General features: G+C 67.5%; 54 protein-coding genes and 1 pseudogene (1 of these 55 running past the window's edge). 35 read left to right on the top strand and 20 right to left on the bottom strand.

Translation table 11 applies throughout. The features are described from left to right. The 11 genes from AWB94_RS22825 to AWB94_RS22775 all read left to right on the top strand — a co-directional run. On the top strand, positions 1-896 hold the 3' portion of the coding sequence (locus AWB94_RS22825) for a LysR family transcriptional regulator (RefSeq protein WP_307188217.1). The gene continues 58 nt to the left of window position 1, outside the view; only the last 896 of its 954 coding nucleotides appear in the window; the start codon falls outside the window, past its left edge; its stop codon occupies positions 894-896. 179 nt (positions 897-1075) lie between these two features. After that, complete coding sequence (locus AWB94_RS22820; protein WP_064961387.1) at positions 1076-2860, top strand: nitrilase-related carbon-nitrogen hydrolase; 1785 nt, start codon at positions 1076-1078, stop codon at positions 2858-2860. A 121-nt stretch (positions 2861-2981) separates the two neighbouring features. Continuing rightward, positions 2982-4439: a purine-cytosine permease family protein gene (locus AWB94_RS22815; RefSeq protein ID WP_062659346.1), complete on the top strand. Its 1458-nt coding sequence runs from the start codon at positions 2982-2984 to the stop codon at positions 4437-4439. A 484-nt stretch (positions 4440-4923) separates the two neighbouring features. Next, on the top strand, positions 4924-6285 hold the full coding sequence (locus tag AWB94_RS22810) for an RraA family protein (RefSeq protein WP_062659378.1): 1362 nt from the start codon (positions 4924-4926) through the stop codon (positions 6283-6285). Next, positions 6282-7622: a TRAP transporter large permease subunit gene (locus tag AWB94_RS22805; RefSeq protein WP_062659345.1), complete on the top strand. Its 1341-nt coding sequence runs from the start codon at positions 6282-6284 to the stop codon at positions 7620-7622. The genes AWB94_RS22810 and AWB94_RS22805 overlap by 4 nt, the downstream gene beginning before the upstream one ends. A 36-nt stretch (positions 7623-7658) precedes the next feature. After that, complete coding sequence (locus tag AWB94_RS22800) at positions 7659-7913, top strand: hypothetical protein (RefSeq protein ID WP_234811849.1); 255 nt, start codon at positions 7659-7661, stop codon at positions 7911-7913. Between the two features lie 218 nt (positions 7914-8131). Next, positions 8132-8905: a cyclase family protein gene (locus AWB94_RS22795; RefSeq protein ID WP_234811848.1), complete on the top strand. Its 774-nt coding sequence runs from the start codon at positions 8132-8134 to the stop codon at positions 8903-8905. A gap of 61 nt (positions 8906-8966) precedes the next feature. Next, positions 8967-10154 carry an MFS transporter gene (locus AWB94_RS22790; protein ID WP_062659342.1) on the top strand — a complete coding sequence of 396 codons (1188 nt, stop codon included), beginning with the start codon at positions 8967-8969 and terminating at the stop codon, positions 10152-10154. 28 nt (positions 10155-10182) lie between these two features. After that, complete coding sequence (locus AWB94_RS22785) at positions 10183-10947, top strand: IclR family transcriptional regulator (protein WP_062659341.1); 765 nt, start codon at positions 10183-10185, stop codon at positions 10945-10947. Positions 10948-11173: 226 nt separating this feature from the next. Further along, complete coding sequence (locus tag AWB94_RS22780) at positions 11174-12559, top strand: hemolysin family protein (protein ID WP_062659340.1); 1386 nt, start codon at positions 11174-11176, stop codon at positions 12557-12559. After that, complete coding sequence (locus AWB94_RS22775; protein ID WP_062659339.1) at positions 12552-13568, top strand: hemolysin family protein; 1017 nt, start codon at positions 12552-12554, stop codon at positions 13566-13568. Before AWB94_RS22780 ends, AWB94_RS22775 begins: the two co-directional genes overlap by 8 nt. Before the next feature lie 417 nt (positions 13569-13985). Here the strand turns inward: AWB94_RS22775 and AWB94_RS22770 are convergent, their stop codons facing one another. Continuing rightward, complete coding sequence (locus tag AWB94_RS22770; protein WP_062659338.1) at positions 13986-14729, bottom strand: ABC transporter permease; 744 nt, start codon at positions 14727-14729, stop codon at positions 13986-13988. 103 nt (positions 14730-14832) lie between these two features. On the opposite strand from AWB94_RS22770, the gene AWB94_RS22765 reads away from it, so the two are divergent. Continuing rightward, the gene (locus AWB94_RS22765; RefSeq protein ID WP_062659337.1) at positions 14833-15303 is read left to right on the top strand and encodes an SRPBCC family protein; all 471 of its coding nucleotides are present in this window, start codon (positions 14833-14835) and stop codon (positions 15301-15303) included. Between the two features lie 35 nt (positions 15304-15338). On the opposite strand, the gene AWB94_RS22760 is transcribed toward AWB94_RS22765, so the two are convergent. Together AWB94_RS22760 and AWB94_RS22755 are read right to left on the bottom strand one after the other, a co-directional pair. Then, positions 15339-16226, bottom strand: a complete 888-nt coding sequence (locus tag AWB94_RS22760) for an oxidoreductase (protein ID WP_062659336.1) — start codon at positions 16224-16226, stop codon at positions 15339-15341. 425 nt (positions 16227-16651) lie between these two features. Then, a complete protein-coding gene (locus AWB94_RS22755) occupies positions 16652-17194 on the bottom strand; it encodes a TetR/AcrR family transcriptional regulator (protein ID WP_062659335.1) in 543 nt (180 codons plus the stop codon). Between the two features lie 58 nt (positions 17195-17252). Between AWB94_RS22755 and AWB94_RS22750 the strand changes: the two genes are divergently transcribed. After that, complete coding sequence (locus AWB94_RS22750) at positions 17253-18452, top strand: MFS transporter (protein WP_062659334.1); 1200 nt, start codon at positions 17253-17255, stop codon at positions 18450-18452. 3 nt (positions 18453-18455) lie between these two features. Here AWB94_RS22750 and aceA read toward each other — a convergent pair whose 3' ends face one another. The 7 genes from aceA to AWB94_RS22715 all read right to left on the bottom strand — a co-directional run bounded on the left by aceA (position 18456) and on the right by AWB94_RS22715 (position 25510). Next, a complete protein-coding gene (gene aceA / locus AWB94_RS22745) occupies positions 18456-20744 on the bottom strand; it encodes an isocitrate lyase ICL2 (protein ID WP_062659333.1) in 2289 nt (762 codons plus the stop codon). Positions 20745-20826: 82 nt separating this feature from the next. Further along, positions 20827-21078, bottom strand: coding sequence for an anti-sigma factor family protein (locus tag AWB94_RS22740; protein ID WP_234811847.1), 252 nt, complete (start codon positions 21076-21078; stop codon positions 20827-20829). After that, a complete protein-coding gene (locus tag AWB94_RS22735; RefSeq protein WP_234811846.1) occupies positions 21075-21710 on the bottom strand; it encodes an RNA polymerase sigma factor in 636 nt (211 codons plus the stop codon). Before AWB94_RS22735 ends, AWB94_RS22740 begins: the two co-directional genes overlap by 4 nt. Further along, positions 21707-22195, bottom strand: coding sequence for a YkgB family protein (locus AWB94_RS22730; protein WP_062659331.1), 489 nt, complete (start codon positions 22193-22195; stop codon positions 21707-21709). Before AWB94_RS22730 ends, AWB94_RS22735 begins: the two co-directional genes overlap by 4 nt. A 79-nt stretch (positions 22196-22274) precedes the next feature. After that, positions 22275-23639, bottom strand: a complete 1365-nt coding sequence (locus tag AWB94_RS22725) for an NtaA/DmoA family FMN-dependent monooxygenase (protein ID WP_062659330.1) — start codon at positions 23637-23639, stop codon at positions 22275-22277. After that, positions 23636-24802, bottom strand: a complete 1167-nt coding sequence (locus AWB94_RS22720; RefSeq protein WP_062659329.1) for an LLM class flavin-dependent oxidoreductase — start codon at positions 24800-24802, stop codon at positions 23636-23638. The genes AWB94_RS22725 and AWB94_RS22720 overlap by 4 nt, the downstream gene beginning before the upstream one ends. 102 nt (positions 24803-24904) lie before the next feature. Continuing rightward, positions 24905-25510, bottom strand: a complete 606-nt coding sequence (locus tag AWB94_RS22715) for a hypothetical protein (RefSeq protein WP_062659328.1) — start codon at positions 25508-25510, stop codon at positions 24905-24907. Positions 25511-25526: 16 nt separating this feature from the next. Here AWB94_RS22715 and AWB94_RS22710 point away from each other — a divergent pair, with 16 nt between their 5' ends. Then, on the top strand, positions 25527-26357 hold the full coding sequence (locus AWB94_RS22710; protein WP_084395461.1) for an endonuclease/exonuclease/phosphatase family protein: 831 nt from the start codon (positions 25527-25529) through the stop codon (positions 26355-26357). Here the strand turns inward: AWB94_RS22710 and AWB94_RS22705 are convergent. The 4 genes from AWB94_RS22705 to AWB94_RS22690 form a co-directional block, all read right to left on the bottom strand. Continuing rightward, the gene (locus tag AWB94_RS22705; protein ID WP_234811845.1) at positions 26341-26679 is read right to left on the bottom strand and encodes a hypothetical protein; all 339 of its coding nucleotides are present in this window, start codon (positions 26677-26679) and stop codon (positions 26341-26343) included. The two genes, AWB94_RS22710 and AWB94_RS22705, sit on opposite strands and share 17 nt — an antisense overlap. Beyond that, on the bottom strand, positions 26648-27112 hold the full coding sequence (locus AWB94_RS22700) for a DUF1942 domain-containing protein (RefSeq protein WP_062659327.1): 465 nt from the start codon (positions 27110-27112) through the stop codon (positions 26648-26650). Before AWB94_RS22700 ends, AWB94_RS22705 begins: the two co-directional genes overlap by 32 nt. Before the next feature lie 64 nt (positions 27113-27176). Next, on the bottom strand, positions 27177-29540 hold the full coding sequence (locus AWB94_RS22695) for a phosphoketolase family protein (RefSeq protein ID WP_062659326.1): 2364 nt from the start codon (positions 29538-29540) through the stop codon (positions 27177-27179). A gap of 42 nt (positions 29541-29582) precedes the next feature. After that, complete coding sequence (locus AWB94_RS22690) at positions 29583-32069, bottom strand: glycogen/starch/alpha-glucan phosphorylase (protein WP_062659375.1); 2487 nt, start codon at positions 32067-32069, stop codon at positions 29583-29585. Between the two features lie 81 nt (positions 32070-32150). Here AWB94_RS22690 and AWB94_RS36330 point away from each other — a divergent pair, with 81 nt between their 5' ends. Together AWB94_RS36330 and AWB94_RS36325 are read left to right on the top strand one after the other, a co-directional pair. Beyond that, positions 32151-32393 (top strand): phosphotransferase, encoded by a 243-nt coding sequence (locus tag AWB94_RS36330; protein WP_201029615.1) that lies wholly within the window; start codon positions 32151-32153, stop codon positions 32391-32393. Next, on the top strand, positions 32393-33115 hold the full coding sequence (locus AWB94_RS36325; RefSeq protein ID WP_201029614.1) for a phosphotransferase: 723 nt from the start codon (positions 32393-32395) through the stop codon (positions 33113-33115). The genes AWB94_RS36330 and AWB94_RS36325 overlap by 1 nt, the downstream gene beginning before the upstream one ends. Before the next feature lie 7 nt (positions 33116-33122). Here the strand turns inward: AWB94_RS36325 and AWB94_RS22675 are convergent, their stop codons facing one another. Beyond that, on the bottom strand, positions 33123-33596 hold the full coding sequence (locus AWB94_RS22675) for a DUF1990 domain-containing protein (RefSeq protein WP_062659325.1): 474 nt from the start codon (positions 33594-33596) through the stop codon (positions 33123-33125). 16 nt (positions 33597-33612) lie between these two features. Beyond that, a complete protein-coding gene (locus AWB94_RS22670) occupies positions 33613-34605 on the bottom strand; it encodes a GlxA family transcriptional regulator (protein ID WP_062659324.1) in 993 nt (330 codons plus the stop codon). Positions 34606-34708: 103 nt separating this feature from the next. Between AWB94_RS22670 and AWB94_RS22665 the strand changes: the two genes are divergently transcribed. The 7 genes from AWB94_RS22665 (at position 34709) to AWB94_RS22635 (ending at position 42707) form a co-directional block, all read left to right on the top strand. Continuing rightward, complete coding sequence (locus AWB94_RS22665) at positions 34709-35356, top strand: HD domain-containing protein (protein ID WP_062659323.1); 648 nt, start codon at positions 34709-34711, stop codon at positions 35354-35356. Positions 35357-35430: 74 nt separating this feature from the next. After that, the gene (locus tag AWB94_RS22660; RefSeq protein WP_062659322.1) at positions 35431-35760 is read left to right on the top strand and encodes an L-rhamnose mutarotase; all 330 of its coding nucleotides are present in this window, start codon (positions 35431-35433) and stop codon (positions 35758-35760) included. A gap of 12 nt (positions 35761-35772) precedes the next feature. Next, on the top strand, positions 35773-37089 hold the full coding sequence (locus AWB94_RS22655; protein ID WP_062659321.1) for an MFS transporter: 1317 nt from the start codon (positions 35773-35775) through the stop codon (positions 37087-37089). After that, entirely contained in the window at positions 37086-38240 is a 1155-nt protein-coding gene (gene rhaI / locus AWB94_RS22650) for an L-rhamnose isomerase (protein ID WP_062659320.1), read from the top strand. The genes AWB94_RS22655 and rhaI overlap by 4 nt, the downstream gene beginning before the upstream one ends. A gap of 3 nt (positions 38241-38243) precedes the next feature. Beyond that, positions 38244-40277 carry a bifunctional rhamnulose-1-phosphate aldolase/short-chain dehydrogenase gene (locus AWB94_RS22645; protein ID WP_062659319.1) on the top strand — a complete coding sequence of 678 codons (2034 nt, stop codon included), beginning with the start codon at positions 38244-38246 and terminating at the stop codon, positions 40275-40277. Then, on the top strand, positions 40274-41695 hold the full coding sequence (locus AWB94_RS22640) for a rhamnulokinase (RefSeq protein WP_062659318.1): 1422 nt from the start codon (positions 40274-40276) through the stop codon (positions 41693-41695). The genes AWB94_RS22645 and AWB94_RS22640 overlap by 4 nt, the downstream gene beginning before the upstream one ends. Before the next feature lie 16 nt (positions 41696-41711). Then, positions 41712-42707: a LacI family DNA-binding transcriptional regulator gene (locus tag AWB94_RS22635; protein WP_062659373.1), complete on the top strand. Its 996-nt coding sequence runs from the start codon at positions 41712-41714 to the stop codon at positions 42705-42707. A gap of 7 nt (positions 42708-42714) precedes the next feature. Here AWB94_RS22635 and AWB94_RS22630 read toward each other — a convergent pair whose 3' ends face one another. The 4 genes from AWB94_RS22630 to AWB94_RS22615 all read right to left on the bottom strand — a co-directional run bounded on the left by AWB94_RS22630 (position 42715) and on the right by AWB94_RS22615 (position 47107). Beyond that, positions 42715-44178 carry an HNH endonuclease signature motif containing protein gene (locus AWB94_RS22630; RefSeq protein ID WP_062659317.1) on the bottom strand — a complete coding sequence of 488 codons (1464 nt, stop codon included), beginning with the start codon at positions 44176-44178 and terminating at the stop codon, positions 42715-42717. Between the two features lie 117 nt (positions 44179-44295). Next, complete coding sequence (locus AWB94_RS22625) at positions 44296-44901, bottom strand: LutC/YkgG family protein (RefSeq protein WP_062659316.1); 606 nt, start codon at positions 44899-44901, stop codon at positions 44296-44298. Next, entirely contained in the window at positions 44898-46367 is a 1470-nt protein-coding gene (locus tag AWB94_RS22620; RefSeq protein WP_062659315.1) for a LutB/LldF family L-lactate oxidation iron-sulfur protein, read from the bottom strand. Before AWB94_RS22620 ends, AWB94_RS22625 begins: the two co-directional genes overlap by 4 nt. Next, positions 46364-47107, bottom strand: a complete 744-nt coding sequence (locus AWB94_RS22615) for a (Fe-S)-binding protein (protein WP_062659314.1) — start codon at positions 47105-47107, stop codon at positions 46364-46366. Before AWB94_RS22615 ends, AWB94_RS22620 begins: the two co-directional genes overlap by 4 nt. A gap of 198 nt (positions 47108-47305) precedes the next feature. On the opposite strand from AWB94_RS22615, the gene AWB94_RS22610 reads away from it, so the two are divergent. The 12 genes and pseudogenes from AWB94_RS22610 to AWB94_RS34695 form a co-directional block, all read left to right on the top strand. Continuing rightward, positions 47306-47926, top strand: coding sequence for a PaaI family thioesterase (locus AWB94_RS22610; protein WP_165605390.1), 621 nt, complete (start codon positions 47306-47308; stop codon positions 47924-47926). Positions 47927-47946: 20 nt separating this feature from the next. Then, complete coding sequence (locus AWB94_RS22605) at positions 47947-48378, top strand: TIGR02611 family protein (RefSeq protein ID WP_062659371.1); 432 nt, start codon at positions 47947-47949, stop codon at positions 48376-48378. A gap of 53 nt (positions 48379-48431) precedes the next feature. After that, positions 48432-50480 carry a threonine--tRNA ligase gene (thrS, locus tag AWB94_RS22600; protein ID WP_062659313.1) on the top strand — a complete coding sequence of 683 codons (2049 nt, stop codon included), beginning with the start codon at positions 48432-48434 and terminating at the stop codon, positions 50478-50480. A gap of 22 nt (positions 50481-50502) precedes the next feature. Beyond that, positions 50503-51144: an ATP adenylyltransferase gene (locus tag AWB94_RS22595; protein WP_062659312.1), complete on the top strand. Its 642-nt coding sequence runs from the start codon at positions 50503-50505 to the stop codon at positions 51142-51144. An 8-nt stretch (positions 51145-51152) separates the two neighbouring features. Beyond that, positions 51153-51812 (top strand): phosphatidylinositol phosphate synthase, encoded by a 660-nt coding sequence (gene pgsA / locus AWB94_RS22590; protein ID WP_062659311.1) that lies wholly within the window; start codon positions 51153-51155, stop codon positions 51810-51812. A 26-nt stretch (positions 51813-51838) separates the two neighbouring features. Then, on the top strand, positions 51839-52759 hold the full coding sequence (locus AWB94_RS22585; RefSeq protein WP_062659370.1) for a phosphatidylinositol mannoside acyltransferase: 921 nt from the start codon (positions 51839-51841) through the stop codon (positions 52757-52759). A 9-nt stretch (positions 52760-52768) separates the two neighbouring features. Next, a complete protein-coding gene (locus AWB94_RS22580) occupies positions 52769-53893 on the top strand; it encodes a glycosyltransferase family 4 protein (RefSeq protein ID WP_062659310.1) in 1125 nt (374 codons plus the stop codon). Further along, positions 53893-54927, top strand: coding sequence for an NUDIX hydrolase (locus AWB94_RS22575; RefSeq protein ID WP_062659309.1), 1035 nt, complete (start codon positions 53893-53895; stop codon positions 54925-54927). Before AWB94_RS22580 ends, AWB94_RS22575 begins: the two co-directional genes overlap by 1 nt. A gap of 67 nt (positions 54928-54994) precedes the next feature. Further along, positions 54995-55936, top strand: coding sequence for a pyridoxal 5'-phosphate synthase lyase subunit PdxS (pdxS, locus tag AWB94_RS22570; RefSeq protein WP_084395459.1), 942 nt, complete (start codon positions 54995-54997; stop codon positions 55934-55936). 9 nt (positions 55937-55945) lie between these two features. Further along, positions 55946-56791: an acyl-CoA thioesterase II gene (gene tesB, locus AWB94_RS22565; RefSeq protein WP_062659308.1), complete on the top strand. Its 846-nt coding sequence runs from the start codon at positions 55946-55948 to the stop codon at positions 56789-56791. Then, a complete protein-coding gene (gene pdxT / locus AWB94_RS22560; RefSeq protein ID WP_062659307.1) occupies positions 56788-57372 on the top strand; it encodes a pyridoxal 5'-phosphate synthase glutaminase subunit PdxT in 585 nt (194 codons plus the stop codon). The genes tesB and pdxT overlap by 4 nt, the downstream gene beginning before the upstream one ends. Positions 57373-57465: 93 nt before the next feature. After that, positions 57466-57671 (top strand): annotated as a pseudogene (locus tag AWB94_RS34695) (mannosyltransferase); the annotation flags it as partial.

Below are 57671 nucleotides of genomic sequence, written 5' to 3'. Positions count from 1 at the left end.
TGCTCGAGGTGACGCGCTCGGGCTCACCGCAAGATGCCGCACGACGTCTCGGGGTGGACCGCACGACGGTGAGTCGCCGCATCGCAAGCCTCGAACGAGCGTCAGGAGATCGCCTGTTCGATCGCTCCGGCGGCGCCTGGCAGCTGACCGACGCCGGCAGGCGAACGCTGCCGCACGCCGAGGCGATCGACGCGGCCGTCGTATCGGCTTTTCACGATTCCGAGCGGCATCAGGGCCTGCGCGGACAGTTACGGATTGTCGCGTCCGATGGGTTCGGGGCTTATCTGCTGACCCCCGGTCTACGACCCCTGATCGACGAACATCCCGACCTGGAGATCGCCGTGGTCACCGCCACCGCCCATGGTGTGCTCACGATGCGCGATTTCGATCTGGCCATCACTTTGGAGGAACCATCGCCCCATGCGGGCGCGGTACGTCCGCTCGCCGACTACGAGCTGGGCCTGTACGCGGCCTCGGCGTACGTCGGCGACCACGCCGAGGTGCGCAGTCTCGGCGACCTCGCTTCGCACGTCGTCGTCTGGTACGTCGAGGCCTTGCTCTATGTTGCCCCGCTGCGGTTTCTGGGCGGACTCCTACCGGGCATCCGTGCCCGCGTGCAGACCACCAACATCACCGGGCATCACCACGCGGTTCGCGCCGGTTTGGGTATCGCGCCTCTGCCCACCTATATCGGCGATGCCGACGACACGCTGACTCGCTTGCTGCCAACGGAATTCGCCGTCACCCGGCGCTACTGGGAGGTTGTTCCACGGGAGATATCGCGGCAGGGGCGCGTGCGTGCGGTGCGCGCTCTATTGGACGACTTGGTCCTGACGCATCCCCAGTTGAGACCGCCGAGGCGCCGGTCAACCCCCGATGAAGCCGGGCGGAAATAGTTCTCACAGATGTAAATCAGCTGTTCAGCGTAGTAGGCGTAACATATCAGAAACATGACGAGAGATCGTTAACACAAACGTAACGTAGATGCCTTCAGTGCTGCCCGCTTGACTGGCTAGCGTGTGCTTTCGATCACGAGCGGATCGGGACGCAGATTCCCGACCGGAAAGGTTCACACGTGAAAGACATTCAGGTCGCGGCCATTCAGTTCGAGCCGACACTGTTCGACAAGGCGGGCAACATCGAACGCGTCGCAGAGCTGGTCACCCGCGCGGCCGCCGGCGGCGCCACACTGATCACCGCTCCCGAGATGTGCACCACCGGCTACTGCTTCTTCGACCAGAACGAGGCCGAACGGATGGCCGAGCCGGTGCCCGGTCCCACCACAGAACGCTTCGCACAAATCGCCCGTGAACACCAGTGCTACATCGTGTTCGGGATGCCGGAGCGTGACGAGGAGACCGGCTTGCTCTACAACGCTGCGGCGTTCGTCGGTCCCGAGGGGCTCATCGGAAAACACCGAAAGACGCACGGGTACATCGCAGAACCGAAGTGGGCTGCCCCTGGAAACCTCGGGCATCAGGTATTCGACACCGAGATCGGGCGCATCGCCGTGCTCATCTGTATGGACATCCACTTCGTCGAGACCGCACGACTGGCCGCGGTGGGCGGTGCCGAGGTGATCTGCCATCTCAGCAACTGGCTGGCCGAACGAACCCCGGCGCCGTACTGGATCTCCCGAGCCTACGAAAATGGTTGCTACCTCATAGAAAGCAATCGGTGGGGCTTGGAGCGGGGCGTCCAGTTCAGCGGTGGGAGCTGCATCGTCGCACCTGACGCCACCATTCTCGACCAGATCGATTCAGGTGATGGGCTCGCCACGGCGACCATCACCGTAGACGCTGCACGCACCGATTGGGCAGATCGTCGTGCACTCCGCGCGCGGCGGCCAGAACTCTACCGTCAGTTGCAGATCAACAGCTACCTGTGGAATCCGAAGGACTTCTTCGGTCTCTACGGACACCGCCGACTGCCCGAGGGCAAGCTGGCGACAGTGGCGGTGGCACAATTCGCTCCGGCGTCCGATGTCGACGCCAATCTCGCCACGATCAGCCGGCTCTTCAGATCGTCTGTCACCGAACGCGGTGCAGAACTCGTCGTCTTTCCGGAGTTGTCGCTGACCAACCGGGCGGTGACGCTGCAGGATCCAATCGTAGAACAACTCATGCAGGCGGCCAGTGCGGCGTCGGCATGGCTGGTCGTGGGTTTCGCAGAGTCCGACCCCGTCGATGGCCGGCAGTACAACTCATTGGTCCTGATCGGTCCAGACGGCATCGAAGCAGTGCACCGCAAGATCCACCTCCGGGATGGTGAACGTGCCCTGTTCGACGCGGGGTCGGCCTGGACCTATGCAGACATCCCGCTCGGCCGCGTCGGATTACTGCATGGCGACGATCTTCTGTTACCGGAATCCGGCCGGATCCTCGCCCTCAACGCCTGCGATGTCATCGCAGGAAGCGCCGATAATCGCGAACGAATGATGATGGGCCACAACGGAAGCAAAGTCGGTCAGAGCTATCCGATCCCGACCGGGCCGTCGTTGACACACTGGCACCACATGCGCGTGCGGGCAGGTGAAAACAACGTCTACCTCGCGTTCGCGAACACCGTGGACACCGACGGAGGAGGTGGATGCTCGGGTGTGTTCGGTCCGGATACCTTCGCATTCCCGCGTAATGAGCAGGTGTTGGCCGGCCAGGAGGGCGTGGCCGCCGTGCGCATCGACACACGCGACGCGGCGTCGGTCTACCCATCGAACGTGGTCCGCCGCAAGGATCTCGTCACCATGCGCTTGCCGCACTGGTACGGCGCGCTGTCGGGACCTGACGCGCGCGAGCGTGACGCCGACAACGGGTTCGAGCACTGGCGCGTTCAGGAACCCCGCCACGCAGTGATCTCCTAACCCCGGTGCCTTACGGGTGTGGACGCCCGCCCATGGCGTCCACACGGACCCGTCGTGTCTTCTCATGCCGACGGTCGGTACGTCACACCCCAAGGGGTGTCCACACGAAGAAGGTGAATTTTTGTCCCTCAAGAGCTATTTCCAAGGCCCTGCAACGAGTCTCGACGAGCAGGTCGAGAGTTATGCGACCACGCGCGTGCCCGATGATCAACGCTGGCGACGCCCCGCCGTGCTCCTCGTCCTGAGCGGCAACATCACGGCGATGTTCTGGTTCGCCCTTGGTGGCCAGATCGGCTTCCTGGTGGGTTGGCCGATGTTCCTGATTCCCGTGGGCTACATGGTGATCGGTGCAACGATCATCGGTGCGCTGGTCATGCGCATCGCCAGCCAGGAGGGCCTGTCGCTCACCCTGTTGTCGCGGGGCCTCGGCTTCGGCGCCAAAGGCTCGGCGATCGCCTCCATCGTGTACGCCGTCAACTACGTTTTCTACTTCGTCTTCGAGGGCAGCATCGTCTCACACGGACTGAGTCACCTCCTGGGCATCCCGATCGACTCGGCACAGGCGACCATGGTCTTCGCCGTGATCGCTGCAGCAGCACTGTATTTCTCGTGGCGTGGAATGCACTCCATGAATCTGCTGCAACGTTTCGGGCTGCCGATCTTCCTCATCCTGTTCGTGATCGGCATGGTGATGCTGGCCAATGGCTACGTACTGGTGGGCCCCGGGGAGTGGGCGGCGCAGGGTGGGCTGACCGCAACGTCGATGTGGCAGGCGATGAGCCTTGCCAACGGGCAGGTGGTCTTCCAGGCATTGATCGCGACCGACTACGGCCGATTCGTCAAGCGTTCGGTCGGCTATGCCGGTACTGCGGGCCTCATGTTCGTCGAACTGGCCATGATCGTGATCGTCATGGTGTTCGGTGTCCTGCTGGGCTTCACCATGCTCGGGCACTTCGAGGGCACGGATGCGGAGCGACAGCTCTCGGCGACCGACCCCGGCCTGATCTTCGCGGTCGTGATGGGAGTCTTGGGAGTTGTCTTCGCCGTCATCACCCAGGTCCGCATCAACGTCATGAACCTCTACTCCGGTTCACTGGCGCTGTCCAATGCATGGGATGCGCTGGCGTCCAGACGGGTTGGCCGCCAGTGGTGGATGGTGGCGTTGTGCGTCGCCGGCATCGCCTGCTACCCGGTGAACATCCTGCAATACACCGGGGAATTCCTCGCGGTCACCGGGATCATGACCAACACCTGGATCTTCATCCTGCTCAGCGACTACTACGTGTGCCGAAAGCTGCTCAACTTGGCTCCGGCCACCGATATCGAGTATCGAGACGGATTGGTCAAGGACTGGAACGTGTGCGGAATGGTGGCACTCGGGTCAAGCCTGCTGGTCGGAGCGCTCGGTGTAGCCGGGTTGTACCCGATGTACCTCGCATCGTTTGCCGCCATGCTGCTCGGCCCGGTGATCTACATTCCGCTGACGATCGCCACTCAGGGCCGCCAGTACGGTGTACGGCTCGAGCGGTCCGCCGAGGTACGTCGAGAGTCCGGTGAGCAGATTGTCGACGGTGTATAGCCTTTGGCAACGCTTGCGACACCGGCCGAGTGATCCGCTCCCTGACGGAGCAGACCCGCCACCGGGGCGCCTTCGCTGATCCACTTCAGCGGAGGCGCCCTGCGCGCATCGGGTGAGAAAATCATGCCCGGTGACCCTGATCGACTGACCGAGGGTGGTCGGCCGCGTTTTCGATTGCAGCGCTCGACGTAATGCGGGTTCGCGGTGATCGCGATACCCGCCGCAGCCTCAGGGGTGGCGTCCGGTTATCCCAGCAGCACAACGTCTTTCTGCGAAATCACCCCGGACGCTGATGACCTGACCGTATTCCTTGGTCTCGCTGTTCTACCGTTCTGGCGAAGAGCAGCTGCCGGCTTCCTCTGAGCGGCCGTGCATCCGATCGGTGCTCGCGGCTCGTGCCGATTGGGGTTGACATCTCATTCTCCATGTGACCACGATTACAACAGCACATGATAGTGACTATCACAGAATGAGAGTGGTGGAGATGAGGGTGGCAATTCTCGGCCTCGGTGAGGCCGGCTCGCTGTACTCGGCGGGCTTCCAGGCCGGCGGCTGGCAGGTCAACGGCTTCGACCCGGCGGATGTGGCGACACCGGCCGGCGTCGACCGGTTCGACTCTGTCGCCGACGCCGTGCGCGACGCGCAGTTGGTCCTGAGCCTGACGAACGGAAAGGTCGCCGCCCGCGCGGCGGCCGATGCGGCACCGCATCTATCCGAGGGCGCGGTCTATGTGGACATGAACTCCGCATCGCCGGCCGTCAAGGCGCAGGTCGCCGACGCTGTCAGTGCCGCTGACGGTGTGCTGTTCGCCGACGTCGCAGTCATCGGATCGGTTCCGGCACATGGATCGAAGACGGCGCTGGTGATCAGCGGATCAGGGTCCGCGCGCGCGGCCGAGTTCTTCGCCGCGCTGGGCGCCCCCGTCGAGGACATCGCCGGGCGGCCCGGCGATGCATCGCGACGCAAGCTCCTGCGCAGCAGCTTCATGAAGGGACTCGGCGCTCTGATCGTCGAGGCCACCGAGGCCGGACGGGCCTCCGGCGCCGAGCAGTGGGTGCGTGATCAGATAGCCGCCGAACTCGCCGACGGCTATACCGGGCTCGATCGTCTGCACAGTGGCACGGTCAAGCACGCCCAGCGGCGTGCGATCGAGACCGTCGCATCGGTCGATTTGCTCGACGAGATCGGGGTGGCGCCGGTGCTTGCCAGGGCCGCCGCCGAAGTGCACCAGCGACTGGCCGACGCGGACGGTCGCTCGAACGAGGAACTTCTCGCCGCCTACGCAGGGCTGCCGGTCGCCAACATCGGTGATGGACGCGGTCGCATGGGCATGCTCGATTCGGGCATTCGCAGCCTGTGGAAAGGCGCTCGCGCCGTCGGGCGAGCACGTACCGTGTGGACGCGCGCAGGCGACAACAAGGTCCTTCACGAGGCTGTCGCCAAGGTTCGACCCGGGGAGGTGATCGTCATCAACGGCCATGGCGACCTCAACCGCGCGCTCATGGGTGAACTCATCGCCGAGCGGGCGCGCTCGAGCGGATGCGTCGGCATGGTCATCGACGGTGCCGCCCGCGATATCGACGCTCTCGCCGAGATCGGCTTCGGGGTCTGGGCCCGCGCAGTCAGCCCCGCCGGGCCCTACAAGGACGGACCGGGCCATATCGACATCCCGGTGGCCGTGGGCGGCGTCGTGTGTAACCCAGGTGACCTTGTCGTCGCCGACGATGACGGCGTCATTGTGGTGCCCGCTGCCGAAGCATTCACCAGCCTGGCCGCTGGGCGGGCTGTCGAGGCCGACGAAGCTCAGCGTCGTGCCGCCATCGTGGCCGCCAGGAGCGCATCGTGATCGCCGTCTGGGCGCTGGTCGCCTTCATCACCGCGATCGTCGTGTGGAACGCGGTGTTCAAGCGCAACATCGGTGAGGCCATGATCGTCGGCCTGCTCGCCGTCGCGGCCTTCGCAGGCGCCCATGCGCCCACCTACGTCTGGCACGGTTTCGTCGACTCCATCCAGGAAGAGGTCACCTTCGCCGGTCTGGCGTTCATCTTCATGAGCTTCATCCTGGCGAAAACACCTGTGCTGGACCGCCTGATCGACGTGCTGAACTCGTTTCTCGGCGGTCTGCGCGGGGGCCCGGTGTACACCTCGACCATGGCCGGCGGCATGTTCGGTGCGATCGCTCACGTCGGGGCCTCAGTGACCGCCGCCGTCGGATCCGTCACCGTGCCGTGGATGAAGCGTTCGGGTGTGAGTCCCGAATTGTCGGCTACCGTTGTTGCCGGGTGCGCCGGCATGGGCGTCACCTTTCCCTTCAGCGCGACGATGTTCATCCTCGTTGGTTCGACCACGGTCACCGGCCTGATGGAGCCCGACGAGATCGTGCTGCCGCTGGCGCTGGCGGGGCTGTGGTGCCTGGGCTACCGGCTGCTGCTGAACTTTTATCTGGTGCGTAAGAACGGTTTACAGCCCATCGCGGCCGAAGATCGGCTGCCCATCAAGACCAGCCTGCGCACCGGATGGCACTCACTGCTGCTGTTCATCCCGATCATCATCCCGCTGATGCTCACCCGTGGTCCGCTGGCCACCGAGCTCTCTGCCTACACAGATGTGGTCATGAGCAAGGCGATCAGCCTGGTGACCTGGATCCCGGTCCTGATGATCGCCCTGGTGCTCTTTCTCGGTCGTCGCCACCTGCCGCGCAGCGTCTCCGGTTGGTGGAAGGTGCTGGGGGACAGCGCACCTCAGTTCGGTGTCATCGGCGTCACCATCGTTGCCGCCTTCACCGCCTCCAATGTCCTGGCCGACCTCGGACTGCCCGCACAGCTGACCACGGTGCTCGAGCAGGTGTCGGCGCCGGCCTGGGCCATGGCCATCATCGTCGGGATCATCATCGTCGTCATCGCGATCCCGCTCACCGCATCGGCCACGATGGCCGCCGTCGGCGGGGTGGCGGTGGCCGCGCTCGTCGGCGTCGGGATACCCGCACCGATCGCTGCCACCGCTGTGCTGGTGTTCGCCTCCACCGAGGGTGCCTCGCCGCCGTCGGGTGCGCCGATCTACGTCGCGGCTGGTATCGCGCAGGTCGATCCGTCCAAGACCTTTCTGCCACTGCTCAAGTACTACTGCATCCCCATCCTTGGTGTCGGTGTGCTCATCGCCCTCGGCCTACTGCCCGTCGCCTGAACTACAGACAGGACAACGAAAATGATCAAATCAGTGATGTCGGCTCTCTTCCGGGTCAGCGTCGTGGTCTTCCTGGTCGGCGGTGCGGTCGTGGTGGCACTGCAGGCGGCGGGATTGGTCCTCGGATCCGGGGACTTCATCAACGCCATCTCCGACAACGTGGCGCCGTGGGCCTACGGAGCGGCCGGAGTGGCGGGTCTGCTTGCCTTCGCCATGTCGTACTTCCCGCACGGAGATGACAACGGCGCAACAGAGCGTCGGTCATCCGACCCGGTCCACGAACACGCGTGACTGTGAATACGTCGGCTGTGGGTCTGGGCACCCGGTATGCGGACCTACGCCGCCGTGATGACGGTGCCCCACCCGGTTCGAGCTGGGGAGTATTCGACAACCCGAACCGAGGCACCGCGAATTTTGCAGGCGCCGAACAGGTTCGATCTGCCGCGAACTCGGTGGGCCGCGGCGCCGTCTTCAGTCTCGACTACAGCCTGACTGCTTTCGATCCGCCGATGTCGCGGTCACGTTCTGCGCCGATACACACCATCACCTGCGCGCACGAGCAGTCCCGTGACGACTCGCTGAACGGGTTCTTTCTGCAGGCCAGCAGTCACCTAGACGGGTTACGACACCGCCGCGTAAGCGGATTCGGCTTCTATGACGGTACCCCCGACGAGGCCATCACGCCGAACGCCGCACCGTTGGGTGTGCACGCCTGGGCCGATGAACCCATCGTCGGTCGCGGTCTGCTGCTGGACATCGACGGACTCTTCTCCGACGAGGGCACTCCGCTGGATCACCGCGAAGGCCCGGCCATTGACGCCGGCGTGCTCGACCGTGCGGCCGCGCGGCAGGGGTGCACGGTGACACCGGGTGACCTGATCCTGGTGCACACCGGTTGGGCCAGCTGGTACCTCAACGCCGGCCCCGCTGATCAAGGTGATGTGCGAGAACGCCGATGCGCAACCGGATTCGCGCAGAGCCATGATCTTCTCGAATGGTTGTGGGACAACAGAATTGCGCTGTTCGCGACGGATACCTTCGCTGTGGAGGTGCTGCCCGTTCTCGACGGTAGCCCGTTCCTGGAGACGGCGCCCGAAGACCGCGGGATGATGCACCAAGAGTTGATTGCCAAACTCGGTGTCCCGCTGGGAGAACTGTGGAACTTGGAGATGCTGGTCGCCGACAGCCGCGAAACGGGAACGTGGGATGCCCTGGTCGTCGTGAAGCCACTGGCGCTGCTCGGAGGGGTCGGTTCGCCCTGCAACGCCACCGCTATCCGATAGTGACTATCGCACAGTGATACCGTTTTGGGGGCATCGAGAACGGTGAAAGGGGCCTGGCGACGTGCAGGGGGGACGCTGGCGAACCGCGTTGATCCTGCAAACATCGCTGGTCCAGGCCAGTTGGACCGGCGTCCGTCTGATGATCGGATACCGGGCGCTCGCCATGGGCGCCGACCCGCTGGACATCGGACTGTTGGCAGCATCCTTTGCGTTACCTGCGCTCCTGGGCGCACTGCCTGCCGGGCGGCGGTCGGATCAGGCGGGCGGGCCGATAGTCGCCTTGGCCGGCTTGGTCCTGGCGGTGATCGGCACGCTCGCCGCCCTGGTGATTCCCGGTCTCGTGGCACTGCTGGCTTGTGCCGGGGCGATCGGCCTCGGTCAAATCGTCATCATGATCGGCCAGCAGACCTTCGTCGCGCACGCCAGCGCGGACGGCGACAAGGACGCAGCGTTCGGGACGCTTACCGCGGCCGCCTCTGTCGGCCAGTTGATCGGTCCGCCCCTGGTGACCGTGGCGGCATCGGTGGCGCTGTTCGGTCGGGGAGCCCAACCGAACACATCGATCGGGCTCGCGGTGTGCGCTGCGCTGCTCGTTGTCGCCCTGCCGATCTACATACCGTTGCGTAACTGGGACCGCGGACATCCACGACCCAGCATGAATGTCGCTGCCTCGGGGCAGGTGACACAGCTTCTCAAGGTTCCGCAGATGTGGCGATCGCTCGTTGTGTCGGGTGCGATCCTGGTCAGCGTGGACATGATGTATGCCTTCGTGCCGGTCTGGGCGACCGATCGCGGGGTCAGCGCGACGGTGGTGGGACTGCTGCTCGCCCTGCGTGCCGCCGTTACCGTCGCGAGCCGGATCGGCTTGTCCCGCTTGGTGCAACGGTTCGGCCGTCGGCTGCTCATCACCGCGTCGATCGGGGCCGCAGTCGTCGGCCTGGTCGCATTGCCCTTCGTGGGGGCATGGGGCGCAGTCGGCGTCATGTTCGCCCTCGGCGTCGGTCTGGGCATTCCCCAGCCGCTGACGATGAGTTGGGTGACGTCGTTGACACCCGCGGGATCGCACGGCGTCGCGCTGGGGATGCGGCTGACATCCAACCGTGTCGCACAGACGAGTGTGCCGTTGGCGATCGGTGCGCTGGCGGGCCCATTCGGTGTGATCGGCATCTTCTGGGCGAACGCCCTCATCTTGCTCGGTGCCATGGGAGTCATGGCCAGTACGCGCCCGTCCGAGACGGGTACTGCATGATCACCGGTATGCGTGAACGGAGAACCGCATGACCGCGCCGGCGAGCAATATGCGCTCACTGGACCGGTCATTCGATCTACTGGACGTCTTGCAAGCTGCGAAACAGCCGATGAAGCTCGCCGATATCGCGCGGCGCAGCGGTCTACACATCGCCACCGCACAGCGCATCGTCAACGTGCTCGTCGCCCGCGGTTACGCGGCGCGGTCGAGCGACGGGTACACCGCCGGACCCGCTGCGCTCGCGGTCGCGCACGCCTACCTCGTCAGCAATCCGCTCAGCCTGCTCGCGCAACCGGTGTTGCAACAGCTCGCCACCAACACAGGATTCACGGCGTCGGTGTATGTCAGGGTCGAGCACAGTCGCGTGCTGATCGCCCGTGTCGAGAGCGAGCATCCGCTCAGTTACGTCCTGCCCGTCGGTGAACGACTGCCGTTACACGTCGGTGGGGCGGGCAAGATCATCCTCGCCGGGATGGCGCCCGACGAACGAGATGCCGCCCTGGGCGACATCGTCACCGTGCGACTCGCCGACGGCAGTTCGCTCTCGCGTGCCGAACTCGAGGCGCAACTGGATCAGATCGGCGAAGTGGGTTACGCAATCTCGGCGAACGAGCGTCTGGCCGGCATCGCGTCGGTCACCGCGCCGGTACGAGCGGCCGATGGATCGCTGCAAGCCGTCCTCGGCGTCACCGGGTCGGCCGACAGCATCAATGACGACACCCGCGCCGGACTTGTTGCCGAAGTACGCCGGGCCGCCGATGCTTTCGGGGCGCGGATACCAATGCAGAAGTAGATAGTCCAAGTCCGGTGCCGGCGACGGCAATCGGTGTGGACTTTCGGAGTTTGCGAAGACTTTGCTGTCCGGGAACTTTCCGGTGACGTGGTTCGTACTTGTAGTGACGGAGTTCCGACCACACAGAGAGCACAATGCGACGCGCCGAGCGCAAACCCCGAAGACCCCGCCGCCGACCCGCTGAGGCCGGAACAGACAGTCCCCACCGCGCAGCCCTGGCGCCCCGATGCTGACCGCGCTCGGCATCGTCGTCGGCATTCTGGTGGTATCCGCCATCACCGCTTTGACCGGCTATTTCGTCGCCCAGGAATTCGCCTATATGGCCGTGGACCGGTCGCGACTCAACGCACGCTCCGAGGCCGGTGACAGCGGAGCCGCCCGGGCCTTGCAGGTCACCCGCCGCACCTCCTTCATGCTCTCCGGCGCGCAGCTGGGCATCACCGTCACCGGTCTGCTCGTCGGCTACGTCGCCGAACCGCTGATCGGTGATGGCATAGGTGAGTTGCTCGGCGGCGTTGGCGTGCCACTGGCTGTCGGTGTCGCGATCGGCACGGTCTTCGCCATCATGTTCTCGACGGTGGTGCAGATGGTCTTCGGTGAGCTGTTCCCGAAGAACCTGGCCATCGCCCGGCCCGAGCCGGTGGCTCGTCGGCTCGCGCTGTCCACCAACCTCTACCTCGGGGTGTTTGGCTGGTTGATCAAACTGTTCGACGCTTCGTCGAACCTGCTGTTACGCGCGCTGCGGATCGAACCGGTGCACGATGTCGAGCACTCGGCCACCGCACGCGATCTTGAGCATATCGTCGCCGACTCTCGGCAGGCCGGGGACATCCCCGAGGAGCTGTCCACCCTGCTGGACCGCATCCTGGATTTCCCCACCCGCACCACCGAGCACGCGATGATCCCCCGTGCCCGCGTCGATGTGGTGGCTGCCAACGAACCAGTGGACGCGGTGCTTGCGAAGATGGCCACCGGGCACACCCGGTACCCGGTGGTCGGCGCGTCGCCCGATGACCTGGTCGGTGTGGTGCACCTGCACGACCTGCTGGGCGTCGAGGATCCGTCCGCCACGGCGGGCACCTCCTGCCGCCCAGCGGTGATCGTTCCCGAGACGCTGCCGCTGCCGGTCGCGCTGCGTACGCTGACCGACGCGGACGACGAAATGGCGCTGGTGATCGACGAATACGGCGGTTTCGCCGGCGTGCTGACCGTCGAGGACCTCGCTGAGGAGTTGGTCGGCGAAATAGACGACGAGCACGACACCGATGGTGCCGATGACGACATCGTGCCCACCGGCGGTGGCTGGCTGGTGCGCGGTGACGTCGCCCTCGACGAGCTGAGCCGTACCGTCGGGCATGACCTGCCCGAGGGAGATTACGAGACCCTGGCCGGTCTGCTTATCGCCGAGTTCGGCGGTTTGCCCGCCGTCGGCGACGCCATTTCGGTCGATTTGGGAGTCGAACCGTATGAGCTGATCGCCGATCGTCCGTCGGTGCGACGACGTCTCGACGCGACCGTCGAGGAAATCGAAAAGCATGTGCCGGCAAAGGTTCTGGTGACCGTGGTTGATATCTCCGTCGACCCCGAGGAGAAGGGGACCGCCGATGAGTAGTCCCTGGTCCGTCGTGCTGGTCACCATCGGGCTGATCGCGGCCAGTGCTTTCTTCGTGGCTGTTGAGTTCGCGTTGATCGCAGCGCGCCGCCATCGCCTCGAAGATGCGGCCCCGCGCAGCCGTTCGGCGCGCGCGGCGCTACGCTCGGCCTCCGAGCTGTCGGTGCTGCTGGCCGGGTCGCAGCTCGGCATCACCATCTGTACTCTCGCACTCGGCGCCATCACCAAACCCGCTGTGCATCAATGGCTCACACCTGCGATCGCCGGCTGGGGCGCGCCGGCCTGGCTGGCGGACGTCGGCGGCTTCGTGCTGGCGCTGATCATCGTCACCTTCCTGCATCTGGTCGTGGGTGAGATGGCCCCCAAGTCGTGGGCCATCGCTCATCCGGAACGGTCGGCGACCATGCTGGCGCTGCCGATGCGGACGTTCATGTGGGTGACCCGACCACTGATCGGCGCGCTGAACCGGCTGGCGAACTGGTGCCTGCGTAAGGTCGGAGTGGAACCGGTCGACAAGGTCGCAACCGGCCAGGATCCCGATGCGCTGCGCCATCTGGTGGAGCACTCGGCCACCGTGGGCACGCTGGATGAGCGGTATCACGGAAATCTCATCAGTGCACTAGAATTGGAGGCGCTCACCGTCGCCGACATGTTGCGTACCGGTGCCGCCCCGAGCAGTGTGAGTTCCGCGGCAACGCCTGCCGAGGTCCAGTCGGAGTCGAAACGCACCGGGCATCTGCGGCTGCTGGTCCACAACGACCGCACGATCCTGGGTGTGGTGCACGTCCGCGACACCGTGTCGGCCGCGCCCGAGACCACTGCAGCCGACCTGATGCGTCCAGCGCTCATGCTCGCGTCGGTGACTCCGGCGTATGCCGCGTTGCGGACGATGCGGGAAACCCGCAACCATCTTGTGGTCGTCACCGATGAGGAGGGCAGTGTGCGCGGCCTGATCACGCTGACCGATGTCCTGAAGCGATTGTTGCCGACGGCCGCGGCTGCGAGCTGACTCACCGGCAGTAGCGGGTGATCTACAGAGCCGACACTTTATCGGACCGAGTCCGTTCTGCCTTGATATACGTACCCCCGCTACGCACTTGGTGGTCACGCTGATGCCGATCAACCAGACGCCCGGATAGCAGCAGCCGGGCACCTGGGTGGCTCAGGCGCGCTACTCGTTCGGGCCGGGTAGGGTGCTGAGCTGTTATCTGAGAGTGTGGGGACATGTCGGTGACGGCATGAACGTTCGTTACGGACGAACGTCGTGCGTGTTCGCATCTGTCACGGGGGTGGACCACAGCTTGATGACGCGGTCCCAGACGGGACGGCACCGCGGTTGAACGTACGAATTGTCTTACAGCCCGGCGCCTTTGGGTCGCGGTCCGATACCGTTGACAACAGCCGGCCCTGTCGCGGTCCGCACCTCTCACACGCCGTCTCGGGTAATACGGCTTCGGGCAACCAACTCGCATGTCAAGGCCACCGCGCAACTCTGGGACAGTAGCAGCGCGACGATCACCAGGATCTGTGCCACGCAGGCTTGAGCTGCCGATCCGGTGCTCAGCAGCACGCCGACGAAGGCACCCGGCAGGACCACGAGCCCGGCGGTGCGGGCTTGATCCAGGTTCGGCACCAGCGCCTCGGCGCCGGTGTGGCGAATGATCTCCATCCGGGCATCACGTGGCCGGAACCCCAAGCTCAGGGCCGCCTCCACCTCGCCGCAGCGGACCACCAGCATGTTGAGCGTCAGCCGGGCCGCAACCGCCGAGGAGGTCATGGTGCCGCCCAACACGATGCCGACGATCGGGATGAGGGCGACTCCGGTCAGCGGGACGACGCGGCTCAGCAGTAACGGCGACAGCGATACCGTCAGGCCGGTCACGATCGGGGCCGTAAGCCACGCGGCGCCATGGCTGACCTGGGCGCGGCGTACGGCGGTGACGGTGGCGACGCCGATCATGACCACCAGGACAAGGATCGACGTCCACAGCCGAGCCATTGCCGACGCGAGTGTCGCCGACACTGCCGCCAACTGGCCGGCGGCGCGCGCCGTGGCCACTGGCACGGTCCACACCGGACCCAGCCTGCTCAGCCCGTACACCGCCGCGGCCATCACCACCATGACCACACAGGCTGCGTACAGGTGCGGGCCGAGTATCAATGCGGACATTCCCGATCCTCCCGCAGAACATTCGGAACAACCCGGTACCACGCTCACTATCCGCCCAGGACGCACGCGCATGGACCACGCGCGTGCATCCTAGACTCGGGCCGTGACTGTTCTTGAGTTCTCTGACTCGGTCCTGATCGCGCGCGGACGCGACGAGGTCTATGCGCTGGTGTCCGATGTCACGCGGATGGGGGAGTGGAGTCCGCAGTGCCGAGCGTGTTGGTGGGACGATCCCAGCACGGGACCGGTTGTCGGCGCGTGGTTCACCGGCCGCAACGAGACCGCCGAGCGCACCTGGGAGACGCGCAGCCAGGTCGTCGTCGCCGAACCCGGGCGCGCGTTCGCCTGGGAGGTCAACGACGGCTGGGTCCGGTGGGGCTTCACGGTCGACGACGCCGACGCGGCGACCCGGCTCACCCAGTCGTGGGTGTTCCTGCCCCGCGGGATCGCCGGCTTCGGTGAACGGCACGGTCCGCGGGCGGATGCCGAGATCGCGATTCGCAGTCAGGCGGCCGTCGCCGGCATCCCGGTGACGCTGGCGGCGATCAAAGCCACCGCCGAACGGAACGGCTGAGACGGGTGAAATCTGCTGCAGCGGAAGCGATGTAGCTACGTCGTTGCGGTGCTCCCCGCGGCGTCGAGTTGGCGCTTCGTCTCCTCGTCCAGCACGATGTCACGCACCGCCGTGTTCTCCTCAAGATGCGCCACCGACGACGTTCCCGGGATCAGCAGCACGTTCGGCGCCACCGTCAGCGTCCAGGCCAGTGCGATCTGCGCCGGGGTGCGATTCAGCTTCGCTGCCTCCCGGCGGACCGCGGGGTGCCCGAGCACCGGGTTGTCCGGATTGAATGCCGAACCGAGCGGGAAGAACGGGACGAAGGCGATCCCGCGCTCGGTGCACAGGTCGAGAACCGGCTGGGCCGAGCGGTCGACGAGGTTGTAGGCGTTCTGTACCGTCACGATGTCTGTGCGGTCCAGCGCGATGCGCAGGTGCTCCTCCGAGATGCTGCTCAAGCCGATGCCCTCGATCAGTCCCTCGTCGCGGGCGGCGATCATCGCTGTCAGCTGCCGGTCGAACAGTTCACGGTTCACCGGGCCGACGGAACTCGGATCACCGGAGTGGATGCGCAGGTTCACCGCGGCCAGCCGGTCGACGCCCAGCGTGGCCAGGTTCTCCTCGATATCGGCCCGCAACTCGTCGGGCTCCTGCGCGGCGACCCAATTCGCTTCGTTGTCGCGGCGCGCTCCCACCTTGGTGACGAGGGCGAGGTCGTCGGGGTACGGGTGGAGCGCTTCCCGGATCAGTTCATTGGATACTCGCGGGCCGTAGAACTGCGCGGTGTCGATGTGGTTGATGCCGAGTTCGATCGTCCGCTTCAATACGGCGATCGCTTCGTCGTGGTCGCGGGGTGGGCCGAAGACACCTGTCCCGGGGAGTTGCATGGCGCCGAATCCGACGCGACCGACGGTGTGTGTGCCGAGCGAGAAGCTGTCCATGGTTCCTCATTACATCCCCCGGGGCGGTTTTGTTCCGCATTGAGTGGTCGAGTGTGGCACTGCGGGCTTGCCCGCCTGCCTCGGCGCTCGTCATCGGCGCGGCCGGCTCTCTCGTTCGTCACGGATGTGCTGACCGATCCCGCTCGTCACGGCTTCACCCACGGGGCGAACCACCCATGCACATGAACTGCTTGCCGAGTGGGTGCAGCAGCAGGTGGGTGTGCGGCCCAAACCGTGAATCATCGGCGCACAACAGTGCGCGTTTTGTGTAGTTCGCCCGGTCGGCGTCATCTCTAACGTCAGAGACGACAGCAATCCTGCTGACCGGCAACACACTTGACCCAAGCGAGGCGCGGACGTGAAGGTATCGAGGGGTTCGCCCGGTTCGTCGGCCGTGACGTCCGGTCGGCGCTGGCGCGCTGACGTTACTGCGAGCGAGGCAGGCCGACGATCCGGTCGATGACGGCGAGCAGCTCGTCATCGCCGGTGGACGGCGCCGGCTTACCGGCGACCGCGCGGGACAGCGCACTGTAATACCGGCCGTCGCCGATGAGCTTGATGGCCCGCGCCAGGGCGTGGTCGCCCAACGCCTCGTGCAACACGGCCAGCCAATTTCCGGACGCCTCCTCGATGGCGGCGCGGGCCCGCACGTTACCGGCCTGCTGTAACCGTGACACCGCCACCAGAACGCGATCCAGCGGTGTGCCCTCGTAGCGCGATGTGCGGACGTAGTACCGCGCCGGGCCCTCGTCGGCGGTGCGCATCCGGCGGACATCCTCGGCGGCCAGGGCGAGCAACCGCTCGCACAGCGCGGTACTGAGTTCCTCTTTGGCGGGGAAGTGGTAGAGCAGGCCGCCTTTGGATACACCGGCCTTGGCTGCGACGGCGTCGAGGGTGGCGTAGCGCTCACCCTCGACGGCGAGCAACTCCTCGTACGCGTCGAGGATGCGGTCGCGTGCCGAGCTCATCGGCAGAGCGTACATTCTCGCTTCCGAACTGTACCGTCTGGACGGTACAGTTCTCGGCGTGAAGGTCTATGCAGGGCTGCTCCGTGTCCCGGGTGTGCTGGCACTGGTGGCGTCGCAGACCTTCGCGCGGCTGCCGCTGGGCATGCTGTCGCTGGCCGTCCTGCTGCATGTGCACGCGAAGACCGGCTCGTACGCGCTCGCCGGTGCCGTCGTGGCGTGTGTCAGCGTCGGTGAGGCGATCGCCATGCCGTTGACCGCGCGCATTGCCGGAAAGATCGGTCGGGCAACGACATTGATGATCGCGGCCGCTGTGAACGGCGGCGCCCTGGTGGCCCTCGCGGTCGCCGGTTCGACGCCGATGGTGCTGCTGCTGTTGGGTGCGTCGATCGGCGCCTCGGTGCCGCCGCTGGCGCCGGTGGTCCGCGCGCTATACCCCAATATCGTGTCCGGACCGGGCCTGCGGGCGTTGTTCGCGCTCGACACCACCGCGCAGGAGGTGTGCTGGGTGGTGGGACCGCTGGCCGTGACCCTGCTGGCCTCGGCCCTGTCGACTGCCATGCCCCTGGTGGCGGCCGCGGCCGTCACGGTGGCGGGCACCGCGTGGTTCCTGTTGAGCACGCGTCACATCCGTTCGATGCCCCGCCGTGGTGGCGCACCGTTCGGCCGGATACTGGGCAATGGCTCCGTCGTGCTGGCCATCGCCGCCAGCCTGCCGCTGATCGCGTCCTTCACCGCCCTCGAAGTCGGTGTGGTCGCCCGCTACGGTACGGGCAGCGTCATGACCGGCGCGGCGATCGCCGTGGCCAGCCTGGGCTCGCTGGTCGGCGGAATCACCTTCGGGCACCGCCGATTCGGGGTGCGCGGACTGGTCGCCGCGCTGGCTACGGCGGCTGTTGGTACCGCACTGTTCGGCGTCGTCGGGCACCACGGGCTGCAGCTGGCGGTGCTGTTCGCCTCCGGACTGGGCTTCGCGCCGGCGCTGGCCACGCTGTACCTGATGGTGTCGCGAGCCGTCGACGAACATGCCTCGGCCGAAGCGTTCGGCTGGCTCAACAGCGGGGCATTGGCCGGCGGAGCGGTCGGAACGGCGACCGGCGGCGTGGTCACCGATGCCCACGGTTTCGCCGGCGCCGTGGTGGTGTCGGTGGCCCTGGCGGCCGTATCCGCCCTCAGCCCGCTGATCGCCCGGGCCAGGGGACCGGTGCAGGGCCTCGGCGATGCGCCGACGGAGGCCGAGCTGGCCTCCTGCGCACCGTGAGGCTCAGTCCTCCTTGCGGATCAGCTTGCCCAGCGCCACCCGGTCGGCGTTCAGCAGTTCGTCGATCCTGGGCTGGTTGACGTCGGCGACGATGATCTCGCCGACCTCCTGATAGACATTGCTGAAGATGCCGTGCTTCTTCATCTTCTCGGTCTGGTAGACGTTGTCGTCGGTGGGCGTCACGTAGTAGACGATCTCCGGCTTGAACCGGTGGATCAGCCACAGGTGGATGACATCCATCAGGCGTTTCTTGCGCAGCTTCTCGGCATAGGTGTTCTGGTCGCGCACGGTCAGGATGTTGCGGCCGTGGCGATCCTTGATGGGGTCGACCACGACATCGGCCAGCTTCTCGTCGCTGTCGCCGTAGATGCCGAGCTCCAGCACATCGGACCCGGCGCGGCGCGGACGCAACTGCACCCGCAGCGTCTCACCGAGCTGATAGTGCTCGCCCCACAGGGCCAGCCATTCCTCCAACAGCTTCTTGGGCACCTCCGTCTGCACCAGATGCTGATGCTGGGTGGAGCCCTTGCCCATGGACTTGGTGGTGGCCGTGCGTCCCGACGACGCGGCCAGTGCGGCATCGCTGCGCGGCCCGCCGACCAGCGTCTGCGGTGTGCGGTAAGGAGATTCGACCAGCCGCATCTTGCGCTGCAACCGGGCCAGCGCCAGCATGCCGTCCTGGCGCAACGCCGTCGCGAACTCTTCGGCGGCCACGCCGTCGATCTGGTGGCCGCCATAGGTCATGAAGTTGAAGACGAACCCCATCTTGCCGAGTTCCTCGGGGAACGCCCGCATTTCGTCATCGGTCATGCCGGTGGTGTCCCAGTTGAACGACGGTGAGAGGTTGTAGGCCAGCATCTTGTCCGGATACACCGCGTGGATGGCGGTGGCGAACTCCCGGGCATCGGCCAGGTCGGCGGTCTTGGTCTCCATCCACAGGATGTCGGCGAACGGGGCGGCCGCCAACGACTTGGCGATCGCGTACGGGATGCCGCCCCGGATCTGGAAATATCCCTCCGGCGTCTTCACCCGCTCCGGGTCCCAGGCGACGTCGGCGCCCAGTGCCTTGGCCTTCTCCCGGGCCGAATACAACGACGCGGTCTCGGCGAACGTGCGCCATTCCTTGGCGCTGATGGCCGGCGGCTCGCCCTCACGCTCGCGGAACTCCAGCAGGTCGGCCACCGCGTCGCCGTAGGTCTGCAAGCCGGCGTCGTCCTGCCACGCGTCGACGAACGCGGACTCCACGCCGTCGAACAGCTTGTCCAGGGACTGTCGAGGATTGTCCTTCCACGACGCAGCGGCATCGGCCACCAACCGCAGGATCCCGTGCTGGTCCAGCCACGCCTCGGCCGCGGCGTATTCGCCGTCGGGCAGCGCATAGAGCTTGTGACCGTTGAGCTCGGTGACCCCCAGATCGAAGAACCGTCGGGTCATCGCCAGGAAACAGGACTTGTACGACGGGATGCGCAGGTTGGTGGCGCCCAGCAGGAAGGGCTGATCCCGCTCGTCGGCGCGGCTGTCGATCAGGTTGGCCGCCTCGGCGTCGGTGCGGGCCACGATGATGCCGGGCACCCGCATGATGTCGAGCTGGAACCGGGCGGTGTTGAGCCGCTTGATCTGCTCGTCGGACGGCACCAGCACCTTGCCGCCTTGGTGGCCACATTTCTTGGTGCCCGGACGCTGGTCCTCGATGTGGTAGCCCGGCACACCGGCCTCCACGAAGCGCCGGATCAGATTGCGCACGTGCGGATCACCGCCGTGGCCGGTGTCCGCATCGGCGATGATGAACGGTCGGTAGTCCACGGGCGGCGTCGCGGCCCGCTGCTCTTCGGTCATCTGCAGGCGCAGGTACTGCTGGTTGCGATCCGCGGTCAGCAGCGCGCGCACCAGGCCGGCCGCCTCGTCGGGGACCTGACTCAGTGGATAGCTGGCCAGGTCGGGACCGGGATCCTCACTGATGGAGCCCTTGGCCGAGGTCGCCCAGCCGCCCAGGTAGATGCCCTTGATGCCCATCCGCTTCATCACCACCGCCTGGCCGGGCGAATACGGGCCGAACGTGGTGATGCTCTTCTTCTGGGCGAACAGCTCGCGCAGCAGCGGGTAGAACGCCGTGGCCGCCTCCCGCGCCACGGGATAGTCCGACGGGATGGTGCCGCGTTGCTCGGCGACCTGGCGGGCCGAGTACAGCCGGGTGATGCCCTCGAAACGCCCGCTGTCGAAATAGGCCTGAGTGGCCGCGACGTCGTCGTCGAAAGCCGAGGTGGAAGTGACGTTGTTTTCGATCGCGGTCATATCAAGCGCTCCTCGTCGAGCTCGGGTCCGATTCCATCATTGCCGCCGCGGCGGGGTGTGACACCCCGTTCGTCGAAATCATTCACTGCCAGTCGCGGAACGCGGTCAGCAGCTTGTCCCGGAAAGCCGGGTCCAGGGTTTCCGGACCGGACTTGCCGAGCGTGTCCAGCGTTTCGATCGTGCCACGCAACTGCTGCAGATAGTTCTCGCAGCCGTCACATTCGAGCAGATGGGTGTCGAAACGCGCCCGGGTGTCCAGATCGAGTGCGCCGTCGAGATACGCGGTGACGAGCTCGACGAGCTCATGGCAGTCCATCGCGTCGTCAGCGTTCATGACGCCTCCTTCAGATAGTCCTCGAGTGCTTGCCGCACGGCGGCCCGGCCCCGGTGCAGCAGGACCCGTTGGTTGGCGACGGTGATATCGAGCAGTTCGCACACCTCGGCGCTGTCCATGCCCACCACATCGCGCAACGTGACCACCTCGCGCTGGCGGACCGGCAGTTTGTCGAGTTCCCGCCGGGTCACCGCGAGCAGTTCGGTGGCCAGCACGGAGCCCTCGGGGGTGTCCGGAAACGGCAGCGGCGCCGCATCGTCGCGCCAATGGCCCGGCCAGCGGTCACCGGCGTCGCGGAACCGGGCCGGATCCACCGTCGGGCCGGCGAACGCCAGCACGGCGAGATCGGCGTCGCGGCGCTCCCGCAGCCCCCGCGATTTGGCGGTGTTCACCAGGACCGTGAACAGCCAGGTGCGCAGCGACGATCGGCCCTCGAATCCGGCGATGCCCTTCACGAGCGCGATCCAGGTCTCCTGCACCACCTCCTCGGCGATCTCGAGGGTGGGCACGTAGCCGCGGGCGACGCGCAGCATCGCCGGAGTGTGCCGGTCGACGAGATGGGCGAAGGCCGCCTCGTCGCCGCCCCGCAGGGCAGCGACGAGAGCGGCTTCTTCGGGGGCCGACGTGGTCACTGGGATCGAAGTGTAGCCGCCAACGCGTCGGCCAGCGTCCATGCCGAAACACCGACGAGCACAACATCTTTGATCAGGAACTGGCCGGTCGTCGACAGCAGTGGGAAGCCGCCGGCCGATGCTTCGCCGATTCCCGGCGTGGTGAACAGGAAGCTGATCGTGGCGACGAACAAGCCGATGGCCAGCACGCTGCCGACCGCCGACACCCGCGGCCACCATGGTTTGACCGCCAGCAGCACCGCGGTGGCGACCTCGAGGACGCCCAACAAGGTGGAGAAGGTGGTCACCGAGAAGATGCCGTACAGCCAGCTCATCAGCGGGCTGTTCGCCACCAGGGGCTCGATGCCATGGGCTTCGTAGTCGGTGAACTTGAGCAATCCGATCCACCCGATCACGAGCACCAACCCGTACCTGAGCAGGACGCTGGTGATGGTGGAAAGAGTGGATTCGGCCCTGGCGAGCCGGGTTTCCTGCAAGACGGTCATATCGGGCTCCTTTGCGCTCCGGTTGAAACGGTGACGCAAAGGGAGTGTGCCGGTGAGCCCCGGGCGTTACACGCGCCCGCTAACTGGCCCGGAACCGCCGGGCCGGCTCGGCCAGGCCCAGGTGGTCGCGCAGCGTCGTACCGGCATAGTCGGCGCGGAACACCCCGCGCTCCTGTAACAGCGGCACCACCTTGTCGACGAAGGGGTCCAAACCACTCGGCGTCACGTGGGGAACGAGGATGAAGCCATCGCTGGCATCGGCTTGCACCAGGTGGTTGATCGATTCGGCGACGGTGGCCGGCGACCCGACGAAGTTCTGCCGTCCGGTCACCTCGACGATCAGTTCGCGCGTGGTGAGGTTCTCCGCCTCGGCCTTGGCTCGCCACTCGTTGGCGACGGCGATCGGGTCTCGGTGCATGCGCACGCTCGCCCGACCCTTGGCGATGGTGTTCTCCCCGACGATGGGATCCACCGTCGGCAGTGGGCCATCCGGGTCATGGTCGGACAGGTCCCGATTCCACAGCTGTTCAAGGAATTTGATCGCCGTCGCGGGGGAGACCTGCGCCAGGCGCACCTGATGGGCGATATCGGCGGCCTCGGCATCGGTGTCACCGAGCACGAAGGTCGCCGCGGGCAGGATGAGCAACTGATCATGGCGGCGCCCGTATTTGGCCAGTCGTCCCTTGACATCGGCGTAGAACGCCTGCCCGTCGGCCAGGGTGCCGTACCGGGAGAAGATGGCATCGGCCGCGGCCGCGGCGAACTCGCGGCCGTGGTCGGAGTCACCGGCCTGGAAGATCACCGGGCGGCCTTGCGGGCTGCGGGGCACGTTGAACCGGCCGCTGATGTCGAAATGCTGGTCGTGATAGGAGAACGCGCCCGCCCGCGAATCGGACAGGAAGACACCGCGCTCCTTGTCGGCGACGATCTCGTCGCCGCTCCAGGAGTCGAAAAGGCTGTGCGCAGCCCGCAGGAAGCTCTCGGCCCTGGAGTACCGCTGATCTTCGGCCAGATACCCGCCGCGGCGGAAGTTCTCCCCGGTGAACGCATCCCACGAGGTGACGACGTTCCATGCGGCGCGACCGTCGGACAGGTGGTCCAGTGAGGCGAATTGGCGCGCCACCTCATAGGGTTCGTTGAAGGTCGAATTGATGGTGCCGGTCAGCCCCAGCCGGTCGGTGACGGCGGCCAGCGCGGCCAGCACCGTGAAGGTGTCCGGCCGCCCCACGACGTCGAGGTCGTAGATCAGTCCCTTCTGCTCACGCAGCCGCAGCCCTTCGGCCAGGAACATGAAGTCGAACTTGCCGCGTTCGGCGGCCTGCGCGAAATGCACGAACGAGCTGAACTCGATATGGCTGCCGGATGCCGGATCGCTCCACACCGTGGTGTTGTTGACGCCGGGGAAGTGGGCGGCCAGGTGAATCTGTTTGACGGGCTTGGTCATCGGGAAGCTCCTGCGTACCGGTTGGCGGGGCGGGGCAGGCCGAGCAGATCGCGCAGGGTGCCGCCGGGATAGCCGGTGCGGAAAACCCCGCGGCGGCGCAGTTCGGGTACCAGCGCATCGGTGATCTGCTCCAGGTCATGCGGCAGCGTGGCCGGCCGCAGCCGGAACCCGGCGGCGCCGGCGGCATGCCACTGCTGCAGCAGGTCGGCCAACTCGACGGCGGTTCCTACGAACACCTCTGCGTCGCTCCGGTATTCGGCACCCAGCCACTCGTCGAGGCGGGCCTTACGAGCACGCGCCGCGGCGGTGGTGTCGGCGAGGAACACCACCAGGTCGGCGAACACCCGCACCGCGTCGCGCCCGGACGGCCGCTGGGAGGCGATGGTGTCCACCAGCGCGGTGGTCTCCCGGGCGGTGTGCGGGGCGACGAAGCCGATATCGGTGCCGCCGGCGATCAGCCGGTACACGGGGTCGACGTGCCCGAGCGCGGCGACGATGGGCTGACCCTGCGGTGGACGCGGCGTGATCGACGGACCTCTGACCGAGAAATGTGGGCCCTCGAAGTCGATGTAGTGCAGCTTGTCCCGGTCGACGAACCGCCCGGTGGCCACGTCACGAATCTCGGCGTCGTCCTCCCAGCTGTCCCAGAGCCGCCGCAGCACCTCGACGTAGTCGGCAGCCTCGGCGATCAGGTCCTCGGTTACCAGGGATTCGGGCACCACTCGGCGGCCGAAATGTCCGGCCGCCTCGGGGCTCGCCGACACCTGGACCCGCACACCCGCTCGCCCCGAACTGACGTAGTCCAGGGTGGCGATGGCCTTGGACAGGTGGAACGGCTCGGTGTGGGTGGCGATCACGGTGGGGACCAGACCGATATGGCTGGTGGTAGGGGCCACCCGGGCGGCGATGAGTACGGCATCGAGACGACCGCGGACCCGGTCGGTGCGGCCATCGGCACGCCACGGATGGTCGGACTGCAGGGCCAGACCGTCCTCGAAGGTGACCAGGTCGAGTTGGCCGCGTTCGGCGGTACCGACAAGATCGACCCAGTACCGCGCCGTCAGCAGATCGCCCGGGCGGGCCTCGGGCTCACGCCAGGCCGAGGGATGCCACCCGGTGCCGTCCAGGGCCACGGCAAGGTGGATCAGGTCAGGATCAGCCACGGGAAGTCTCTCGCTTTCCTCTGCGTTCTCAGGGACAACGCGTGCCGATCGGCGACCATTCCGGGACGCCGGCGCCGGCCCGTCCAGTGTTCGGCGAGGCGGTCAGGTGCGCATCACCGGGGCAGCGATACCCAGACCGTCGCACAGACACAAGAAGGCCGTCGCGAACGGGCTGTCGGCGGTCGCGGCCCGCACCTGCGCCCAATCCACCGATTCACGGACCGCGCGCACCCCGGGCAGCAGGGCGCCGAAATCGCAGTTGTGTTCGTCGAACGCGCGCAGTTTGTGGGTGATCACGCAGGTCGGCGGCAGGACGGGCATCGGGATGGCCAGCACATCCCGGACCTCGGCGTGCCGCAACGCCGCGGCGGTAACCGAAACGCGGTTGATCCGGAACAGCACATCCACCACGACCTCCGCCGCGGTCTCCCGGTACGCCTTGAACAGCCAATCCTCGGGGCACGGTAGCAACTGGAAACCGGCCCCGCCGAGCGTCGCGGCGGCCGCGTCGACATCCGATTCGGCCACCACGAAATCGACGTCGTGCACCGGCTCCGGCCCGCCGTACACCCACAGCGCGTAGCTGCCCGCCAAGGCGAACTCCGGTCCGTCGCGCTTGAAGGAAGCCGCGGCGTGCCGCAGGGATTCCCGCAACGCGTGCCGTCTGGTGCCCAGCGCGTCGTCGTGGGTGTGGCTGTGCTCGCCCATTGGGTATGGAGTACCCATGCGGGTTGCCACTTTCAACATTCTTCACGGTCGGAGCCCCGGTGCCGGGGTGGACATCGCCACGTTCGCCGACTGCATCCGCACCCTGGACGTCGATCTGCTGGCCCTGCAGGAGGTCGATGTCCATCAACCCAGATCGGGCAGTGTGGACTTGACGGCCGTCGCCGCCGACGCCATGGGCGCGGTGGCGCAACGGTTTGCGGCCACCATCGCCGGCACGCCGGGTGCGGTCTGGGCGGCCGCCACGGGGGCCGAACAGCCGGGCACGGCCGCCTACGGTGTGGCATTGCTGTCCCGCTACCCGGTACGCGACTGGCATGTCGTCTATCTGCCGCGGATCCCCTTCACGTTTCCGATGTACCTGCCGGGGCCCAACCGGGTGATGATGGTCGACGAGGAACCACGGGCCGCACTCGCCGGGTGTTTCGACACCCCGATGGGGACGTTCACCGTGGCCAGCACCCACCTGAGTTTCGTTCCCGGCTGGAATCGCTACCAGCTGCGGCGGCTGTCGCGCGACCTGTCTGCGTTTCCCGGGCCGCGCATGTTGTTGGGAGATCTCAACCTCGCCGGCCCGGCGGCGCGGCGGTGGTCCGGCTTGCGGTCGTTGGTCACGGCGTCCACGTTTCCGGCCCATCAGCCGGCCCGCCAGCTCGATCACCTGCTGACCGACCATCCGCACCTGCAGGTTCGCCGATGTGCCACACCGCAATTGGCCATCTCAGATCACCGACCCCTGGTGGCCGACATCGAGCTGGCCGCGGAACCGTCTCCAAAGAGCTTGTCCCCGTGCCGTGCACGAGAAACCGACCCTAGTGCGGGAACGTGACGACCAGCACCACCACCGCGAGCAGGATCACGGCCCACGCTGCCAGCGGGACCAGCACGCCGCCGCGCCGGCCGGCAGTGACAAACGACGCCACCACGGCCAGCCCGGCGACGGCCGGTACTCCGTACTGAATGAGGGTGAACCCGAACGTGTTCAGATGCGCGCAGTCGGGCTCACTGCAACCCGCGGTGCCCATGATCTGCATATAGGCAAATCCGACCACCGCGGCCGCGGCGGGGATGGTCGCCAGGGCGAGCACCCAATTCAGAACCGACGAACCGTTGGCGAATTTACTTCCAGACCAGCACATCTTGGCCGCCACTGCTGTACACCACGCTCTCCGGTGCCGGGCCGGTGACGTCGAAGTAGATCTTGCCGGTGTCACTGGCGCCCTGCTGCAACGGCGTCGGATTGACGCCCGTCGCGGTGGGGGCCGGCACGGCCCGGTAGTCGGCACCCGCGGCAGAGCGCGCGTTGAAGTCGGTCACCACCGGGGTGGCTGTGCCCTGCACGGCCTGCACGGTCGCGGTCGCCTCGTAGAGGGTGCCCTTGACCGGTACCGGCAGGGTGTCGGTGCTGGGATGCAGGCCGTCGACGGTCCACGCCGTCACGGTGCCGGCCGGGCCATTGAGTTCCTGCTGGTTGCCGTAACTTTCGCTGGCCGGTGCGGCACCCGCCGAAGCCGCTGTCACGACAGCGAGCGACACGGTGGCGAAGGTGGTTCCGGCGGCTCCGGCGATCGTTGTGGCACGCATAATCTTCCTCTCCGTTGTTGGTTCGGACACCGGTCGACTACCCGGGTCCACGGAGCGGGAAACGTCAGAGATCGCGTTCCCAGGTCCAGCCGGTGATCGCTGGGTCGTCCTCGCCGAACTCACGGGTGTAGTGCTTGGCTGCCAGTCGCGCGTCCACCATCTCCTGGCGCAGCACCGCGGCCGAGCTGCCCAGCCCAGGTACCCGATCGATGACGTCCATCACGAGGTGGAACCGGTCCAGGTCGTTGAGCATCACCATGTCGAACGGCGTGGTGGTGGTGCCGCGCTCCTTGAAGCCGCGCACATGCAGCTGATCGTGGTTGGCGTGCCGGTAGGTCAGCCGGTGGATCAGCCACGGGTAACCGTGATAGGCGAAGATGATCGGCTTGTCGGTGGTGAAGAGGGCGTCGAAATCCCGGTCGGACAAGCCGTGCGGGTGCTCCGATTCCGGTTGCAGTCGCATGATGTCGACCACGTTGACCACCCGCACGCCGAGGTCGGGCAGCCGGCGGCGCAGGATGTCGGCGGCGGCCAGCGTCTCCAGGGTGGGAACATCGCCGGCGCAGGCCAGCACCACATCCGGTTCACCAGTTGTGCTGCTGGCCCACTCCCAGATGCCCGCACCGCGTGTGCAGTGCGCGATCGCCTCGTCCATGGTCAGATACGTCAGCGCGGGCTGCTTGCCGGCCACGATGACATTGACGTATTGACGGCTGCGCAGGCAGTGATCGGCGACGGACAGCAGGGTGTTGGTGTCCGGTGGCAGATACACCCGCACCACCTCGGGCCGCTTGTTGGCCACATGGTCGATGAAGCCGGGGTCCTGATGGGAGGCACCGTTGTGATCCTGGCGCCAAACATGGGATGTGAGAAGGTAATTGAGTGATGCGACCGGCCGGCGCCAATCCAGGCGTGCACTGCTGGACAACCATTTGGCGTGCTGGTTGAGCATCGAATCGACGATGTGCACGAAAGCCTCGTAGCAGCTGAACATCCCATGCCGGCCGGTCAGCAGGTAACCCTCCAACCAGCCCTGGCACAGGTGCTCGGACAGCACCTCCATCACCCGTCCGCCCGGCGCGAGATGCTCGTCGTCGGGGGAGATGTCGGCAACCCACGCCTTATCGGTGGCGTCGAACACCGCCGACAGGCGGTTGGACGCCGTCTCGTCGGGTCCCATCAACCGGAAGTTATCCGCGTTGCGCGCGATCACGTCACGTAAGAAGGTGCCCAGCACCCGGGTGGCCTCGGCCGACTCGGCAGCCGGCCGGCCGACCTCGACCGCGTAATCCCGGATCGACGGTAGGTCGAGGTCGCGCAGCAACATGCCGCCGTTGGCGTGCGGGCTGGCCCCCATCCGGCGAGAACCCTGCGGGGCGAGTGCGCGCAGATCGGAGCGCAACGCGCCGTCCTCGTCGAACAGTTCCTCCGGGCGGTAGCTGCGTAGCCAGCGTTCCAGCGCCGCCAGATGTTCCGGATTGGTCCGGGTCTCCGACAGCGGCACCTGATGAGACCGCCAGGTGCCCTCCACCTTGACACCATCCACCTCGGCCGGCCCGGTCCACCCCTTGGGGGTGCGCAAAATGATCATCGGCCACACCGGGCGACCGGTCTCACCGTCGGTGCGTGCCGCCCGCTGGATGGCACCGATCTGGTCGAAGGCATCGTCCAACGCCGCCGCGAGTTGCTGATGTACATTCGCCGGGTCGTCTCCGGCAACGGTGATCGGGAGATAGCCGTATCCGGTGAACAGCGACTCCAGCTCCTGCTGGGGGATACGGGCCAATACCGTGGGATTGGCGATCTTGTAGCCGTTGAGGTGCAGGATGGGCAGCACCGCGCCGTCGCGGACCGGGTCGAGGAACTTGTTGGAATGCCAGCTTGCCGCCAGCGGGCCCGTCTCTGCTTCACCGTCGCCGACCACCGCGGCCACCACCAGGTCGGGATTGTCGAAGGCGGCACCGAACGCGTGCACCAGCGCGTAGCCGAGTTCACCGCCCTCGTGGATGGAGCCGGGCGTCTCGGCCGCCACATGGCTGGGAATGCCGCCGGGAAAGGAAAACTGGCGGAACAGTTTACGTAGGCCGTCGACGTTCTCCCCGATACCGGTGTAGACCTCGCTGTAGGTGCCCTCCAGGTAGGTGTTGGCCACCAACCCGGGCCCGCCGTGGCCCGGGCCGGTGATGAACACGACGTCGGAGTCGCGGTGTCGAATGACACGGTTCAAGTGCGCGTACAGCAGGTTGAGCCCGGGTGTGGTGCCCCAATGCCCCAGCAGCCGCGGTTTGACGTGCTCGGGCTGCAGGGGCTGGCGCAGCAGCGGATTGTCCAGCAGGTAGATCTGACCCACCGAAAGGTAATTGGCGGCGCGCCAATACTCGTCCAGCTGTGTGAGTTCGACATCGGAGAGCGGTGCGGTCGTGGTCATGTCTACCGGTGTACCCGTTCGTCCCGAAAGTACGAAAGGGGCTTAGGTCACGACGTTGACCGGACGCACGCCCCAGATCTCATCGCAGTACTCCTCGATGGCCCGGTCCGAGGAGAACTTGCCGCTGCGAGCGGTGTTCAGGATGGACATCCGCGACCAGGCGTCGCGATCCTTCCACGCGGCGCTCACCCGGTCCTGGCACTCGACGTAGGACGCGTAATCCGCCAGCACCAGGAACGGGTCGTCGTAGCGCAGGTTGTCCACCAGCGGCCGGAACACCTCGGTATCGCCATGTGAAAAATGCCCTCCGGCAATCAGATCGAGCACCGAAGCCAACTCCGGGTCGGCCTCGATGTAGTCCGCCGGCCGGTAGCCGCCGTGCTTGAGCGCCTCGACCTCTTCGACGGTCAGGCCGAACAGGAAGAAGTTGTCCGCGCCTGCCTCCTCGCGGATCTCCACGTTGGCGCCGTCGAGCGTGCCGATGGTCAGCGCGCCGTTCATCATGAACTTCATGTTGCCGGTGCCGGAGGCCTCTTTGCCGGCCGTCGAGATCTGCTCGGAGAGGTTGGCGGCCGGGTAGATCAGGTGCGCATTCTGCACGTTGAAATTCGGCAGGAACACCACCTTCAGGTACTGGTTCACGGTCGGGTCGGTGTTGATCATGTCGCCGACGGCGGTGATGAGTTTGATGATGCGCTTGGCCAGGAAGTACCCGGGGGCGGCCTTGCCGCCGAAGATGAAGGCCCGCGGCGCGATCTCGATGCCCGGGTTGCGCTTCAGCCGCAGATACTGGGTGACGATGTTGAGCACGTTGAGATGCTGGCGTTTGTACTCGTGGATCCGCTTGACCTGGATGTCGAACAGCCACGTCGGGTCCAGTTCGATACCGGTCTCTGCCACCACGAACTCGGCCAGTCGGGACTTGTTGGCCCGCTTCATATCTCGCCATTCCTGGCGGAAGCCGGGATCGTCGGCGAACGGTTCCAGGCCACGCAGCCGGTCCAGGTGGGTGAGCCAGCCGTCACCGACGGTGCGGTCGAGCAGGGCGCGCAATCCAGGGTTGGACAGTGCCACGAAACGCCGCGGCGTCACGCCGTTGGTCTTGTTGGAGAAGCGCTCCGGCCACAGCTCGTAGAAGTCCTTGAGCACGCTGGACTTGAGCAGCTCGGAGTGCAGCGCCGCGACCCCGTTGATGGCGTGGCTGCCGACGGTGGCCAGGTAGGCCATCTTGACGGTCTTGCCGCCGTCCTCGCCGATCAGCGACATCCGTCGCACCCGCTCCTCGTCGCCGGGGAACTTCGCCCGCACCTCGTCCAGAAAACGGCTGTTGATCTCGTAGATGATCTCCAGGTGGCGCGGCAGGCTCTCGCCGAACAGGCCCAGCGGCCACTTCTCCAGGGCTTCGGGCAGCAGGGTGTGGTTGGTGTAGCCGAAGGTCGCCACGGTGATGGCCCAGGCCGTATCCCAATCCAGGCGCCGTTCGTCGACCAGCAGACGCATGAGCTCGGCCACGCCGATCGAGGGGTGGGTGTCGTTCAACTGGAGCGCGAATCGCTTCGGCAGATCGAGCACCGATACGTCGGCCAGATCGTCCATGATGTGCAGGACGTGCTGCAGCGAGCAGGACACGAAGAAGAACTGCTGCAGCAGCCGCAGCCGCTTGCCCACCTCGGGCTCGTCGTTCGGGTAGAGCACCTTGGTGACGGTTTCGGAGGTGACTTCCTCCTCGACGGCCTTGTAGTAGTCACCGGTGTTGAAGGCCTCCAGTGCGAAGGACTGCACCGCCCTGGCGCTCCACAGGGTGAGCACGTTGCACGTCTTGACACCGTAGCCCTGGATCGGGGTGTCATAGGCCACGCCCTGGATGATCCGGCCGGGGATCCAGCGGACCCGCTGCACACCGGCGTCGTCGGCGTAACGCTCGGTGTGGCCACCCCACAACACGGGGTAGTGCACGTCGGGTTTGGCTATCTCCCAAGGGTTTCCGTTGACCAGCCAGTTGTCGGTCTTCTCGACCTGCCAGCCGTCGTGGATCTCCTGGTCGAAGATGCCGAACTCGTAGCGGATGCCGTAGCCGATGGCGGGCCGCGCGAGGGTGGCCAGCGAGTCCAGGTAGCAGGCCGCCAGCCGGCCGAGGCCGCCGTTGCCCAGCCCGGGCTCCTCTTCGCAGGCCAACACCTCGTCCAGATCCTGGCCGAGTTCGGCCAATGCTGCCCGGGCGGCCGTCTCGATGCCGAGGTTGAGCAGGTTGGCCCCCAGCTGCGGACCCATCAGGAATTCGGCCGACAGATAGCAGGTGACCTTGCTGCCGAGATCCAGCGACGTCTGGGTCGAGGCAACCCGATTGTCCTGCATGCGGTCGCGGACGGCGAGCGCCAGCGCCCGGTAGTAGTGCTCCGGGCGCAGCGCCGCGGCCGGGCGGCCGATCGAGTACCGGACGTGATCGATGATGGCGCGGCGCAGGGCGTCGGCCGACAAGCCGGTGCGGGCACGCTCGGCGGTGGGGGAGGGCGCGTCGAGATCCGTCATGGGTGCAGTCTGGCAGGGGTACGTGCACATCGCGCGCGCAAGAGGCGTCGGGCGGGTTAACTGATGTGAGACGCTGCGGGCATGTCCGGTGTACCCGAGCTTGTCGACGTTCTGCCACAACACCGCGTGGACGAAGCCGCTCTCGGCCGTTACCTCGGCGCGCACGGTATCGACGGCCCGCTGGTGATCCGCCAGTTCCGGGGCGGCCAGAGCAATCCGACCTTCCATTTACACACCGGCGCAGGCGATTACGTGCTTCGTAGGTATCCCCCCCGGCGTACTGTTGCCGCGCGCCCACGAACGTCGGCCGCGAGTATCCGGTGATGGCGGCGGTGGCCCGGTCCGGTGTGCCCGTGCCACGGATGCGGTTGATGTGCGAGGACACCGACGTGATCGGGACGCCGTTCTTCGTGATGGACCACGTACCGGGGCGGGTGTTCCTCGACCGGGTGCTGCGCGACGGCACGCCGGCCGATCGGGCGGCGATCTACGAGGACCTCGCTCGGGTGCTGGCCCGCTTACACGGCGTGGACTGGCGCGCGGCTGGGATGTGGCGACGCGGCCTGGACGAAACGCCTCCGATGCCAGGGCGGGCACCGACCTGTTCCGTGATCGGTTCCGGAACCTGGCCCAGTGTGGGTGGGAACCGGCCGCCGTGCGGTGACAGCGCCGGCGAAGTGACGTTCGTGCCGGCCGAGAATCGCAACCGAGGCGTTGCGGCACCGTCCTATACTCACGCGATGAGCATGAAGGTGTGGCTGGCGGTCGCGGTCGGAATCGCTTCGGTGGCAGTCGTTCCGGTGTCCGCGAACGCCGATGTGTGCGGCAGTGTCGGTGGGCGGCACGGGCACGTCAGCGTCGGCGGGTGCACCGATATCGCCGGTGCCATCGCCGACTGGGCGCCGCCGCCGTCGGAGTATGCGCCGCTGCCGGAGGACTTCGACACGCCCCCGCCACCTCCGCCCCCGCAGATCGGTTCGAACGTGAGCATCTGCGGCAACGTCGGCGGGCCGCGCGGCCGCATCAACGTCAGCGGCTGCACCTAGCATCGGGCTACACCGCCGTCAGATAACGCTTGGTGATGATGCGTTGCGCCACAGCGGTTATCGGCCCGCCCAGCCGGCTCCACCAGGTGGCATGCCGGGAGAACGCGATGACTTCGGCGTACACGGTGCCGTCGGAGGGGTCATAACGGACGGCGAACAACTCTTCACCGGACTCCGGGTGCCCGGGCAGCGTCCCGTAGGCGAACCCGCGGCGGTTGGCCTCTTCCACGACGTAGACGACGCGGCACGGCGCGCGCAGCGGCCCGAAACCGACGGTGACCTCGGCGCCCACGGTGGCCAGATCGCTGTCGGCGCGGACCAACACCCCGGCGCCGCGCTGCATGCCCCAGCGCAGGACGGCGTCACCGGCGGATTCGAAGCGTGCGCGCCCGTGGCCGATCGGTGCCGCCACCTGCACGTGGTGATACCCGGCGGGCAGCGGGCCCGCCGTCGCTCCGATCTCGGGGTAGGTCAGGTCCACCGGTTCACTATCGCAGTCACGACGGCGTGTCGGGTGAAACCTGAGCGGTACGGAACCTGTCGCGGTAAGCCCTGGGCGACAGGCCGAGCTGGGTGACGAATACCCGGCGCAGCGTCTCGGCGCTGCCGAATCCGGCGATCTGCGCGGCGTCGGCCACGCTGTGTCCGGCGTCGAGAGCACCGCGTGCGGTGTCGATCCGCACCTTCTCCACGTATCGCGCCGGGGTGGTGCCGAGCTCGGCCTGGAACAACCGGGTCAGCTGGCGGGTGCTCAAAGCGGCAACGGCGGCAAGGTGTTTCACGCTGTGGTCGGCGGCCGGGTCGGCCGCGATGGCCGCGGTCACCGCGCGTAGCGCCGACTCCGGTGGCGGGTCGGCCTCTACCAGTGCAGAGAACTGCGACTGACCGCCGGCGCGTTTGAGGTACACCACCAGCGAGCGAGCCACCGAGCGCACCAAGTCGGTGCCGTAATCCTGTTCGACCAGGGACAGTGCCAGGTCGATACCGGCGGTCACCCCGGCGGAGGTGTACACCTCGCCGTCGCGCACGAAGATCGCGTCCGGCTCGACGCTGATCTCCGGGAACGCGTGGGCCAACAAGGTGACGTGGCGCCAGTGTGTGGTGGCCCGCCGCCCGTCCAGTACGCCCGCGGTGGCCAGGATGAAAGCGCCGGTGCAGATCGACGCCAGCCTGCGGGTGCGCGGCGGTACCGCACGCACCGCGTCGACCAGCGCGGGATCGATGGGTCTGCCGACGAGGGCGTCACCCCCGGTGACCAGGACGGTGTCCGCGGACTCGATGTCGTCGAGCCGATCGGTGACTGCGAACGGGACGCCGATCGAGGTGGCCACTTCGGCGCCGTCCGGGGACGCGATCCGCAGTCGGTATTGCGCCCCGAACCGGTTGGCTTCGGCGAACACCTCGGCGGGTCCGGCAGCGTCGAGCAGCTTCACCCCGTCGAAGACGACGATGACCATTTCCCGCGCTACCACCGCACCATTGTGTCGCATTCTGTGGGAAAGGCGGCCGATCGGTCATGGCCGGTGCCGGAGCGGTGCGCCCACACTGGTCTGGAGTAAGCAATAAGACCTTGCCGAACAAGGAGATTCGATCATGACCCGTGTTGCCGAAACCATCGCCGATATCACCATCCCGGATACCGCGCTGGTGCGCGATGTCACCGCATTCATCCGCGATACCGTGGATGACCTGCTCTACCACCACTCCCGTCGGGTGTTCCTCTTCGGGTCGGTGCGGGCCCGGGCGCGGGGGCTGCGCCCGGATCCGGAACTGCTCTACACCGCCGCGATGTTCCACGACATCGGGCTGACCCAGAACTACCGCGAATCCCCATTGCGTTTCGAGGTGGACGGCGCCGACGCGGCCCGGGATTTCCTGCGGGCCAGGGGTGTCGACGAGGCGTCCGCACGCCTGGTCTGGCTGGGGATCGCGCTGCACACCACGCCGGGCGTGCCGGAGTTCCTGGAACCCGAGGTCGCGTCGGTGATCGCGGGTGTCGAGACCGACGTGCTCGGTATCGGACGTGATCAGCTGCCCCCCGACGTGCTGGCCGCGGTGACGGCCGCGCATCCGCGGCCCGATTTCAAGAACCGGATCCTGCAAGCCTTCGCCGACGGCAATCTGCACCGGCCGGCCAGCACCTTCGGGAACATGAACGCCGACGTGCTGGCCCACTATGACCCCTCGTTCGTCCGGGAGGACTTCGTCGAGATGATCCGCAACAGTTCCTGGCCTGAATAACGCCTCTTGACGGCGTGGCGGCGGCAACCGTAGTGTTGCCGCCATCACAAATTGAAACGTTTCAAAGGTGGACGATGACGGCTGGCCGGACCGAGCGGGTGTGTTTCCTGCTGAAACTGCGGCAGGACCGGATCGCCGACTACCTCCAGGCCCACCAGACCGTCTGGCCGGAGATGTTGGCGGCGCTGCACGACGCCGGGTGGCGCAACTACTCGTTGTTCGTCCGGCCCGAGGACGGGCTGGTGGTCGGTTACCTGGAGACCGACGATTTCGCCGCGGCCCAGGAGCGGATGGCCCGCACCGACGTCAACACGCGCTGGCAGGCCGGCATGGCCGAGTATTTCGAGGCCGGCACCCCCGATGCGGACATCCGTCCGCTGACCGAGTATTTCCATCTCGTCTGACACAGGAGTCACATGAAAATCGGAGCGCGGTCCACCACCGGTTGGCGGGCGACCATCGCGGTCGCGATGTCGAACTACATCGAGGCCGGGTCGATCATCGCCATCGCCACCAGCCTGGGGTTCTGGCAGGCGGCCTTCGGCATCAGCAACTTCGCCGTCGGCCTGCTGGCGGCGTTGAGCGCCAACGCCTTCGGTGCCGCGATCGGTGCCGTGCTGGGCGGACCGCTGTGCGACCGGTTCGGGCGCAAGGCGATCTACACCTATGACCTGTTGGTGTACATGGCCGGCGTGCTGCTGGCCGCCTTCGCGGTGAACTTCGCCATGCTGCTGACGGCCTTCGTCATCACCGGCATCGCGGTGGGCGCCGGCGTACCGGCCTCCTGGACATACATCGCCGAACAGGCGCCCTCGGCCGACCGGGCCAAGCATGTCGGCACCGCCCAGCTGGCGTGGTCGGTGGGCCCACTCATCGGTTTCGCGCTGGCCGCCGCGCTCGCGCCGCTGGGGCTCCTGGGTTCCCGGCTGATCTTCGGCCACTTGTTCGTGGTCGCCGCGGTGGTCTGGTGGGTGCGTCAGGGCCTGGCCGAATCGCAGATCTGGAAGGACGAGGCCCTCAACGAATCCGCTTCGCTGGCAACGACTGTCGGCAACCGCGGACTGCGCGGTCTGTTCTCCCGCAGGGTCAACATCACCGCGCTGCTGTTCCTCGGCGGCATCTATCTGTTCTGGAACACCGTCGCCGGCCAGGCCGGCATCTTCATGCCCCGCGTCTACGACACCGCGGGCCTGCACAGCCCGGTGGCGCAGAACCTGCTGCAGGTGCTGGTCTGGGGGGCCACGGTGGCCGCGACCTATTTCGGCTTCATGCGCTACGCCGACCGGATGAGCCAGCGGCTGTTGTACGTGATCGGCGCCGCGCTGGGTATCGTCGGCTGGATCGTGCTGGTGGCCTTCACCGACGGCGGCGTGCCGACCATGCTGGTGTTCGCCGTACTCTGGGGCATCTCGTCGGGCATCGGGGCGCAGGCCTTCTACAGCCTCTGGGCCAGCGAGCTTTTCGCGACCCCATACCGGGCCAGCGCGCAGGGCGTGATGTTCTTCGTGGTCCGTACCGCCACGGGTCTGCTGAGCTACTTCTTCCCGACCCTGCTGGCCGCCACCGGGCTCACCGCCGTCGGCATCCTGCTGGTCGCGCTGCTCACGGTCGCCCTGCTGATCGGCGCCGTGTGGGCGCCGACCACGCGGGGGAAGACCCTCCAGCAGATCGAGGTCGAGCGCTACGGCACTCCCGTCTCGTCGTCCCATCCCATCGAAAGGAGCGCGGTATGAAGCTCGCACCGCTGCTGGACCACCTCGCCATCGAACTGCCGTCATGGGCGTTCGGAAACTCCGGCACCCGGTTCAAGGTGTTCGGAACGCCGGGGACCCCACGCACCATCGAGGAGAAGATCGCCGACGCCGCCACCGTGCACCGGCTGACCGGCCTGGCGCCCTCGGTCGCGTTACACATCCCGTGGGACATGGTGGACGACTACGCCGCACTCGGCGACCACGCCGCCGAACAGGGTGTCCGGCTGGGCACCGTGAACTCCAACACCTTCCAGGACGACGACTACAAGTTCGGCAGCCTGACCCATACCGACAAAGCGGTGCGGCAGAAGGCCATCGACCATCACCTGGCCTGTATCGACATCATGGAGGCGATCGGGTCTCGGGACCTGAAGATCTGGCTGGCCGACGGCACCAATTACCCGGGGCAGGGCGATATCCGGGGCAGGCAGGACCGGTTGGCCGAGTCCCTGGCGTCCATCTACCAGCACATCGGCCCGAACCAGCGAATGGTGCTGGAGTACAAGTTCTTCGAGCCGGCCATGTACATGACCGACGTGCCGGACTGGGGCACGGCCTACGCGCAGGTCAGCGCGCTGGGCGAGCGGGCCGTGGTGTGCCTGGACACCGGGCATCATGCCCCGGGCACCAATATCGAGTTCATCGTCGCCCAGCTGCTGCGCCTGGGGAAGCTGGGATCATTCGACTTCAACTCCCGGTTCTACGCCGACGACGACCTGATCGTCGGTGCGGCCGACCCCTTCCAGTTGTTCCGGATCATGTTCGAGGTGGTCCGCGGCGGCGGTCTCGACCCGAATGCGGGGGTGGCGCTCATGCTGGACCAATGCCACAACGTGGAAGCCAAGATCCCAGGGCAGATCCGGTCCGTACTCAATGTGCAGGAGATGACCGCCCGGGCGCTGCTGGTCGACACCGAGGCACTGGCCGACGCACAGGACAACGGTGACGTGCTGGGCGCCAACGCAATCATGATGGACGCCTTCTACACCGACGTGCGACCCGCGTTGGCGCAGTGGCGCGCCGACCGCGGCCTGCCGGGGGATCCGATGGCCGCCTTCGCCGCCTCGGGCTACCAGGACATCATCAACGCCGCCCGGGTCGGCGGTACGCAATCGAGCTGGGGAGCATGACGCATGCCTGACACCGTGACCGAACTGATCGCCCGGTCCAACCGGCTGGGATCGGATCCGAAGAACACCAACTACGCCGGCGGAAACACCTCGGCCAAGGGCATCGGCCGCGATCCCGTGACCGGCGCCCCGGTGGAACTGTTGTGGGTCAAGGGTTCCGGCGGCGATCTGGGCACCCTGACCGAGGACGGCCTGGCGGTGCTGCGCCTGGACCGGATGCGGGCGCTGGTGGACGTGTATCCCGGCGTGGAGCGGGAGGACGAGATGGTCGCCGCCTTCGACTTCTGCCTGCACGGTCGCGGCGGCGCGGCGCCGTCGATCGACACCGCCATGCACGGCCTGGTCGAAGCCGACCACGTGGATCACTTGCACCCCGACTCCGGGATCGCGCTGGCGACGGCCGCCGACGGTGAGGCGCTGACCAAACAGATCTTCGGCGATCGAGTGGTGTGGGTGCCCTGGCGGCGCCCGGGGTTCCAGCTGGGCCTGGACATCGCCGAGATCAAGAAACGCAACCCGCAGGCCATCGGCACCATCCTGGGTGGGCACGGCATCACCGCGTGGGGTGCGACATCGGCCCAGGCGGAGGCGCATTCGCTGGAGATCATCCAGACCGCCGAACGCTATATCGCCGAGAACGGCCGCCCGGCACCGTTCGGCCGGGTACTGCCCGGCTTCGGCGCGCTACCCGTTGACGAGCGCCGGGCCAGGGCCGCTGCGCTGGCGCCGTTCATCCGGGGCCTGGTCTCCACCGACCGGGCGCAGGTGGGCCACTTCACCGATGACCCGCGCGTGCTGGAATTCCTTGTCGGCGAGGAGCATCCGCGCCTGGCCGCGCTGGGTACCAGCTGCCCGGACCACTTCCTGCGCACCAAGGTCAAGCCGATGGTGCTGGACCTGCCCACCGACGCCTCGCTGGACGAATGCAGGGCGCGGTTGGCCGAGCTGCACCAGGCCTACCGCGCGGACTATCGGGCGTACTACGATCGGCACGCTGATCCCGCCTCACCACCCATCCGGGGGGCCGACCCGGCCATCGTGTTGATCCCCGGCGTCGGCATGTTCAGTTACGGCAAGGACAAGCAGACCGCGCGGGTGGCCGGCGAGTTCTATCTCAACGCCATCAACGTGATGCGCGGCGCCGAGGCGATCTCGCACTATGCACCGATCGACGAGTCGGAGAAGTTCCGCATCGAATACTGGGCGCTGGAAGAGGCGAAGCTGGCCAGGATGCCCAAGCCCAAACCGCTGGCCACCCGCATCGCGCTGGTCACCGGGGCGGCCTCGGGTATCGGCAAGGCCATCGCCACCCGACTGGCCGCCGAGGGCGCCTGTGTGGTGATCGCCGACCTGGACGCCGGAAAAGCCGCTGCCGCAGCGGAAGAGATCGGTGGTCCGGATGTGGCGATCGGTATTGCTGCCGATGTCACCGATGAAACCGCCGTGCAGGCTGCCGTCGACGCCTGCGTGCTGGCCTTCGGGGGCATCGACATCGTGGTCAACAATGCCGGACTGTCACTGTCGAAATCCCTGCTGGACACCACCGTCGCCGATTGGGATCTGCAGCACAACGTGATGGCCCGCGGTTCCTTCCTGGTATCCAAGGCCGCGGCCCGGGCGCTGATCGACCAGAAACTGGGCGGTGACATCATCTACATCTCGTCGAAGAACTCGGTGTTCGCCGGGCCCAACAACATCGCCTACTCGGCCACCAAGGCCGACCAGGCGCACCAGGTTCGGCTGCTGGCCGCAGAACTCGGGGAGCACGGCATCAAGGTCAACGGCATCAACCCCGACGGAGTGGTGCGCGGATCGGGCATCTTCGCCGGCGGCTGGGGCGCCAAACGGGCCGCGGTGTACGGGGTGCCGGAGGAGGAACTCGGCGCCTACTACGCCCAGCGCACCCTGCTCAAACGCGAGGTACTGCCGGAGAACATCGCCAACGCCGCGTTCGCGCTGTGCACGTCCGACTTCTCGCACACCACCGGGCTGCACGTGCCGGTGGATGCGGGTGTCGCGGCCGCCTTCCTGCGGTGAGCGCCGGCGCTCAAGTTGCCGCCGTCGACCTCGGGGCCACCAGCGGGCGGGTGATCGTCGCGGACCTGGACCGGTTCGAGATGCGCACCGTGGCCCGGTTCGACAACGACCCGGTGAGCATCTGGAACGGCGCACGCCAGGCCCTGCACTGGGACCTGCCCGGGCTGTACGGCCACGTGCTCAGCGGGCTGACCCGTGCCGCAAGGGAATCCGACCGGCTGGTCGGCATCGGAGTGGACTCCTGGGCGGTGGACTACGGGCTGCTGCGCGACGGGCGGCTGCTGTCGGTGCCGCATCACTACCGGGATGCCCGCACCGAACGGGGCGTGGAGCTGGTGCACCAGCGGATCGGCGCGGCCGAACTGTACGCCCGCAACGGGTTGCAGTTCCTGCCGTTCAACACGCTCTACCAACTGGCCACCGAGGACCTACTGGATCAGGCCGACACCGTGCTGCTGATCCCGGACCTGGTGACCTACTGGTTGACCGGGCAGCGGGCCGCCGAACACACGAACGCGTCCACCACCGGACTGCTCGGGCTCGACGGTGCCTGGGATACCGATCTGATGTCGCGACTCGGATTGTCGCCCAACGTGTTTCCCGGCATCGTCGAGCCAGGGACGCCGTGTGGGCGGGTGCTGCCCGGTTTGGGATTCGATGCCGAGGTGGTGGCGGTGGCCTCCCATGACACCGCATCGGCGGTCGCCGCTGTCCCGATGGACGCCGCCACGTCGGCCTACATCTCGTGCGGTACCTGGGGCCTGGTCGGCTTGGAGCTGCCCGGCCCGGTGGTCACCGAGGCGAGCCGGGCAGCCAATTTCACCAACGAGGCGGGCGCCGACGGGCGGAACCGCTTCCTGCACAACGTGATGGGACTGTGGCTGCTCAGCGAAACGGTGCGCCAGTTCGACCGTGACGGTCGCCGCGCCGACCTCGCCGCGCTGCTGTCGCAGGCCGCCCAGGCCCCGGCACCGGCGGGCGTGTTCGACACCGAAGATGCACGGTTCCTGCCGCCGGGCGATATGCCGGCCCGGATCACCAACTGGTACCGCGAACGCGGCCTGCCCGCGCCGGACGGCCCGGCGCAGCTGGTGCGGGCCATCCTGGAGAGCCTGGCCGCCGCGTTCGCATCCGCGGTGCGCACCGCGGCCGAGCTGGCCGGCACACCGGTGCACGCCGTGCACATCGTCGGCGGGGGATCGCAGAACGAGCTGCTGTGCCAGCTCACCGCCGACCGGCTGGGCCTGCCACTGCTGGCCGGGCCGGTCGAGGCCACCGCGCTGGGCAACATCCTGGTGACCGCGCGGGCCCACGGCCTGGTCACCGGTGACCTGGACGACCTGCGGCGGCGGGTCGCGGACTGGTTTCCGCCGCGCCGGTACGTCCCACGCGCCGATCGGGCCGCCGTGATGGTGTGATGGTCCCGTGGTGAGCATGCGGGAAGTCGCTGCCGCGGCCTCGGTGTCGGTCGGCACGGTCTCCAATGTCCTCAATGCGCCGGACAAGGTGGCTCCCGCGACGGTGGCCCGGGTGCAGGCGGCGATCGATCACCTCGGTTTCGTCCGCAATGACGCCGCCCGGCAGCTCAAGGCCGGCCGATCGCGCAGCGTCGGCTTGGTGGTGCTGGACATCGGCAACCCATTCTTCACCGATATCGCCAGGGCCGCCGAACGCCGGGCCGGTGAGCACAACCTGACGGTGCTGCTGGGCACCTCCGACGACGACGGTGGGCGCGAACGCGCCTATATCGACGCCTTCGACGAGCAACGGGTGTACGGGCTGCTGGTGTCACCGGTGAGTGACGACCTGAGCCGGTTGACGGCGCTGCGCGAACGTGGCACCCCGGTGGTGCTCGTCGACCGGGACGGCAGCGGAACACCTTTCGATTCGGTCGCGGTGGACGATGTGGCCGGCGCCCGGCTGGCAGTGACCCACCTGTGTGCGACGGGCCGGCGGCGGATCGCCTTCGTGGGGGGCCCGGATACGCTGCGCCAGATCCGCGATCGGCGCCGCGGTGCAGCCGAAGCCGTCGCCGAAACGCCTGGCGCCCAACTGGAGAACATCGATGTCCCGGCGCTGAGCGTGCTGGCCGGCCGCGCGGTCGGCGAACGGTTGCGGGAGCGGCCCCCGGCGCGGCGCCCCGATGCGGTGTTCTGCGCCAACGATCTGTTGGCCATCGGGGTGCTGCAGGCGCTGACCCTGATGGGTGACCTGCGGGTGCCGGAGGACATCGCGCTCGTCGGGTACGACGACATCGATTTCGCCCGCTCGGCCGTTGTGCCGTTGACCTCGGTGCGGCAGCCGACCGCCGACATCGGGGCGACCGCCGTGGACCTGCTGATCGCCGCCGCCGAGGACGGTGGCGGCCGGCACAAGCCCAGACACGTGGTATTCCAACCCGAACTGGTGGTCCGGGCCTCGACGGGATAACGCGCCGTCAAAACGGCGGGGGTTCGGCGTTCTCGTCGATGGTGTGTTGGTTGAGTTGTCGTTCGGCGTGGATGCGGGCGGCGCGCGTCTCGGCACGGGTGCGGCGGCGTTGTGGCATGGCCAGTCCCCGGTCGGCGGTTTCGCTGACCGGTACGGGCGGTGGTGCCGGAGTGTCAAGGTGTCGGTCGGGGAACAGGATTCGGCTCAGCGGCACGGTGGTGTAGGCGTGGCCGGTGGGGCTGGTCCAGATGTGTGATCCGTCGGGGTGCTGATGTTTGGTCCAGCCGCCGAAGGTCTTGAGGAGGTGGTGGGTGCGGCACGTGGCCGACAGATTGCCGGGATGGGTGGATCCGGCCGGCCAGGGCACGCTGTGGTCGAGGTCGCAATGCTGGGCGGAGCGGTTGCAGCCGGGGAAGACGCAGACGAGATCCCGGGTGCGTACCCAGGTGGCGATCTTGGTGGTGGGGCGATAGCCGGGCACGGCGGGCAGATCGGCGGGGTCGGCCAGGGGCGCGATGCGGGCGCCGGTGGCCACGAGTTCGGTGAGCAACGGGCCCGGCAGCACGCCGCCACCGATGAGCACACCGGGGGAGGCGACGGTCGCCACGTGGTCCGCGCGGCGCGACCCGTCACCATGCAGGTCGGGGTCGCGAGGTGGAGTCAATGGCGGTGCCGAGTCGGTGAGCACGTACACCGTGACCGCGGTTGAACGCGGATCCTTCTGTGCCGCTGGGCAATCCGGGTTCCCGCACAGGCAGGCGAGCCGTTCGGCACCCGGGTCGGCGCCGAGCACCCCGAGGGCGTCGGCCATCCGCTGGGGTGTGGTGCGCGGGTCGTCGTCACACACGGTGGCGGCGATCGCGGTGAGGCGGGCCCGCAGGGCGGCGGCATCGGTGGCGAACAACCGCCCGTAGACACCGACCGTGCCGGCGAGATCGTCGGCGCCGCCGAATTCGAGGTACCGCGAGCTTGCGGCGCAGCGGGTGCCGTGCACGGCGGATGGATCGAACTTCTCGATCCACACGTCGATGGCGTCCTCCAGTCCCTTCTGGGACAACGTCCCGAGGTGCGGCGCGATACCTGCCAGCGCGGCGTCGATGAGCGCCAGGGGTTCGTCGTGGATCACGAGCCGGGTGCGCCAGGTGATGGCGGCGGCGATCTTGGCCGAGATCTCGCCGGCGGCGAGCAGGGCCCCGACCTTCGGTAACCGGTCCCGCAGGGCGACGGCGATGCGCATCTGACCGGAGGCGGCCTGCTTGGACAGCCCGCAGGCGGCCGATACGTCGGCGGTGGCGTACTCCCAGCCGTCGATCGCGGCGTGGGCGCTCATGTCGTCCTCGTCGTCGCAGTGGTGCGCCACGATCGCGGCGATCACCGCCAATCGGTCCGCGGCCGCCACCGCTTCGGCCCGGGTGGCTGCGCGCAGCGCGTCGATCAGCGCTGCGGCATCCGCCTCGGCCCGTTCGAACATGTGTTCATACTACGTGGATCGACCGACAGGTGTCACCGATTGCGCACCGCCGCAATACCATTGGAGAGTTGTCGCTGAAAAGTCGCTCGGAGGCGGGCAATGGCACCAACTCCGGACTCACGGCACGATCAGCACGTCCAGCGTCCGTGGGCCGTGCACCCCTTCGACTCGCTCCAACTCGATATCACTGGTGGCGCTGGGCCCGGAGATGAAGGTCAGCGGCCGGGTCGGGTCCAGTGCGGCGAAGCCCTGCGGCACGGTGTCGACGATCTGCCCGGCGCGCACCACGCAGATGTGGTGATCGGGCACCAGGGTCAGCGCCCGGCGGCCCTGGGCGGATCCGGCGTCCAGCACGATGGTCCCGGTCGCCGCGATGCCGACGGCGCAGCCGGTGAGCACGGCATCGGCCCGGTCCAGCGCCGAAACGTCCAGCGGGGGAGCGTCGACGACGGTGTGCACGCCGGTCACCCAGTCGGCCGGGATGTCGGCGGGCACCAGCACGGTCGCATCGGGCGCGACGAGCCCGCGCACCGTCGCCGCGATATCGGTGACGCGGTGCACCCTGGCCCGGTACTCGGCGACGGCCTCGGCGAAGCGCTCGACGTCGGGCGGGCCCGTGAGCGGATCTCGCGCGTATTCCCGCGGTACCACAACGGCTTCCGGAGGTGCACCCGCCAGCGCCGCCCGGATCCGGCCGAGCACCGCCGCCCGCGCGTCCGTCATGAGTCGCTCCCGTGGGTACGCTCCCACCACTGCCGGAAGGTCTCCTTCGGCGGTTCGGGGATATCGCGACTGGCGGTCCATTTCGACGCCGGCCAGGGCAGGGTGGCGATGCGGTGATCCTTGCCGGCGAGCAGCCGACCCGCGCCGAGGGCCTTCTCGGCCAGCGCGAACCGGCCGGGGGCCGACATCGCCCAACCCGCGGCCCTCATCGCCAGGTCCTGCCCGCCCGGCAGCCCACCCCTTACCCCTCTTTCCGAATCCACCTGCTGGGCCCGCAGATGCACCAGGATCGAGGGGATGTCGATGCGCACCGGGCAGGCGTCGAAACACGCCCCGCACAACGACGACGCATAGGGCAGGCTGGCGTTGGGGTCGTCGTGCCCCGTGGTGCCGGTCAGTTGCGGGGACAGGATGGCCCCGATCGGCCCTGGATACACCGACCCGTACGCGTGGCCACCGGTGCGTTCGTACACCGGGCACACGTTGAGGCAGGCGCTGCACCGGATGCAGTGCAGCGCAGCGCGTCCCACCTCGTCGGCCAGCACCCGGGTGCGGCCGTTGTCCAGCAGCACCAGGTGGAAGCTCTGCGGGCCGTCGCCGGGATGGACCCCGGTCCACATCGAGGTGTACGGGTTCATCCGCTCCGCGGTCGAAGACCGGGGGAGCAGTTGCATGAACACTTCCAGATCCGCGAACGTCGGGATGATCTTCTCGATGCCCATCACGGTGATCAGCGTCTGCGGCAGGGTCAGGCACATCCGGCCGTTGCCCTCCGACTCGACCACGGCGAGCGTACCGGTCTCGGCCACACCGAAATTCGCGCCGCTGACGGCGACCTTCGCGGTGAGGAACTTGCGCCGCAGATGGGCCCGGGCGGCCATCGCCAGCACCCGTGGATCGTCGGTCAGCTCGCCGGCCTCGGGCATCTCGCGGGTGAAGATCTCGCGGATCTCGGCGCGGTTGCGGTGGATCGCCGGCACCAGGATGTGGCTGGGTTTGTCGTGGCCGAGTTGCACTATCAGTTCGGCCAGATCGGTCTCGAAGGCCGCGATGCCTTCGGCCTCCAGGTGCTCGTTGAGCCCGATCTCCTGGGTGGCCATCGATTTGACCTTCACCACCTCGTCGGTGCCGGCTTCGCGGATCAGCGCGGTGATGATGCGGTTGGCCTCGGCGCCGTCGCGCGCCCAGTGCACCACACCGCCGCGGGCGGTGACGTTGTGCTCCAATTGCTCGAGCAGCTCGGGCAGCCGGGCCATGACATCCTGCTTGACGGCGCTTCCGGTGGCGCGCAGCTCTTCCCAGTCATCGCATTCCTGCACGGCGGCAAGGCGTTTGGCGCGGATGGTGTGGGTGGCGTGACCGATGTTGCGGCGCAACTGGGCATTGTCGAGCGCGGTGCGCGCGGCCCGGGGGAACGGCACGTCGCCGCGCAGATTCCCGACGCCGGGGGTGCCCAGGAACGTCACGAGCCCGCGCCTTGGCCGGCCAAGATCTCCGCCAGGTGCACGGTGCGCACGCCGACGCGCAGCCGGCTCAGCCCGCCCCCGATGTGCATGAGACACGACGAGTCCCCGGCGCTGCACACCTCGGCGCCGGTGCCGAGGATGTTGGTCATCTTGTCGGCGAGCATCGCGGTCGAGGTGTCGGCGTTCTTCAGGGCGAAGGTGCCGCCGAAACCGCAGCACGAGTCGGCGGCCGGCAACTCCACCAGCGTCAACCCGCGGACATTGCGCAACAGCCGCAGCGGCTTGTCGCCGACGCGCAGCATGCGCAACGAGTGGCAGGTCGGGTGGTAGGTGACCCGGTGCGGGTAGTAGGCCCCGACATCGTCGAGGCCGAGCACGTCGACGAGGAATTCCGAGAGTTCGAAGGTGCGGGCGGCGACGGCTTCGGCGCGGGCGGCCAGCCGTTCGTCACCGGCGCGCCGGGCCACCATGGCGTGCTGGTGGCGCACCGAACCCACACACGATCCGGAGGGGGCCACCACGGCGTCACAACCCGCCGCCTCGAACACGTCAACGTGATGGCGCACCACCGCGGTTGCCTCGTCGAGATAGCCGGTGTTGATATGCATTTGCCCGCAACAGGTTTGACCGGTGGGAAACACCACCTCGTGGCCGAGTCTCTCCAGCAGGGCGACGGTGGCGATGGCGGCCGGCGGAAAAAGCGCATCCGCCAGGCAGGTCGCGAACAGGGCGATTCGCATAGCGTCCTCAGATTAGCGCCGGTGTCGGCCGCGACGGCGGCGAACGTGCGGACGGAATGATTGAAACGTTTCAATCACGTTAGTGTGACGCCCGTCATAAGTCAATCCGGGGGCGGTATCCGGCAATGGAGTGGCGCTGCAAGCGGATCCACCTGTCCAGCGCATACACGCGGCCCACCGTGCAATAACGTGGCGGGTGTGGTGACCCCAGCGACGCACCCCGGCGGCGGCTTCAACCCGCCCGAGCCCACCACCAAGGGCGGGCCGGACTACGGCCGGTTCGTCGACGCGGTGCGCACACTGCAGGACCACGCCCGCGCCGCCGACGCGCCCGACGCGGTGATCGCCGAGGCGGCGGATCTGATCGAAAAGGTGTCGGTGCTGCTGGCCCCCTACGAGGCCGACGAATGGCATTCCCCGTCCGGCCGGCGGATGGACCTGCCCAACCGCGGCAACATCATGACCGTGCCGGTGGACCTGGTGGTCACCGAGGACGGGCGGATCGGCGGGACGGCCCGGTTCCGGCGCTTCCATCTGGGCCGCAACGGTGCCGTGCACGGAGGTGCGCTGGGCCTGCTGTTCGATTCGCTCCTGGGCTTCACCACCGCCAAACTGACCAAGAGCCCGTTCCAGCGCACCGCGCACCTGGGCATCGACTACCGCAAGATCGTCCCGATCGAGAAGGAGCTGCAGGTGGACGCCGGAATCGACCGGATCGACGGGCGCAAGATCTTCGTCAGCGGCCGGCTGCTCGACGGTGACGAGCTGCTCACCGAAGCCGACGCCCTGTTCATCCGGCTCAAGCCGGGGCAGCCGTGAACGAGTCCGTCGGCGAGTCCGTGAACGAGTCGAAGTATTCGGCCGCCAAGCGGCGCTGGGCGCGCTGGCGTGATCGGCTGCGGGGACGCCCGGTCGCCGATTTCGTGTACCGCGTCGTCGTCGGGGTGGTGGGCCTGCTGGTGCTGGCTGTCGGCATCGTCGCCATCCCGTACCCCGGACCGGGATGGGCGATCGTCTTCCTGGGCCTGGCCATCCTGGCCACCGAATTCCGCGCCGCCCAGGTGGCGCTGCACTGGGCGAAGAAACGGTACGACGCGGTGATGGCCTGGTTCGCCCGCCAGCACATCGCCGTGAAAGCCCTGAGTGCGGCCTTCACCGGGCTGGTGGTGGTGGCCAGCCTCTGGGGTCTGGGTGCCCTCTACTGGCTCGGCGATCTGATCGGCTTCCAACCGCCCTGGCTGAAGAGCCCGATCGGTATCGGCTCCGACTGACCCACCCCGATAGCATGGTCGCGTTCTGTGTACCTGCCTGAGGAGAGTCCCCGATGAGCGCCGCCGCCAGCCCCGCCCCCGCAGCCCCGATCCGGGTCGCTGCCGGGACCACCGCTGGTGCGGCCGTCCGCGCTGCCGGCCTTCCCGAACGCGGCGCGCCGGACGCCATCGTGGTGGTGCGGGACCCCGGCGGACGGCTGCGTGACCTGTCCTGGGCGCCCGACGCCGATGTCGAGGTGGTCCCGGTGGCCGCCGACACCGACGACGGCCGCAGCGTCATCCGGCACTCGGCGGCGCATGTGCTGGCCCAGGCCGTGCAGGAGCTGTTCCCGGAGGCCAAGCTGGGCATCGGTCCGCCGATCACCGACGGCTTCTACTACGACTTCGATGTCGCCGAGCCGTTCACGCCGGAGGACCTGGCCAAGCTGGAGAAGCGGATGGCCAAGATCGTCAAGGACGGTCAGCTGTTCTCCCGGCGCGTCTACGAATCCAAGGAGCAGGCCCGCCAGGAACTGGCCGACGAGCCCTACAAGCTCGAGCTCGTCGACGACAAATCCGGCGACCCCGACGTCATGGAGGTCGGGGGCGACGAGCTGACCGCCTACGACAACCTCAACGCCCGCACCAAGGAACGCATCTGGGGTGACCTGTGCCGCGGGCCGCACATCCCCACCACGAAGTACATCCCGGCGTTCAAGCTGACCCGCAGCAGCGCGGCGTACTGGCGCGGCGACCAGAACAACGCCAGCCTGCAGCGCGTGTACGGCACCGCGTGGGAATCGCAGGAGGCGCTGGACCGGCATCTGGAGCTCATCGAAGAGGCGCAGCGTCGGGACCACCGCAAGCTCGGGGTGGAACTCGACCTGTTCAGCTTCCCCGACGAGCTCGGCTCCGGCCTGCCCGTCTTCCACCCCAAGGGCGGCATCATCCGCAAGGAACTGGAGGACTACTCGCGGCGCAAACACGAGCAGGCCGGCTACCAGTTCGTCAACACCCCGCACATCACCAAGGAGAACCTGTACATCACGTCGGGCCACCTGGAGTGGTACGCCGACGGCATGTTCCCGCCGATGCAGATCGACGCGGAGTACAACCCGGACGGCAGTGTGCGCAAGCCCGGCCAGGACTACTACCTGAAGCCGATGAACTGCCCGATGCACCACCTCATCTACCGGTCCCGCGGCCGGTCCTACCGCGAATTGCCCTTGCGGCTCTTCGAATTCGGGTCGGTGTACCGGTATGAGAAGTCCGGCGTCGTGCACGGACTGACCCGGGTACGCGGCATGACGCAAGACGATGCGCACATCTACACCACCCGCGAACAGATGCGCGACGAGCTGGCCTCGCTGCTGGGATTCGTGCTGGACCTGCTCTCAGACTACGGACTGGACGACTTCTACCTGGAGCTGTCCACCCGGGATCCGGCGAAGTCGGTCGGATCCGACGAGCTGTGGGAGGAAGCCACCGCGACGCTGCGCGAAGTGGCCGAGGGATCCGGGCTGGCGTTGGTGCCCGACCCGGGCGGCGCGGCGTTCTACGGACCCAAGATCTCGGTGCAGGTCAAGGACGCGCTGGGCCGGCACTGGCAGATGTCGACCATTCAGCTGGATTTCAACATGCCCGACCGATTCGAGCTGGAGTACACCGCCGCCGACGGCAGCCGGCAGCGCCCGGTGCTGATCCACCGAGCGCTGTTCGGGTCGATCGAGCGGTTCTTCGGCGTGCTCACCGAGCATTACGCGGGGGCGTTCCCGGCCTGGCTGGCGCCGGTGCAGGTGGTCGGGGTGCCGGTCGCCGACAAACACGTGCCGTATCTGGAAGAGATTGCCGCCCAACTGAAGTCGGTCGGAATCCGGGTCGAGGTGGATGCCAGCGATGACCGGATGGCCAAGAAGATCGTGAACCACACCAACCAGAAGGTGCCGTTCATGCTGCTCGCGGGAGACACCGACATCGAGTCGGGGGCCGTTTCCTTCCGGTTCGGGGACCGCAGCCAGATCAACGGTGTGCCCCGCGAGGCGGCCGTGGCTGCCATTGCCGACTGGGTCGCCCGGCGTGAGAATGCAACGCCCAATGCCGATCTGTTCAAGGTGGACGCGTGAGCCACGCTTACGGGGTACGCGCATGACCGACGGGGATCGGATCGTGGACACCGGTGCCGGCGATCCCGACCATCTGCAGCGGCTGTGGACCCCGCACCGGATGAGCTACATCGCCGAGTCACCCATGAAGAAGGGCGCCGGGTCGGCGCTGTCCTCGGAACCGTTCACCGACATCCCGCAGATGGCCGACGAGGACGGCCTGATGGTCGCCCGCGGTGAGCTGGTCTACGCAGTGCTCAACCTGTACCCGTACAACCCGGGTCATCTCATGGTGGTGCCGTACCGGCGGGTGTCCGAGCTGGAAGACCTCACCTCGCAGGAGAGTGCCGAGCTGATGGCGTTCACCCAGAAGGCGATTCGCGTCATCAAGGCGGTGTCGCGGCCGCACGGATTCAACGTCGGGTTGAACCTGGGCACCTCGGCCGGCGGGTCGCTCGCCGAGCACCTGCACATGCACGTGGTGCCGCGCTGGGGTGGCGACGCCAACTTCATCACCATCATCGGCGGCTCGAAGGTGATCCCGCAGCTGTTGCGCGACACACGCGAACTGCTGGCCGCCGAGTGGGTGGAGCAGGACCGGGCGAGCGAAGCGACGGGGGAGCAGGACCGGGCGAGCGAAGCGACGGGGGAGCAGGACCGGGCGAGCGAAGCGACGGGGGAGTAGTCGGGCAGATGAGTGACTTCTACCTGATGACCCGGGCGGCGTACGTCAAGCTGTCCGGACCGGTCGCCAGGGCGGCGCTGCGCGCCGGATTCACCCCCGACAGCATCACGGTGCTGGGAACCGCCGCGTCGGTTCTCGGTGCGCTGACACTGTTCCCGATCGGCCAGCTCTGGTATGGCGCGCTGGTGGTGTGGTTCTTCGTGCTGGCCGACATGCTCGACGGTGCCATGGCCCGAGAACGCGGCGGCGGCAGCCGGTTCGGGGCGGTGCTGGACGCGACCTGCGACCGGATCGCCGACGGTGCGGTGTTCTGCGGCCTGGCCTGGTGGGCGGCGTTCGGCATGCACAATGCCCAGCTGGTGGTGGCCATTCTGATCTGTTTGGTGACTTCGCAGGTCATCTCGTATATCAAGGCCCGCGCCGAGGCCAGCGGCCTGCGCGGGGACGGCGGCATCATCGAACGTCCGGAACGGCTCATCATCACCTTGACCGGTGCCGGGTTGAGCGGCCTGTTCGGCGTTCCGCTGATCTTGGAGATCGCGATGTGGTTGCTGGCCCTGGCCAGTGTGGTGACCGTCGCCCAGCGGTTGCACGCGGTGCGGACGTCGCCGGGTGCCATGGATCCACTGACCCCGACGCCCCCGGCGACCGAGGTGGGCGAAGAGTGAGCACACCGTCGGCGGGACTGCCCAAGGTGCGTGGACGGCGTGTACCGCTGGGGGGTGAGCTCACCGACCTCGGTTACGCCGCGGGCTGGCGGGTGGTGCGGGCGATGCCGGAGTTCGCCGCCCGCAACATGTTCGAGGCCGGTGCGCGGTACGCGGCCCGCGGTGGCGGCCCCGAGCAATTGCGCAAGAACCTGGCCCGCATCGTGGGGGTGCGCCCCGCAGAGGTGCCCGCAAGCCTGATCCGGGCATCTTTGGCGTCCTACGCCCGGTACTGGCGGGAGGCGTTCCGGCTGCCGTCCATGGACCACCGGGTGCTCGCGGCCCGGCTGCAGGAACTGGTCGAGGGCGACGAGCATGTCGCCGACGCGCTGGCTGCCGGCCGAGGCGCCGTGCTGGCCCTGCCGCACAGCGGGAACTGGGATATGGCCGGCGTGTGGTTGACCAACACCTACGGCCGGTTCGCCACCGTCGCCGAACGACTGAAGCCGGAGTCGCTGTATCAGCGGTTCGTGGACTACCGGGAGAGCCTGGGATTCGAGGTGCTGCCGCTCAACGGCGGGGCGCGCCCACCCGGCGAGGTGCTCGGCGACCGGCTGCGCGCCAACGGACTGGTGTGTCTGATGGCCGACCGTGACCTGACACGCTCCGGTATCGAAGTGGAGTTCTTCGGTGAGGCCACCCGGTTGCCCGCCGGCCCCGCGCGGCTCGCGCTGGAGACCGGTGCGGCGCTGCTGCCCACGCACTGCTGGTTCTCCGGCGACGGCTGGGGCACCCGCATCCACGGGCCGCTGGACACATCCTCGGGTGACGTCACCGTGATCACGCAGGCGTTGGCCGACCATTTCGCGGCGAATATCGCCCAGTACCCGGCGGATTGGCACATGCTGCAGCCGCAGTGGCTGGCCGACCTCTCCGACGATCGCCGCGCTCGGCTCGAGGGCCGGTAGGGAGCGTCGATGCGCATCGGGATGGTGTGCCCGTACTCATTCGACGTCCCCGGGGGCGTGCAGGCTCATGTGCTGCAGCTCGCGGAGGTGTTCCGGTCACAGGGGCATGTGGTCAGCGTGTTGGCGCCGTCCTCGCCGCATGTGCAGGTGCCGGACTATGTGGTGTCGGGCGGCAAGGCCGTGCCCATCCCGTACAACGGGTCGGTGGCCCGGTTGCGGTTCGGTCCGGCCACCCACCGCACCGTCAAGAAATGGCTCAGCCAAGGCGATTTCGACGTGCTGCACCTGCACGAGCCGAATGCCCCGAGCCTGTCGATGCTGGCGCTGATGATCGCCGAGGGACCGATCGTCGCCACCTTCCACACCTCCACCACGAAGTCGTTGACCCTCAGCGTCTTCCAGGGAATCCTGCGACCGTGGCACGAGAAGATCGTCGGCCGCATCGCGGTGTCGGATCTGGCGCGGCGGTGGCAGATGGAGGCACTGGGCTCCGACGCCGTCGAGATTCCCAACGGGGTGCCGGTCGCGACGTTCGCCTCGGCGCCGCTGCTGGACGGCTACCCGCGTCCCGGCCGGTGCGTGCTGTTCCTCGGCCGTTTCGACGAGCCGCGCAAGGGAATGGACGTACTGCTGGGCGCGCTGCCCCGGCTGGCCGCGGCCTTTCCGGATATCGAGGTCCTGGTGGTAGGCCGCGGTGACGCGTCGGCGCTGGCCGAGAAGGCCGGTGACCTGGCCGCACATCTGCGCTTCCTCGGCCAGGTCGACGACGCCACCAAGGCCGCGGCGCTGCGCAGCGCCGACGTGTACTGCGCACCCAACACCGGCGGTGAGAGTTTCGGCATCGTGCTGGTGGAGGCGATGGCGGCCGGCACCGCGGTGGTGGCCAGCGATCTGGATGCCTTCCGGCGGGTGCTCGACAACGGCCGGGCCGGTCGGCTGGTCCCCGTCGACGACGCCGGCGCGCTGGCCGAGGCGCTGATCGCGGTGCTCGGCGACGACACCCTGCGGGCCCGCTACGTCGAGGTGGGAGACACCGTCGTGCGTCGCTACGACTGGTCGGTGGTGGCCGCCGACATCATGCGGGTGTACGAGACGGTGGCGATGTCCGGGGTGCGCGTGCGGGTGGCCGACTAGTGCTGGTCCTGACGATCGTGCTGGCGGTGCTGATCGGCGCCGCGATCCTGCTGACCGGTTCCTGGGCCTATCTGACTGCCAACCGGCTGGACCGCCTGCACGTCCGGTACGACCTGTCCTGGCAGGCGCTGGACGCCGCACTGGCCCGGCGAGCGGTGGTCGCGCGGGCGGTGGCCGTCGACGCCTTCGGTCAGGAACCCGAGGGCAAGCGACTCGCGGCGCTGGCCGACGCCGCCGAACGCGCCCCCCGTGCGGCACGCGAGGCCGCCGAGAACGAACTGTCCGCGGCGCTGGGCTCCGTCATCCCCTCGGCGCTGCCGGTGGCCCTGGTCGCCGAACTCGCCGATGCCGAGGCCCGGGTGTTGCTGGCCCGCCGGTTCCACAACGACGCCGTGCGGGACACCCTGGCGCTGCGCGAACGGCCCATGGTGCGGCTGCTGCACCTCGGTGGTACCGCGGCGCTGCCGAGCTATTTCGAGATCGCCGAACGCGCCGGACCGGCGGCGCGGGACACCGGATCGGTCAGCAGGCGGGTGTCGGCGCGGGTGGTGCTGCTCGACGAGGACGGCTGCGTGCTGTTGTTCCGCGGATCCGACCCGGCCCGCGACGGCGAGGACGCGCGGCTCTGGTGGTTCACGATCGGCGGCGCCGTCGAACCCGGCGAGGAGCTGGCGGACACGGCGGCCCGCGAACTGTTCGAGGAGACCGGCCTGCGGGTGTCCGCGGCCGACCTCGTCGGACCGGTGTGGCGGCGGGACGCCATCATCGACTTCAACGGGGCGGTGGTGCGCAGCGAGGAGCTGTACTTCGTGCACCGCACCGGCCGGTTCGAACCCGTGGCGACCGGCCGCACGGCGCTGGAACGCCGCTACATTCACGGCCACCGCTGGTGCGATGCGACAATGATCGACGAGCTGGTCGCCAAGGGTGAGTCGGTGTATCCGCTGCAGCTCGGCGAGTTCCTGACGCGGGCCGGAGAGCTCGCCGATGTGCGCGGCGCCGGGCCCGGAACGCAGCCTCAACAGATCCGTTGAGGCTGCGGATTCAATTGATTTGGCGCCACCTTTAGACTGGATCAGTAGTGAACTGGAGGAGAAAGCGATGGATTTCGGCGGGCAGGAGCGCAGCGACCGGGGAATCGGTGCGGCAGTTAGCAACGGTAACCAGACCGGCACCGCCCGGGTGAAGCGCGGGATGGCCGAGATGCTCAAGGGCGGCGTCATCATGGACGTGGTCACCCCGGAGCAGGCCCGGATTGCCGAGGCCGCCGGTGCGGTGGCGGTGATGGCCTTGGAGCGGGTGCCCGCCGACATCCGCGCCCAGGGCGGGGTGTCACGGATGAGCGATCCGGACATGATCGAGGGCATCATCGACGCGGTCACCATCCCGGTGATGGCCAAGGCCCGCATCGGGCATTTCGTCGAGGCGCAGATCCTGCAGAGCCTGGGTGTGGACTACATCGACGAGTCCGAGGTGCTGACCCCGGCCGACTACGCCAACCACATCGACAAGTGGCGCTTCACCGTGCCGTTCGTCTGTGGCGCCACCAACCTGGGTGAGGCGCTGCGCCGCATCACCGAGGGTGCGGCGATGATCCGGTCCAAGGGTGAGGCCGGCACCGGGGACGTCTCCAACGCCACCACTCATATGCGGACCATCGGCGCCGAGATCCGCCGGCTCACCTCGCTGTCCGAAGACGAACTGTTCGTCGCGGCCAAGGAACTGCAGGCCCCCTACGACCTGGTGGTCGAGGTGGCCCGGGCCGGCAAGCTGCCGGTCACGATGTTCACCGCCGGCGGCATCGCGACCCCGGCGGATGCGGCGATGATGATGCAGCTCGGCGCCGAGGGCGTGTTCGTCGGCTCGGGCATCTTCAAGTCCGGTGACCCGGCCGCGCGGGCGGCGGCCATCGTGAAAGCCACCACCTTCTACGACGATCCCGATGTGCTGGCCAAGGTCTCCCGTGGTCTGGGCGAGGCGATGGTCGGCATCAACGTCGACGACATCCCGGTCCCGCACAGGCTCGCCGAACGCGGCTGGTAAACACGATCCGTGGCGATTGAAGAGATCCTCGACCTGGAACAGCTCGAGGTCAATATCTATCGCGGTGGGGTGTTCAGCCCGGAGTCGGGTTTCCTGCAGCGCACGTTCGGTGGGCACGTCGCCGGCCAGTCCCTGGTGTCGGCCGTTCGCACGGTCGACCCGAAGTTCCAGGTGCACTCGCTGCACGGGTACTTTCTGCGGCCCGGTGACGCCCGTGCACCGTCGGTGTATCTGGTCGAGCGGATCCGCGACGGCGGATCGTTCTGCACCCGCCGGGTGAGTGCGATCCAGCACGGCCAGACCATCTTCAGCATGTCGGCGTCCTTCCAGGCCGACCAGAGCGGTATCGAGCACCAGGACGCGATGCCGGCCGCGCCAGGTCCGGACGACCTGCCCGGGTTCCGGTCCGGCGGTGCGTTCGACGACGCCGGATTCGCCCAGTTCGCCGAATGGGATGTCCGCATCGTGCCGCGGGACCGGGTCGCCAAGGTGGCGGGCAAGGCGTCGCAGCAGCAGGTGTGGTTCCGCCACCGCGACCCGCTGCCCGACGACTCGGTGCTGCACATCTGCGCGCTCGCTTACCTCAGCGATCTCACCCTGCTCGGCTCTGCTCAGGTGAACCATCTGGAGGAACGTAAGCACCTGAACATCGCGTCGCTGGATCACGCCATGTGGTTCATGCGGCCGTTCCGCGCCGACGAGTGGTTGCTGTATGACCAGTCCTCGCCCTCGGCGTGCGGTGGCCGCGCCCTGACCCAGGGCAAGTTGTTCAACCAGTACGGCGAGATGGTCGCGGCCGTCATGCAGGAGGGGCTGACCCGCTACCGGCGGGATTTCGTCCCGCCCGCCAAGTGACCGTCCGGGTCGGGGTGCTCGCCCTGCAGGGCGATACCCGCGAGCATTTGGCCGCGCTGCGCGAGGCCGGCGCCGACGCGCTCACGGTGCGCCGACTTTCGGAGCTGAAATCGGTTGACGCCCTGGTGATTCCCGGCGGCGAATCCACCGCCATCAGCCATCTGCTGCGGGAGTTCGAGCTTCTGGAGCCAGTGCGTGCCCGGCTGGCCGACGGTATGCCGGCCTATGGATCGTGCGCCGGGATGATCCTGCTGGCCGACGAGATCCTGGATGCCGGCGCCGAAGGCCGGCGGGCCGAGCCGCTACACGGCATCGACATGACGGTGCGGCGCAACGCCTTCGGGCGCCAGGTCGACTCTTTCGAAGAGGACATCGCGTTCGAGGGGTTGGACGGCCACGTGCATGCGGTGTTCATCCGCGCGCCCTGGGTGGAGCGGGTGGGCCCCGAGGTCGAGGTGTTGGCCCGCGCCGGCGGCCATCCCGTCGCGGTGCGGCAGGGCCGCATGCTGGCGACGGCTTTCCATCCCGAGGTGACCGGTGACCGGCGGGTGCACAAGCTGTTCGTCGACTCGCTCGGGTGAACGTTCGGCCAACGCCGCCATGGAGTTTGCTGTCACAGCGGCCGCCGGTGGCGTGCACAGCCTGTTCACATGTAGCGAGTCCTCAATGGCTATGTGACACTCCGAACGACCGCGACGTTCTTCGTACCGCCGACCCACCCCGACCGTGACTTTCCTTCCGCGCGGCCGAAGAATCTCCAGCGCTGGGCGCTGCCGGTGCTGCTGGTGGCGACGGCGGTGCTCTATCTGTGGCATATCACGGTCAATGGGATGGGCAATCAGTTCTATGCCGCGGCGGCGCAGGCCGGGTCGCAGGACTG

Source organism: Mycolicibacterium canariasense (genome assembly GCF_002101555.1).
Classification (GTDB): domain Bacteria; phylum Actinomycetota; class Actinomycetes; order Mycobacteriales; family Mycobacteriaceae; genus Mycobacterium; species Mycobacterium canariasense.
This window is presented reverse-complemented; position numbering and strand designations above follow the sequence as displayed.

Excerpts from the sequence above, each read along its gene's own strand:
- AWB94_RS22810 (WP_062659378.1), top strand. The coding sequence starts at position 4,924 with ATGAGGGTGGCAATTCTCGGCCTCGGTGAGGCCGGCTCGCTGTACTCG.
- AWB94_RS22800 (WP_234811849.1), top strand. The coding sequence starts at position 7,659 with ATGTCGGCTCTCTTCCGGGTCAGCGTCGTGGTCTTCCTGGTCGGCGGT.
- AWB94_RS22795 (WP_234811848.1), top strand. The coding sequence starts at position 8,132 with ATGTCGCGGTCACGTTCTGCGCCGATACACACCATCACCTGCGCGCAC.
- AWB94_RS22785 (WP_062659341.1), top strand. The coding sequence starts at position 10,183 with ATGACCGCGCCGGCGAGCAATATGCGCTCACTGGACCGGTCATTCGAT.
- AWB94_RS22780 (WP_062659340.1), top strand. The coding sequence starts at position 11,174 with ATGCTGACCGCGCTCGGCATCGTCGTCGGCATTCTGGTGGTATCCGCC.
- AWB94_RS22775 (WP_062659339.1), top strand. The coding sequence starts at position 12,552 with ATGAGTAGTCCCTGGTCCGTCGTGCTGGTCACCATCGGGCTGATCGCG.
- AWB94_RS22770 (WP_062659338.1), bottom strand. The coding sequence starts at position 14,729 with ATGTCCGCATTGATACTCGGCCCGCACCTGTACGCAGCCTGTGTGGTC.
- AWB94_RS22760 (WP_062659336.1), bottom strand. The coding sequence starts at position 16,226 with ATGGACAGCTTCTCGCTCGGCACACACACCGTCGGTCGCGTCGGATTC.
- AWB94_RS22755 (WP_062659335.1), bottom strand. The coding sequence starts at position 17,194 with ATGAGCTCGGCACGCGACCGCATCCTCGACGCGTACGAGGAGTTGCTC.
- aceA (WP_062659333.1), bottom strand. The coding sequence starts at position 20,744 with ATGACCGCGATCGAAAACAACGTCACTTCCACCTCGGCTTTCGACGAC.
- AWB94_RS22740 (WP_234811847.1), bottom strand. The coding sequence starts at position 21,078 with ATGAACGCTGACGACGCGATGGACTGCCATGAGCTCGTCGAGCTCGTC.
- AWB94_RS22730 (WP_062659331.1), bottom strand. The coding sequence starts at position 22,195 with ATGACCGTCTTGCAGGAAACCCGGCTCGCCAGGGCCGAATCCACTCTT.
- AWB94_RS22725 (WP_062659330.1), bottom strand. The coding sequence starts at position 23,639 with ATGACCAAGCCCGTCAAACAGATTCACCTGGCCGCCCACTTCCCCGGC.
- AWB94_RS22715 (WP_062659328.1), bottom strand. The coding sequence starts at position 25,510 with ATGGGCGAGCACAGCCACACCCACGACGACGCGCTGGGCACCAGACGG.
- AWB94_RS22710 (WP_084395461.1), top strand. The coding sequence starts at position 25,527 with ATGCGGGTTGCCACTTTCAACATTCTTCACGGTCGGAGCCCCGGTGCC.
- AWB94_RS22700 (WP_062659327.1), bottom strand. The coding sequence starts at position 27,112 with ATGCGTGCCACAACGATCGCCGGAGCCGCCGGAACCACCTTCGCCACC.
- AWB94_RS22695 (WP_062659326.1), bottom strand. The coding sequence starts at position 29,540 with ATGACCACGACCGCACCGCTCTCCGATGTCGAACTCACACAGCTGGAC.
- AWB94_RS22690 (WP_062659375.1), bottom strand. The coding sequence starts at position 32,069 with ATGACGGATCTCGACGCGCCCTCCCCCACCGCCGAGCGTGCCCGCACC.
- AWB94_RS36330 (WP_201029615.1), top strand. The coding sequence starts at position 32,151 with ATGTCCGGTGTACCCGAGCTTGTCGACGTTCTGCCACAACACCGCGTG.
- AWB94_RS36325 (WP_201029614.1), top strand. The coding sequence starts at position 32,393 with ATGGCGGCGGTGGCCCGGTCCGGTGTGCCCGTGCCACGGATGCGGTTG.
- AWB94_RS22670 (WP_062659324.1), bottom strand. The coding sequence starts at position 34,605 with ATGCGACACAATGGTGCGGTGGTAGCGCGGGAAATGGTCATCGTCGTC.
- AWB94_RS22665 (WP_062659323.1), top strand. The coding sequence starts at position 34,709 with ATGACCCGTGTTGCCGAAACCATCGCCGATATCACCATCCCGGATACC.
- AWB94_RS22660 (WP_062659322.1), top strand. The coding sequence starts at position 35,431 with ATGACGGCTGGCCGGACCGAGCGGGTGTGTTTCCTGCTGAAACTGCGG.
- AWB94_RS22655 (WP_062659321.1), top strand. The coding sequence starts at position 35,773 with ATGAAAATCGGAGCGCGGTCCACCACCGGTTGGCGGGCGACCATCGCG.
- rhaI (WP_062659320.1), top strand. The coding sequence starts at position 37,086 with ATGAAGCTCGCACCGCTGCTGGACCACCTCGCCATCGAACTGCCGTCA.
- AWB94_RS22645 (WP_062659319.1), top strand. The coding sequence starts at position 38,244 with ATGCCTGACACCGTGACCGAACTGATCGCCCGGTCCAACCGGCTGGGA.
- AWB94_RS22635 (WP_062659373.1), top strand. The coding sequence starts at position 41,712 with ATGCGGGAAGTCGCTGCCGCGGCCTCGGTGTCGGTCGGCACGGTCTCC.
- AWB94_RS22630 (WP_062659317.1), bottom strand. The coding sequence starts at position 44,178 with ATGTTCGAACGGGCCGAGGCGGATGCCGCAGCGCTGATCGACGCGCTG.
- AWB94_RS22625 (WP_062659316.1), bottom strand. The coding sequence starts at position 44,901 with ATGACGGACGCGCGGGCGGCGGTGCTCGGCCGGATCCGGGCGGCGCTG.
- AWB94_RS22615 (WP_062659314.1), bottom strand. The coding sequence starts at position 47,107 with ATGCGAATCGCCCTGTTCGCGACCTGCCTGGCGGATGCGCTTTTTCCG.
- thrS (WP_062659313.1), top strand. The coding sequence starts at position 48,432 with ATGAGCGCCGCCGCCAGCCCCGCCCCCGCAGCCCCGATCCGGGTCGCT.
- AWB94_RS22595 (WP_062659312.1), top strand. The coding sequence starts at position 50,503 with ATGACCGACGGGGATCGGATCGTGGACACCGGTGCCGGCGATCCCGAC.
- pgsA (WP_062659311.1), top strand. The coding sequence starts at position 51,153 with ATGAGTGACTTCTACCTGATGACCCGGGCGGCGTACGTCAAGCTGTCC.
- AWB94_RS22580 (WP_062659310.1), top strand. The coding sequence starts at position 52,769 with ATGCGCATCGGGATGGTGTGCCCGTACTCATTCGACGTCCCCGGGGGC.
- pdxS (WP_084395459.1), top strand. The coding sequence starts at position 54,995 with ATGGATTTCGGCGGGCAGGAGCGCAGCGACCGGGGAATCGGTGCGGCA.